At 68.4% G+C, this 55,404-nt stretch carries 60 protein-coding genes, 1 pseudogene and 1 riboswitch (1 of these 62 running past the window's edge); of the genes and pseudogenes, 31 read left to right on the top strand and 30 right to left on the bottom strand.

Annotation, left to right across the window (positions count from 1 at the left end; genetic code table 11):
• From ACIHAO_RS07050 to ACIHAO_RS07015, 8 genes are all read left to right on the top strand, one after another.
• On the top strand, positions 1-843 hold the 3' portion of the coding sequence (locus ACIHAO_RS07050) for a ferritin-like domain-containing protein (protein WP_396555248.1). It extends 156 nt beyond the left edge of the window; the window shows 843 of its 999 coding nt (coding positions 157-999); its start codon lies beyond the left edge, outside the window; it ends in the stop codon at positions 841-843.
• Between the two features lie 171 nt (positions 844-1,014).
• Complete coding sequence (locus tag ACIHAO_RS07045; protein ID WP_396555246.1) at positions 1,015-1,686, top strand: fasciclin domain-containing protein; 672 nt, start codon at positions 1,015-1,017, stop codon at positions 1,684-1,686.
• Positions 1,687-2,117: 431 nt separating this feature from the next.
• Positions 2,118-2,588 (top strand): Asp23/Gls24 family envelope stress response protein, encoded by a 471-nt coding sequence (locus tag ACIHAO_RS07040; protein ID WP_396555244.1) that lies wholly within the window; start codon positions 2,118-2,120, stop codon positions 2,586-2,588.
• Entirely contained in the window at positions 2,585-2,890 is a 306-nt protein-coding gene (locus ACIHAO_RS07035) for a hypothetical protein (protein ID WP_396555242.1), read from the top strand. Before ACIHAO_RS07040 ends, ACIHAO_RS07035 begins: the two co-directional genes overlap by 4 nt.
• Positions 2,887-3,063, top strand: coding sequence for a hypothetical protein (locus ACIHAO_RS07030; RefSeq protein WP_396555240.1), 177 nt, complete (start codon positions 2,887-2,889; stop codon positions 3,061-3,063). The genes ACIHAO_RS07035 and ACIHAO_RS07030 overlap by 4 nt, the downstream gene beginning before the upstream one ends.
• Before the next feature lie 4 nt (positions 3,064-3,067).
• A complete protein-coding gene (locus ACIHAO_RS07025) occupies positions 3,068-3,472 on the top strand; it encodes an Asp23/Gls24 family envelope stress response protein (protein WP_396555238.1) in 405 nt (134 codons plus the stop codon).
• Positions 3,469-3,996 carry a DUF6286 domain-containing protein gene (locus ACIHAO_RS07020; RefSeq protein WP_396555236.1) on the top strand — a complete coding sequence of 176 codons (528 nt, stop codon included), beginning with the start codon at positions 3,469-3,471 and terminating at the stop codon, positions 3,994-3,996. The genes ACIHAO_RS07025 and ACIHAO_RS07020 overlap by 4 nt, the downstream gene beginning before the upstream one ends.
• Positions 3,993-4,565, top strand: coding sequence for an alkaline shock response membrane anchor protein AmaP (locus ACIHAO_RS07015; protein ID WP_396555234.1), 573 nt, complete (start codon positions 3,993-3,995; stop codon positions 4,563-4,565). Before ACIHAO_RS07020 ends, ACIHAO_RS07015 begins: the two co-directional genes overlap by 4 nt.
• Here the strand turns inward: ACIHAO_RS07015 and ACIHAO_RS07010 are convergent.
• The 4 genes from ACIHAO_RS07010 to ACIHAO_RS06995 are packed head-to-tail and all read right to left on the bottom strand — an operon-like array spanning position 4,562 to position 9,198.
• Positions 4,562-5,971: an ABC transporter ATP-binding protein gene (locus ACIHAO_RS07010; protein WP_396555232.1), complete on the bottom strand. Its 1,410-nt coding sequence runs from the start codon at positions 5,969-5,971 to the stop codon at positions 4,562-4,564. The two genes, ACIHAO_RS07015 and ACIHAO_RS07010, sit on opposite strands and share 4 nt — an antisense overlap.
• Positions 5,968-6,753 (bottom strand): ABC transporter permease, encoded by a 786-nt coding sequence (locus ACIHAO_RS07005; protein ID WP_396555230.1) that lies wholly within the window; start codon positions 6,751-6,753, stop codon positions 5,968-5,970. Before ACIHAO_RS07005 ends, ACIHAO_RS07010 begins: the two co-directional genes overlap by 4 nt.
• Entirely contained in the window at positions 6,747-7,688 is a 942-nt protein-coding gene (locus tag ACIHAO_RS07000; RefSeq protein ID WP_396555228.1) for an ABC transporter permease, read from the bottom strand. Before ACIHAO_RS07000 ends, ACIHAO_RS07005 begins: the two co-directional genes overlap by 7 nt.
• Position 7,689: 1 nt before the next feature.
• Entirely contained in the window at positions 7,690-9,198 is a 1,509-nt protein-coding gene (locus ACIHAO_RS06995; protein WP_396555226.1) for an ABC transporter substrate-binding protein, read from the bottom strand.
• An 83-nt stretch (positions 9,199-9,281) separates the two neighbouring features.
• A riboswitch (cobalamin riboswitch) is annotated at positions 9,282-9,396 on the bottom strand.
• Positions 9,397-9,453: 57 nt separating this feature from the next.
• On the opposite strand from ACIHAO_RS06995, the gene ACIHAO_RS06990 reads away from it, so the two are divergent.
• The 9 genes from ACIHAO_RS06990 to ACIHAO_RS06950 all read left to right on the top strand — a co-directional run bounded on the left by ACIHAO_RS06990 (position 9,454) and on the right by ACIHAO_RS06950 (position 16,103).
• A complete protein-coding gene (locus tag ACIHAO_RS06990) occupies positions 9,454-10,197 on the top strand; it encodes a class I SAM-dependent methyltransferase (protein ID WP_396555224.1) in 744 nt (247 codons plus the stop codon).
• Between the two features lie 327 nt (positions 10,198-10,524).
• The gene (locus tag ACIHAO_RS06985; RefSeq protein ID WP_396555222.1) at positions 10,525-10,929 is read left to right on the top strand and encodes a hypothetical protein; all 405 of its coding nucleotides are present in this window, start codon (positions 10,525-10,527) and stop codon (positions 10,927-10,929) included.
• A 41-nt stretch (positions 10,930-10,970) separates the two neighbouring features.
• Positions 10,971-11,894: a 1-phosphofructokinase family hexose kinase gene (locus tag ACIHAO_RS06980; RefSeq protein ID WP_396555220.1), complete on the top strand. Its 924-nt coding sequence runs from the start codon at positions 10,971-10,973 to the stop codon at positions 11,892-11,894.
• Positions 11,894-12,634 carry a 5'/3'-nucleotidase SurE gene (surE, locus tag ACIHAO_RS06975; RefSeq protein ID WP_396555218.1) on the top strand — a complete coding sequence of 247 codons (741 nt, stop codon included), beginning with the start codon at positions 11,894-11,896 and terminating at the stop codon, positions 12,632-12,634. The genes ACIHAO_RS06980 and surE overlap by 1 nt, the downstream gene beginning before the upstream one ends.
• Positions 12,635-12,642: 8 nt before the next feature.
• The gene (locus tag ACIHAO_RS06970) at positions 12,643-12,909 is read left to right on the top strand and encodes a hypothetical protein (protein WP_396555216.1); all 267 of its coding nucleotides are present in this window, start codon (positions 12,643-12,645) and stop codon (positions 12,907-12,909) included.
• A gap of 158 nt (positions 12,910-13,067) precedes the next feature.
• Positions 13,068-13,709, top strand: a complete 642-nt coding sequence (locus tag ACIHAO_RS06965) for a hypothetical protein (RefSeq protein WP_396555214.1) — start codon at positions 13,068-13,070, stop codon at positions 13,707-13,709.
• Entirely contained in the window at positions 13,706-14,902 is a 1,197-nt protein-coding gene (locus ACIHAO_RS06960) for a hypothetical protein (protein ID WP_396555212.1), read from the top strand. The genes ACIHAO_RS06965 and ACIHAO_RS06960 overlap by 4 nt, the downstream gene beginning before the upstream one ends.
• 75 nt (positions 14,903-14,977) lie before the next feature.
• Positions 14,978-15,667 carry a Crp/Fnr family transcriptional regulator gene (locus ACIHAO_RS06955; RefSeq protein WP_396555210.1) on the top strand — a complete coding sequence of 230 codons (690 nt, stop codon included), beginning with the start codon at positions 14,978-14,980 and terminating at the stop codon, positions 15,665-15,667.
• Positions 15,668-15,797: 130 nt separating this feature from the next.
• Complete coding sequence (locus ACIHAO_RS06950; RefSeq protein WP_396555208.1) at positions 15,798-16,103, top strand: hypothetical protein; 306 nt, start codon at positions 15,798-15,800, stop codon at positions 16,101-16,103.
• A gap of 125 nt (positions 16,104-16,228) precedes the next feature.
• Here the strand turns inward: ACIHAO_RS06950 and ACIHAO_RS06945 are convergent, their stop codons facing one another.
• Complete coding sequence (locus ACIHAO_RS06945; RefSeq protein WP_396555206.1) at positions 16,229-16,735, bottom strand: hypothetical protein; 507 nt, start codon at positions 16,733-16,735, stop codon at positions 16,229-16,231.
• 88 nt (positions 16,736-16,823) lie between these two features.
• Between ACIHAO_RS06945 and ACIHAO_RS06940 the strand changes: the two genes are divergently transcribed.
• The 3 genes from ACIHAO_RS06940 to ACIHAO_RS06930 are packed head-to-tail and all read left to right on the top strand — an operon-like array spanning position 16,824 to position 19,471.
• The gene (locus ACIHAO_RS06940; RefSeq protein WP_396555204.1) at positions 16,824-17,489 is read left to right on the top strand and encodes a hypothetical protein; all 666 of its coding nucleotides are present in this window, start codon (positions 16,824-16,826) and stop codon (positions 17,487-17,489) included.
• Between the two features lie 30 nt (positions 17,490-17,519).
• A complete protein-coding gene (locus ACIHAO_RS06935; RefSeq protein ID WP_396555202.1) occupies positions 17,520-19,127 on the top strand; it encodes a hypothetical protein in 1,608 nt (535 codons plus the stop codon).
• Positions 19,128-19,138: 11 nt separating this feature from the next.
• Entirely contained in the window at positions 19,139-19,471 is a 333-nt protein-coding gene (locus ACIHAO_RS06930) for a hypothetical protein (protein ID WP_396555200.1), read from the top strand.
• 21 nt (positions 19,472-19,492) lie between these two features.
• Here ACIHAO_RS06930 and ACIHAO_RS06925 read toward each other — a convergent pair whose 3' ends face one another.
• From ACIHAO_RS06925 to ACIHAO_RS06905, 5 genes are read right to left on the bottom strand one after another with little or no spacing between them, the layout of a single operon-like run.
• Positions 19,493-20,059, bottom strand: coding sequence for a PadR family transcriptional regulator (locus tag ACIHAO_RS06925; protein ID WP_396555198.1), 567 nt, complete (start codon positions 20,057-20,059; stop codon positions 19,493-19,495).
• 40 nt (positions 20,060-20,099) lie between these two features.
• The gene (locus ACIHAO_RS06920) at positions 20,100-20,966 is read right to left on the bottom strand and encodes an alpha/beta fold hydrolase (protein WP_396555196.1); all 867 of its coding nucleotides are present in this window, start codon (positions 20,964-20,966) and stop codon (positions 20,100-20,102) included.
• Between the two features lie 23 nt (positions 20,967-20,989).
• Positions 20,990-22,354, bottom strand: coding sequence for an NAD(P)/FAD-dependent oxidoreductase (locus tag ACIHAO_RS06915; protein ID WP_396555193.1), 1,365 nt, complete (start codon positions 22,352-22,354; stop codon positions 20,990-20,992).
• Between the two features lie 58 nt (positions 22,355-22,412).
• Complete coding sequence (locus ACIHAO_RS06910; protein WP_396555191.1) at positions 22,413-22,991, bottom strand: dihydrofolate reductase family protein; 579 nt, start codon at positions 22,989-22,991, stop codon at positions 22,413-22,415.
• Positions 22,984-23,832 (bottom strand): MBL fold metallo-hydrolase, encoded by an 849-nt coding sequence (locus ACIHAO_RS06905; protein ID WP_396555189.1) that lies wholly within the window; start codon positions 23,830-23,832, stop codon positions 22,984-22,986. Before ACIHAO_RS06905 ends, ACIHAO_RS06910 begins: the two co-directional genes overlap by 8 nt.
• A 150-nt stretch (positions 23,833-23,982) precedes the next feature.
• Between ACIHAO_RS06905 and ACIHAO_RS06900 the strand changes: the two genes are divergently transcribed.
• Positions 23,983-24,567, top strand: a complete 585-nt coding sequence (locus ACIHAO_RS06900; RefSeq protein ID WP_396555187.1) for a dihydrofolate reductase family protein — start codon at positions 23,983-23,985, stop codon at positions 24,565-24,567.
• 344 nt (positions 24,568-24,911) lie between these two features.
• Here ACIHAO_RS06900 and ACIHAO_RS06895 read toward each other — a convergent pair whose 3' ends face one another.
• The 5 genes from ACIHAO_RS06895 to ACIHAO_RS06875 form a co-directional block, all read right to left on the bottom strand.
• Positions 24,912-25,331 (bottom strand): Lsr2 family protein, encoded by a 420-nt coding sequence (locus ACIHAO_RS06895; RefSeq protein ID WP_125789117.1) that lies wholly within the window; start codon positions 25,329-25,331, stop codon positions 24,912-24,914.
• Positions 25,332-25,449: 118 nt separating this feature from the next.
• Positions 25,450-26,799, bottom strand: a complete 1,350-nt coding sequence (locus ACIHAO_RS06890) for a hypothetical protein (RefSeq protein ID WP_396555185.1) — start codon at positions 26,797-26,799, stop codon at positions 25,450-25,452.
• 385 nt (positions 26,800-27,184) lie between these two features.
• On the bottom strand, positions 27,185-27,589 hold the full coding sequence (locus ACIHAO_RS06885) for a hypothetical protein (protein WP_396555183.1): 405 nt from the start codon (positions 27,587-27,589) through the stop codon (positions 27,185-27,187).
• A gap of 516 nt (positions 27,590-28,105) precedes the next feature.
• Positions 28,106-28,264 (bottom strand): hypothetical protein, encoded by a 159-nt coding sequence (locus ACIHAO_RS06880; protein WP_396555181.1) that lies wholly within the window; start codon positions 28,262-28,264, stop codon positions 28,106-28,108.
• A 64-nt stretch (positions 28,265-28,328) separates the two neighbouring features.
• The gene (locus tag ACIHAO_RS06875; RefSeq protein ID WP_396555179.1) at positions 28,329-28,805 is read right to left on the bottom strand and encodes a MerR family transcriptional regulator; all 477 of its coding nucleotides are present in this window, start codon (positions 28,803-28,805) and stop codon (positions 28,329-28,331) included.
• On the opposite strand from ACIHAO_RS06875, the gene ACIHAO_RS06870 reads away from it, so the two are divergent.
• From ACIHAO_RS06870 to ACIHAO_RS06855, 4 genes are all read left to right on the top strand, one after another.
• On the top strand, positions 28,804-29,712 hold the full coding sequence (locus ACIHAO_RS06870; RefSeq protein ID WP_396555177.1) for an NAD(P)-dependent oxidoreductase: 909 nt from the start codon (positions 28,804-28,806) through the stop codon (positions 29,710-29,712). The two genes, ACIHAO_RS06875 and ACIHAO_RS06870, sit on opposite strands and share 2 nt — an antisense overlap.
• A gap of 132 nt (positions 29,713-29,844) precedes the next feature.
• On the top strand, positions 29,845-32,313 hold the full coding sequence (locus tag ACIHAO_RS06865; RefSeq protein ID WP_396555175.1) for an ABC transporter permease subunit: 2,469 nt from the start codon (positions 29,845-29,847) through the stop codon (positions 32,311-32,313).
• A gap of 28 nt (positions 32,314-32,341) precedes the next feature.
• Positions 32,342-33,316, top strand: a complete 975-nt coding sequence (locus ACIHAO_RS06860) for a glycine betaine ABC transporter substrate-binding protein (protein ID WP_396555173.1) — start codon at positions 32,342-32,344, stop codon at positions 33,314-33,316.
• Between the two features lie 82 nt (positions 33,317-33,398).
• Complete coding sequence (locus ACIHAO_RS06855; protein ID WP_396555171.1) at positions 33,399-33,755, top strand: hypothetical protein; 357 nt, start codon at positions 33,399-33,401, stop codon at positions 33,753-33,755.
• A gap of 193 nt (positions 33,756-33,948) precedes the next feature.
• On the opposite strand, the gene ACIHAO_RS06850 is transcribed toward ACIHAO_RS06855, so the two are convergent.
• From ACIHAO_RS06850 to ACIHAO_RS06810, 9 genes are all read right to left on the bottom strand, one after another.
• Entirely contained in the window at positions 33,949-35,019 is a 1,071-nt protein-coding gene (locus ACIHAO_RS06850) for a family 43 glycosylhydrolase (protein WP_396555169.1), read from the bottom strand.
• A gap of 410 nt (positions 35,020-35,429) precedes the next feature.
• Positions 35,430-35,819, bottom strand: a complete 390-nt coding sequence (locus ACIHAO_RS06845; protein ID WP_396555167.1) for an STAS domain-containing protein — start codon at positions 35,817-35,819, stop codon at positions 35,430-35,432.
• A gap of 80 nt (positions 35,820-35,899) precedes the next feature.
• Positions 35,900-36,367, bottom strand: a complete 468-nt coding sequence (locus tag ACIHAO_RS06840) for an ATP-binding protein (RefSeq protein ID WP_396555165.1) — start codon at positions 36,365-36,367, stop codon at positions 35,900-35,902.
• A 194-nt stretch (positions 36,368-36,561) separates the two neighbouring features.
• On the bottom strand, positions 36,562-37,740 hold the full coding sequence (locus ACIHAO_RS06835) for a PP2C family protein-serine/threonine phosphatase (protein WP_396555163.1): 1,179 nt from the start codon (positions 37,738-37,740) through the stop codon (positions 36,562-36,564).
• Positions 37,737-38,735, bottom strand: a complete 999-nt coding sequence (locus ACIHAO_RS06830; RefSeq protein WP_396555161.1) for a SpoIIE family protein phosphatase — start codon at positions 38,733-38,735, stop codon at positions 37,737-37,739. Before ACIHAO_RS06830 ends, ACIHAO_RS06835 begins: the two co-directional genes overlap by 4 nt.
• Positions 38,732-39,157: an anti-sigma regulatory factor gene (locus tag ACIHAO_RS06825; RefSeq protein WP_396555159.1), complete on the bottom strand. Its 426-nt coding sequence runs from the start codon at positions 39,155-39,157 to the stop codon at positions 38,732-38,734. The genes ACIHAO_RS06830 and ACIHAO_RS06825 overlap by 4 nt, the downstream gene beginning before the upstream one ends.
• Positions 39,147-39,545, bottom strand: a complete 399-nt coding sequence (locus ACIHAO_RS06820) for an STAS domain-containing protein (RefSeq protein ID WP_396555157.1) — start codon at positions 39,543-39,545, stop codon at positions 39,147-39,149. Before ACIHAO_RS06820 ends, ACIHAO_RS06825 begins: the two co-directional genes overlap by 11 nt.
• On the bottom strand, positions 39,542-40,405 hold the full coding sequence (locus tag ACIHAO_RS06815; protein WP_396555155.1) for an STAS domain-containing protein: 864 nt from the start codon (positions 40,403-40,405) through the stop codon (positions 39,542-39,544). The genes ACIHAO_RS06820 and ACIHAO_RS06815 overlap by 4 nt, the downstream gene beginning before the upstream one ends.
• A gap of 110 nt (positions 40,406-40,515) precedes the next feature.
• The gene (locus ACIHAO_RS06810) at positions 40,516-40,962 is read right to left on the bottom strand and encodes a MarR family winged helix-turn-helix transcriptional regulator (protein ID WP_396555153.1); all 447 of its coding nucleotides are present in this window, start codon (positions 40,960-40,962) and stop codon (positions 40,516-40,518) included.
• 142 nt (positions 40,963-41,104) lie between these two features.
• Between ACIHAO_RS06810 and ACIHAO_RS06805 the strand changes: the two genes are divergently transcribed.
• Positions 41,105-42,319, top strand: a complete 1,215-nt coding sequence (locus ACIHAO_RS06805; protein ID WP_396555151.1) for a PP2C family protein-serine/threonine phosphatase — start codon at positions 41,105-41,107, stop codon at positions 42,317-42,319.
• Positions 42,320-42,385: 66 nt separating this feature from the next.
• Here the strand turns inward: ACIHAO_RS06805 and ACIHAO_RS06800 are convergent, their stop codons facing one another.
• Positions 42,386-43,675: a serine hydrolase domain-containing protein gene (locus tag ACIHAO_RS06800; RefSeq protein ID WP_396555149.1), complete on the bottom strand. Its 1,290-nt coding sequence runs from the start codon at positions 43,673-43,675 to the stop codon at positions 42,386-42,388.
• Positions 43,676-44,166: 491 nt separating this feature from the next.
• On the opposite strand from ACIHAO_RS06800, the gene ACIHAO_RS06795 reads away from it, so the two are divergent.
• Positions 44,167-44,871 (top strand): GAF and ANTAR domain-containing protein, encoded by a 705-nt coding sequence (locus ACIHAO_RS06795; RefSeq protein ID WP_396555147.1) that lies wholly within the window; start codon positions 44,167-44,169, stop codon positions 44,869-44,871.
• Positions 44,872-45,255: 384 nt separating this feature from the next.
• Here ACIHAO_RS06795 and ACIHAO_RS06790 read toward each other — a convergent pair whose 3' ends face one another.
• A complete protein-coding gene (locus ACIHAO_RS06790) occupies positions 45,256-46,743 on the bottom strand; it encodes an RICIN domain-containing protein (RefSeq protein WP_396555145.1) in 1,488 nt (495 codons plus the stop codon).
• Between the two features lie 220 nt (positions 46,744-46,963).
• Here ACIHAO_RS06790 and ACIHAO_RS06785 point away from each other — a divergent pair, with 220 nt between their 5' ends.
• Entirely contained in the window at positions 46,964-47,326 is a 363-nt protein-coding gene (locus ACIHAO_RS06785; protein ID WP_396555143.1) for a hypothetical protein, read from the top strand.
• Between the two features lie 156 nt (positions 47,327-47,482).
• A complete protein-coding gene (locus tag ACIHAO_RS06780; protein WP_396555141.1) occupies positions 47,483-47,893 on the top strand; it encodes a hypothetical protein in 411 nt (136 codons plus the stop codon).
• Positions 47,894-48,367: 474 nt separating this feature from the next.
• Here the strand turns inward: ACIHAO_RS06780 and ACIHAO_RS06775 are convergent, their stop codons facing one another.
• The 4 genes from ACIHAO_RS06775 to ACIHAO_RS06760 form a co-directional block, all read right to left on the bottom strand.
• Entirely contained in the window at positions 48,368-48,697 is a 330-nt protein-coding gene (locus ACIHAO_RS06775; RefSeq protein ID WP_396555139.1) for a TfoX/Sxy family protein, read from the bottom strand.
• Positions 48,698-48,977: 280 nt separating this feature from the next.
• Positions 48,978-49,919, bottom strand: coding sequence for an esterase/lipase family protein (locus ACIHAO_RS06770; RefSeq protein WP_396555138.1), 942 nt, complete (start codon positions 49,917-49,919; stop codon positions 48,978-48,980).
• Between the two features lie 39 nt (positions 49,920-49,958).
• A complete protein-coding gene (locus tag ACIHAO_RS06765) occupies positions 49,959-50,801 on the bottom strand; it encodes an SGNH/GDSL hydrolase family protein (protein WP_396555137.1) in 843 nt (280 codons plus the stop codon).
• Between the two features lie 131 nt (positions 50,802-50,932).
• Positions 50,933-52,138: a PucR family transcriptional regulator gene (locus ACIHAO_RS06760; protein ID WP_396555136.1), complete on the bottom strand. Its 1,206-nt coding sequence runs from the start codon at positions 52,136-52,138 to the stop codon at positions 50,933-50,935.
• A 150-nt stretch (positions 52,139-52,288) separates the two neighbouring features.
• Between ACIHAO_RS06760 and ACIHAO_RS06755 the strand changes: the two are divergent.
• Together ACIHAO_RS06755 and ACIHAO_RS06750 are read left to right on the top strand one after the other, a co-directional pair.
• Positions 52,289-54,102: pseudogene (locus tag ACIHAO_RS06755) on the top strand (AMP-dependent synthetase/ligase).
• Between the two features lie 436 nt (positions 54,103-54,538).
• Positions 54,539-55,192, top strand: coding sequence for a hypothetical protein (locus ACIHAO_RS06750; RefSeq protein WP_396555135.1), 654 nt, complete (start codon positions 54,539-54,541; stop codon positions 55,190-55,192).
• Positions 55,193-55,404: the final 212 nt, after the last annotated feature.

The raw sequence follows: 55,404 nt of genomic DNA, 5'->3' as shown, positions 1-55,404 counted from the left end.
ACCGCCCGGCCCGCCGTCAAGGAGGCCGCCGCCGAGGTCAGTGATAGCGCGGTGCTCAATTTCGCGTTGAACCTCGAGTATCTGGAGGCCGAGTTCTACCTGCACGCCGTGACCGGCAAGGGATTGGCGGATTCGCTCACCACCGGTACCGGCAGCCGCGGCGGGGTGACCGGCGGACGGGCGGTGCGGTTCAAGACCAAGGCCGCGCGCCAGTACGCGCAGGAGATCGCCGGAGACGAGAAGGCGCACGTGGCGTTTCTGCGTACCGCGCTCGGCTCCGCGGCGGTCAGCCGCCCGGCGATCGACCTGCGGGCCAGTTTCACCGCGGCGGCTCAGGCCGCCGGTCTGGTCCGGAAAGGACAGAGCTTCGACGCGTTCGCCTGCGAGGAGAACTTCCTGCTCGCCGCCTACCTGTTCGAAGACGTCGGTGTCACCGCCTACAAAGGGGCCGCGCCACTGATCAGCAACAAGACCTACCTCGAGGCCGCTGCCGGGATCCTGGCCGTCGAGGCCTACCACGCCGCCAACATCCGCACCGCCCTCTACCAGCACAGCGGCGGCATTCTCGGCCTCGGGCTGCTCGGCCGGGATCTGCGCGAAGCCAGCGTCAAACTTTCCGACGCCCGCGACAGTCTCGACGGCACCAGCGACCTCGACCAGGGTGTCGTCGACCGCGAGGGCCGGGCGAACATCGTGCCCACCGACGCCAACGGTATCGCCTTCAGCCGTACACCCGGCCAGGTCCTCAACATCGTCTACCTCACCCCCAAGGCCGCCACCTCGGGCGGATTCTTCCCCAAGGGTGTCAACGGCGACGTCAACACCAGCGACGCCAACGGCTGACCGGGCCGTGAGTGGGCCGGGCGGGACGACTCGTCTTGCCCGGCCCACTGCCGTCACTCGAACGTGTCATTTAGGCCACCTGTCCGCCGGGCGGTTCGCGCCGAATACCCCACGAGAAGCGGGCCCGCGCTGAGGGGCTCATTCAACCGCAGAACAAATGGAGTTTTTTTCGTGAGCAAGCTTCGTGTCGCAGGAATCGGTTTCACCGCGGTCGCCGCGCTGGCGTTGTCCGCCTGCAACGGCAATGACAACGCCTCGTCGGGCAGTTCCCCGACGCCCGCCCCCTCCAGCGCGGCCCCGATGTCCAGCTCCGGTACGGCCGGTTCGCCCGACGGCGTGACCACGAACGCCGACGTGTTCGGCCCGGCGTGTTCGAAGCTGCCGCAGGGCAGTGAGCCCGGTTCGCTGGACTCGATGGGCCCGCAGCCCGTCGCCAGTGCCGCGTCGACCAATCCGCTGCTGACCAAGCTGGTCGCCGCGGTGAAGGCCACCAATCTGGTGGACACGCTCAACAGTCAGCAGGCCATCACCGTGTTCGCCCCGGCGGACCCGGCCTTCGCCGCGCTGGGTGACGCCAAGTTCGCCGAGCTGGCGGGCAAGCCGGACCAGCTGGCCCCGATCCTGCAGTACCACGTCGTCGGGAAGCGCTACGACGCCAAAGGCCTCGCCACCGCCGGTTCGGTCGACAGCCTGAACACCGCCGGCGGCCCGGTCAAGATCGAAGGCACCGGCGAGAACATGACCGTCAACGGCGCCAAGATCCTGTGCGGCAACATCCCCACCAAGAACGCCACCGTCTTCGTCATCGACAAGGTCCTGACCCCGGGCACCAACAAAAACTGATCTTCGTCCGGGCCATAACGACTCCCCTCGCACGTGGCCCGGTCATGGTGGCCGCCGCGGCTTCTTCGACCCCAGCCGCGGCGGCCATTCGTTGTGTCCACAGTGGCCGGTGAGGGGCATGACCCGGTCGGGCGGCGGATTTCGGGCCTCCGCCGCCGGGGGACGCCGATGCGGCGGCGTCCCACCGGTCGTCGTCGTCGCCTTCACTCCATGGCCACGGCGGCGGCCGGCCTTTATTCGTTGCCAGGACGGCAGGACGCCGTCGCCGACCGGCGCGATCGGCCGAGCCCCGATCCCGAGCCGGGCGGAGACGGGTGTCACACGATGGGGTCGTGACGATCCGCTGAGTGCCGTGTCTGACCGGTGTGGAAGTAACGATGGAAATCCATGGACTTCCGCCGAGACCACAGGAACCGATCCGAGGAGAAGGCATGACGAACTCGACTGCTACCAAGTCCTCCAGCCAGTCGTCCGAGGTCGAGAAGACCGGCACGGGCGCGCTGGAATCGAGCAAGGGCACGACCAGCATCGCCGACACCGTGGTGGCGAAGGTCGCCGGCCTGGCGACCCGGGAGATCTCCGGCGTGTACGACCTCGGTGGTGGCGCTGCCCGCGCGTTCAGCGCGATCCGTGAGCGCATCCCCGGTGCCACGGCGTCGGCGAGCCAGGGTGTTTCGGTCGAGGTCGGCGAGAAGCAGGCCGCGGTCGATCTGCAGATCCTCGTCGAGTACGGCGTGTCCATCGCCGACCTGTCCCGCGCGGTGCGCAGGAACGTCATCGGCGCGGTCGAGCAGATCACGGGGCTCGAGGTCGTCGAGGTCAACATCAACGTTTCCGACGTGCACATCCCCGGTGAAGACGAGGACGAGGACGCCAAGACCGACACCGGCCGCGTCCAGTGAGCCTCGGCGTCGAGATCGACGCCGACCGCATCGCCACCGCTGTGCAGGCCCAACCCCACGTCGCGGGCCTGCACAGCGGCCGGTTCGGCGAGATCGCCACCCTCCTGCGCGGACGCCGGATCCCGGGCATCCGCATCCGTGAAGACGAGATCACCATCGGTGTCACCGGCCGCTACCCGGCGACCGCCGTCGAGATCAGCGACGACGTCCGCGCGGCGGTGGGGCCGGTCGGCCTCCCGGTACACGTCCGGATCGGCGATATCGCCCCCGCACCGACCGGCACAGCCAAGGAGAAACCATGAATTCCACGCAGCTCGGCCTTCTCACCGGCCTCGCTCTCGGACTCGCCGCCGCGTTCGGCGGGTTCACCGCCTTCATCGTCGTCCTGGTCCTCGGCGCCCTCGGCTTGCTGGCAGGCCGGGTCCTCGACGGCAAGCTGGATCTTTCGCAACTCACCGGACGCGACAGGGGCTGAGCCGATGACCGCCACCCTGTCGACCGCGACCCTCGGAACGACTCCCGCCGATGCCGGAGACCGGGGCGTCCTCACCATTTCCGACAGCACCGTGCAGCGGATCGCGGCGCACGCGGTGACCGAGATCGAGGGTGTCGGCGGCGCCGCCGGCCGGGTGCTCGGTGTCGCTGTCGGCGGCGAAGACATCGACAACAGCGCCAAGGTCACCGCGAAGGTCACCGGTGGTACCGCCACCCTCGACGTCAGGATCTCCATCAGCTATCCGATGTCGGTCTCGCGCACCACCGAGGACGCCCGGCGGCATCTGATGCGCCGCGTCGAAGAGTTCACCGGTCTCACGGTGTCGCGAGTGGACATCACCGTCACCGCGCTGCACACCGCCACCGCCGAAACCAGGAGGGTCCGGTGAAACGCCGCCCACGCCGCGGCATTCCCGCGACGCTCACGGCGAGCGTCCTGCTCGCCGCTTGCGTACTTGTCGCGGTGGTCGCGATCCAGCTGCTGCTCGGTGAAACTCCCTGGATTCGCTACGACACCGTCGCCGGCACACTGAACGACCTGCGTTGGAGTGACGTCGTGACGGCCGTCATCGGCGGCGTCGCGGCTCTCCTCGGGCTGATCCTGGTCTTGGCGGCCGTAGTGCCGGGCAGGCTCACCGTCCTGCCGCTTCGAGGCGATCCGGACTCCGGAGCCTCGCACCGAAGCTACCGTTCCACCCTTCGCACCGCGGCCGCCACAGTGGACGGCGTGTCCAGCGCGACGGTGAAACTCAAGCCCCGCAAGGTATCCGCGAAAGTGAGCACCGGGCGGGCCACCACCGAAGGCCTGGCCGAAGCCGTTCGCGGCGCGATCGCGCAGCGGCTCGACCAGATCGACCCCGCCCTCCGCCCGACCGTCAAGGTCAAGGTTCGCAGTGCCAGGAGCGCGTCATGACCAGCCTCAACCGGCCCGCCCGGCTCAATCGCACTTTGCTCGCCTTCTTCGGACTCGTCCTGATCGCGGCCGGTGCTTTCACCCTGCTCACCCATTTCGGCAGGCTCACCGTGCTGCGGCCGGAATCCGCGTTGGTGGCCGGTACGGGACAGCCACCCACGTGGACGCTTTATGTCGCGGCCGCGGTCGCCGTCGTGCTGGGCTTGCTCGCGCTGCGGTGGCTCATCGCGCAGCTGACCCGGAAGCCCAAGACCCACACCTGGCGCTTCGAGACCGATCCCGCCGCCGGCCGCACCGAACTGGCCGCGGGTACCGCGATCGAGCCGTTCGTCACCGAGGTGACGAACTATCCCGGCGTGCACGCCGCGCACGCGACGCTCGCGGGGACCCGTGACACACCGGCTGTCGCGCTGGTGATCAGCGCCGAACAGGACGGCGACGTCACCGAAATCCGCCGACGGGTCGACACCGACGGTCTCCCGAGACTGCGGCAGGCACTCGACCTCGGCACACTGCCGGTGACCGTCGAGTTCCGTTTTTCCACCAAGACGGGAGCGCGCGCCCTTTAGCGGGTGACCACGCTCGGGGAAAGGCGTCCATCGGTGACGACGAGCGTGCGATCCACGAACGGAGCCAAGGTTTCGTCGTGGCTGATCATGAGCAGCGCGGTGCCGTGCCGGTCCGCCGCGGCGGTGAGGACGTCGAGCAGCCGGGTGCGGTTAACGGCGTCGAGAGCCGAGGTCACCTCGTCGCAGACGAGGACTCTCGGGTGGGCCATGAGCGCGCGGGCCACGGCACAGCGCTGGAGCTGTCCGCCGGAAAACAGGCCGGGGCGGCGGTCGAGCGGATCGACGCCGAGGGAACGCAGGAGCTCCTCCGCTTCGAGCCGGGCGTCCGCGCGGCAGAGGCCACGGAGGAGGCGGCCGGTGTCCGCCACCTGGTCGAGCACGCCGCGGAACTCGTCGAAAGAGGCGCGGCTGTCCTGGTGGACGTAGTGGACCGCGCGCAGTTGCGCGCGATCGCGACGACGGGCGAGGCGGGGGAGCCGGACGCCGCCGACTTCGATCGTGCCCGCGGCCGGTGGGGTCAAACCCGCCAGCGCGCGGGCGAGCGTCGTTTTGCCCGCGCCCGAGGCGCCGGTCAGCATGGTGCGGCTGCCCGCCGCCAGCTCCAGGTCGACATCTTCGACGAGCGTCGTCCGCCCGGCCCGCACCGTGAGCCCGCGGACGACGAGCACCGGCGACGTCGGCGACGCGACCGGAGATCCTTCAAAACGTTTGTGCTCGGGAACGGCGGGGGAAGGCACCAACCGGTGGCCGCGGAGTTCGGCGACGTCGTCGGCGAGGGCACGCGCCAGCGTGAGGTCATGGGTCAGGATCAGCATCGCCGTCCCGGCACGGGAAAGCGCCGCGAGGCGGGTGGTGAGCGCGGTCCTGTTCGCCGCGTCGAGACCGCTGGTCGGTTCGTCGAGAACGAGCACACGGGGCCTGGTCACGAGGGTGGTGGCGAGGGCCATGCGCTGCTGCTGCCCGCCGGACAGCTGGTGCGGGAACCGGCGCCACAGGTCCGGCTCGAGTCCCGCTTCCGCCAAGGCGGTGCGGGCGGCCGCCAGCCGCGCGGCACGGCCACGATGGTGAAGCGCGGCGAGTTCGGCCAGCACCGGACCACAGCGGCGGACCGGGTCCAGCACCGCCGACGGCTGCTGCGGCAGGTGGCCGATCACCCCGGCCCGCGCCCGTCGCAGTTCGGACGCGGGCCGGTCCAGCAGCGGGGATCCCCCGAGGCGGACCGAGCCGGACAACTCGATCCCCGGCCTGGCTCGTCCGGTCGCGGCGAGGCCCAGTGTGGTCTTTCCCGCGCCGGACGCGCCGAGCACGACGAGGACGCGGCCGGGTTCGAGGGCCAGCGAGACGTCCTCGAGCAGAACGGTTTCCCCGGCGCGGGCGGACAGTCCGGCGATCTCCAGTACGGTCACTGGATCATCCGCCGGGCGGCGAGCAGCCGGTCGGTGACGAGGTTGGTGCCGACGCACAGGGCCATCAGCAGCGCGGCGGGCACCAGGACCACCGCTGGGGCGGTGTAGAGGGCTTCGCTGTTGCGTTCGATGACCACGGCCCAGTCCGGGGAGTCGGCAGGCAGGCCGAGCCCGAGGAAGTTCGCCGATGCCAGCAGGTAGAGCACGACACCGAGCCGTGTGCCGGCATCGGTCGCGACCGGACCGGTGACGTGCCGGGCGACGTAGCCGAGCTGGACGCGCCACCACGGTTGTCCTTGCAGGGTCAGGGCTTCCACGGCGGTTCGGCAGCCCGGCGCCAGTGCCGCGGCCCGCACCACGCGGGTGATCGCCGGTAGCTGGAGGACGGCGACGGCGGGGATGAGCACGCCGGGCCCGCGGTGCCCGGTCGCGGCGAGCACCATGAGGACCAGCAGCGACGGGAAGGCCAGCACGAGGTCGAGTGATCGCATCACGGTCTCGTCGGCCAGACGACCGCGCCCGGCCGCGACGAGACCGAGCGGCACCCCGGCGAGGTAGGCGAGCAGGAGCGCGGTGACCGTCATGCCGATCACGGGAAGACCACCCGCGAGGATCACGGTGACCGTGTCGCGGCCGAGGACGTCGGTGCCGAGCGGATGGGCGGCGTCCGGTGCCTGCCACGGTGCCCCGACGGACACCACGGGCCCCGCGATCACCGGCCCGGCAACCGCGAGCAGGAGCGGCACCGCGAGCAGCGGCCGGCCGAGGGCTCTGCTCACCACGTGACCAGCTCCCGGCGTGGGGTCAGCCGGTGCGCGACGAGATCGGCGGCGAGGTTCCCGAGCACGACCACCCCGGCGAACACCAGCACGTATCCCTGCACCTGCGGGATGTCCCGGTTCTGCACGGCTTCGACGAAACCCGTGCCGAGGCCGGTGATCGCGAACAGGGACTCGACGATCACCGTGCCGGTCAGCAGCCCTTCGACGGCGCGGGCGAGTTGCTGCACGGCGGGAGCCGCGGCGGCGGGCAGGAGGTGCCGCAGCACCAGGGTGCGTTCGGGCAGGCCGAGCAGGCGCAGGTGCTCGGCCACCTGCCCCCGGGTCTGCTCGGCGATCCCGATCCGGAGCTGCCGGGCGACGTCGCACAGTTGCCTGCCGACGAGCACGATCACCGGCAGCACGAGCACCTCGGGACGCGCGGCGAGGTCCGTTCCGGCCGCGGTGGCCGGAAGCAACCCGGTGTAGACGGCGAATCCCGCGACCAGCAGCAGACCGAGGACGAACTCCGGTATCGAATGCAGGAACAGCGTGACGGCGGTGAGCACCCGGTCGATCCGCGACCCTTCGCGCAGCCCGCAGGTGACCCCGATGACGAGCGCGAGCGGTACGAGCACGAGCAGGGTCACTCCGGCGAGCACCGCGGTGGCGGCGACGCGGCGGGCGATCTCGTCGGTCACCGGGGCACCGGTCACGAGCGACCGGCCGAGATCGCCGGTGACCAGTCCCGAAAGCCAGTTCCTGAACCGGTCGAGGAGCGGCTGGTCGAGGCCGAGCCGTTGGCGTACGGTCGCCACCTGCTCGTCGGTGGCCTGTTCGCCGAGCACGACCGAGGCCGCGTCGCCGGGGAGCAACGCGGTCACGGCGAACGTCGCGACCAGCACGACCATCGCCTGAAGTACGGCGAAACCCAGCCGCCGCACGGTGTGACCCGGCACGTCAGGACAGCCGGGCGCGGTCGAACCTCGCCCACTCGAAGGTGTTCGGCGGCGCGGTCACCAACCCGGAAACCCGCTTCGAGACGGCGATCGTCCAGGTGCTGAACCCCCAGGCGAGCAGACCGCCGGAGTCGTGCACGATCCGCTGCGCGTCGCCGAACAGCGCGAGCCTGGCGGCTTCGTCCGCGGTGGCCGCGGCGCGGTCCATGAGAGCGTCGAATTCCGGTGAGGCGAATCCGTTGACGTTGTTGGAGCCGCCGGTGCGGAAGCGCTGGTTGAGGAACGTCGCCACCGGAAGGGTGGCCGTGCGGGTGAGCGCGGCGACCCCTTTGGTCTTGATCTCGCCGAAGTAAGTGCTCGACGCGCGTGTGTTCGGCGTGACGGTGAGCCCGATTTCCTTGAGCTGCTGGGAAATCAGCGTGGCCGCAGTGGCGAAGCACGGGTCGACGTCGCTGGTTTCGACGGCGAAGGCGAGCCCCTCGGCGCCTGCCTCCCGTACGAGCGCCCTGGCCAGTTCCACGTCGCGCCGGCGTTGCGGGATCCCGGCGGCGTACCCGCGGAGTCCTTTGCCGAACAGGTCGTTGCCGATTTCGCCGCGACCGGCCAGCGCGACCCGGTTCAGCGCCTCCCGGTCCACTCCGGACAGTACGGCGCGCAGCAACCTCGGGTCGGTGAACGGCGGCTGGGTCAGGCGCAGGATCAGGCCCTGCATCGTCGTTCCCTTGGCTTCGAGCAGCGAGACACGCCCGTCGCCGGTCAGCCGGGCGGCGGTACCGGCCGCGAGATCGTGGGCGTAGTCGACCTGGCCGGACAGCAAGGCGTTGACGCGCGCGGTTTCGTCGTTGACCGGGACGAACTCCAGCTCGTCGATGCTCGGCGCGCCGTCCCAATAGGACTCGTTCTTGCGGAACACCGCCGGGCCGCCGGGAGTGAACGAGACGAAGCGGAACGGGCCGGACCCGATCGGCGCCGTGAACCCCGTCGTCCCGGCGGGCACGATCTCCGCACCCGGCGCGCCCCACCCCGACGGGAACTCGAAGTCGGGAGCGGTCAGCGTCAGTTCGAGTTCGGTGGGCGACACCGCCTTGCTGCGGGCGAAGTCCACCTTCGCGAAGTATTGCCGGGAAGAGGACGCCAGTGCGGGATCGGCGATCCGCCGGAAGCTGTAGAGCACGTCGTCCGCGGTGACCGGACGCCCGTCGTGGAAGGCCGCTCGCCGCAGCCTGACCCGCCAGCGTGTACCGGAACCGTCACTTTCCCAGGACTCGGCCAGCCGCGGCCGCAACGAGGTGTCGGCGTTGTAGGCGACCAGCGTGTCGAAGAGCGCTTTGGCCCGCGCCTGGTCGACGAAAAGCGAAACCTGGGCCGGATTCAGGGTTTCCTTCGACCCGCCTGCGGCGAACGCGACCTTCAGCCGTCCCGCGGCCGCGGGTGCGGTCCCGCAGGCGGCCAAGGGCGTGAGCGCGGCCAAAGCGAGCAGGCGCCGACGAGTGAGCGGATGACGCGTCATAGGGACCTCCGGGACATCGAGCACTGTCCCGGGCGCGCGGCCGCACGTGAACGGGACCCCGCTCCGTACTCCACGACAGTTGGGGCTGGCAGCACTCGGCGGGCAGTCCGGCTCACGGCACAGGCCGTTCACGGTTGCGGGTCAGCGCCGGATTCACACCGGCTTCCCCCGACGGGCACCTTCTTACGTTGTGACGCACACGGTAACCCATGACCGAGGTGTGCTACACAGGATGAAGATCACGAGGGGAGCGCGGTGGACCAGGAGCTCGCGGCAAGCTGGGTGCGACGGTGGGACGTCCAGCAGGGACGCTACATCGCCGACCGCGAAGAACGCTTCGACGTCCTGATCGATGTCGTCGAGCACGTCTGCCGCGACGTCGCCGAGCCGCTGGTGCTCGACCTCGGCTGTGGCCCCGGCTCGCTGGCCACCAGGCTCGCCCGGCGGCTACCGCGAGCGCGAGTCGTCGGCATCGACAACGATCCGTTCCTGCTCGGCCTGGCCGAAGCCACCCGGCCTGAGCACGCGGACATCGAGTACCTCCAAGCCGACCTCGCCGAGCGCGGGTGGCTGAAGTGGCGGCCGATCGACGCCGCGGTCTCGACGACCGCGCTGCACTGGCTGCGTCCCGAGCGGCTCGCCGAGATCTACTGTGACCTCGCCGGCGCGCTGCGGGAGGGCGGGGCGCTCGTCAACGGCGACCACTTCTACGACGCACGACCCGGCATCCGCGACCTCACCGAAGCCGTCAAGAACCGTCGTGCCGCGCGGGCCGGAGTCGAGTCCCACGAAGACTGGAAAAGCTGGTGGGCCGCGGTCGCCGCCGATCCCGCGCTGGGGGAGCGGTTCACCGCCGACGAGTTGCGGGGTATCTCGACCGGCTACGGCAACCGGCTCAGCCCACAGGAGCATATGAGACTGCTCAGGGAGGCGGGCTTCGCGGAAGCGGCTCCGGTGTGGCAGTTCGGCGACGACTACGTCCTGGCGGCGCTGCGCTGACCCTCGCCGGACGGCGGCTGGCGCCGCAGTCTGATGCCCCCAATGTGGCATTGGGGACGCTGACTGTCCCCAATGCCACCTTGGGGGCATGCCTGGCCGACCCGGCCAACCCCAGAGCACGCCACGGTTGGCTTCCCCCTCGACAACTCGCGACCCTCTTACATTCACCGAGCCAAGTGTGTCCCTTGTGGATAGTCAAGATCGCTGGCCCGTTAAGGATTGCGGGCTTCGTCCCATGAGTGAGGGCCCTTACTTATTGCCTTCGGGCTGGCCAGTGCCGCCACCGGCGTAGAAGCTGTGCGGGGACTGCCTGCCGAAGGGAAGACTGTGTCGAAGCGATTCCGGGAGCCCGTGGCGTCCGCTCTCGAGTTGCGTCCGGTCCGGGACCGCATGGTGGCAGGCGTGGTGCGCCGGATGGCCGCCATGCCGGACGTCGCCCCTTACCTGCGAGGCTCCTCTCGTCCGGTGGCGGTCCGGCTCATCGGAGAGGTGCTCTCGCGATGCCTTGACGCACTCATGCCGGGCAGCGGGCTCAGCGAGGGAAAGGACGCGTTGCGTTCACTTCCCGCCGAACCGGCCGCGGTCAGGACCGTGGTCGCCCGGGTGCTGGGCAGGCTCGCCTGGGAGCAGCTTTCCGGGGTCATCGAACCGCTCGACACCACTTCGCAAGCGGTGCGCGACGCGGCGGAGGTGCTGTTCGACTGCCTTGTCGACCTGTCGCGGCCTCACTGACGACGAAGAGTAGAAATCCGGCAAAACGGGTAGACGCCGGTATGACTGAGGGTCGAGTGGCGGTGTTCGCACCGTCTCCGCAGCTGACGGTGACGGTGGAAGAGCTGGACGGGGCGCCCGACGTCCACGTGCACGCGGGAGGGCAGGGGGTGTGGCAGTCGAGGATGATCGAGGCCCTCGGCGCGCGGGCGGTGTTGTGCTGCGCGCTCGGCGGGGAGACGGGAAGGGTGCTGCGGCATCTGATCGGTGTCGACGCCGAGGTTCGCGAAGTCGCGGCGCGCAACGGCGCCTACGTGCACGATCGGCGTGACGGCCGTCGCGACGAGATGGTGCGGATGCCCGCGGACGCGTTGACCCGGCACGAACTCGACGATCTGTACGAGTTGACTCTTGTCCAGGGTCTGCGCGCGGACGTCGCCATTCTCAGCGGGCCGGACGAGGATGACGTGCCGGTGCCGCATTCGGTGTACGAGCGGCTCGCCCGGGATCTGGGCACGCAGGGCACGCCGGTCGTGGTGGACCTGTCCGGGGAACGACTCGTCCGGGCGCTCGCGGGCGATCCGGCGGTGATCAAGGTCAGCCACGAGGAAATGGTCGGGGACGGGCTGGCCAAGTCGGATTCGCTGCCTGATCTCGCGGACGGTTGCCGTGAGCTGGCGTCGGGCGGCGCCCGCGCGGTCGTCGTCTCCCGCGCCGCCGAGGAGACGCTCGTTTACCTCGAAGGCCAGCTTGTCCTGGTGGAATCACCCGACCTGACCCCGGTCGACACCCGCGGCGGCGGGGACTCGATGACCGCGGGGCTCGCGGTCGGCCTCGCGCAAGGCCGGTCGATGGAGGACGCGGTGAAGCTCGGGGCCGCGGCTGGCGCGATCAACGTGACACGACACGGTCTCGGTTCGGGTAGCGACGGCGCCGTGCGGGAACTCACCGGACGAGTACGCCTGAAACCGTGGGAGGCCTCCTGATGCGTGCCCTGATCACCAATGACGACGGTATCGATTCCCCCGGTCTGGCCGCGCTGGCCCGGGGCGCGGCGGACCACGGCTGGACCGTCGTGGTCGCCGCACCCGCGACGGAGGCCAGCGGAACCAGCGCGGGCTTGACCGGTGCCGGGGAAGAGGGGCGGGTCGCGGTCGAACGACGGGAACTGCCCGGCCTCCCCGACGTCCCTGTGTTCGCCGTCGCCGCGCATCCAGGGTTGATCGCCTTGGCCGCCGCGCAGGGAACATTCGGCGAGCCACCGGAGATCGTGCTGTCCGGGGTGAACCACGGGGCGAACGTCGGGCGCGCGATCCTGCACTCCGGCACGGTCGGCGCGGCACTGACCGCCTCGATCAACGGCGCCAGGGCCCTCGCGGTGTCCCTCGACGTGGGATTGGCCCCCGGGCCGCGACCCCACTGGGACACCGCCGTCGCCGTCGCCGTGACCTTGTTCGACCGGCTCACGGAACTGCCCGCCGGCACGGTCCTGAACCTCAACGTGCCCGATCGTGCCGAGGCCGGGCCCCCGAAACGCACTGGGCTGGCCGAATTCGGTGCGGTGCGCAGTCACGTGCAGAACGGTGAGGACGGCGCGTTCACCGTCACCGCTGTCACGGTCGAGGGCGAGTTGTCGCCGGGCAGCGACGCCCGTCTGCTGAGTGAAGGCCACGCGACGGTGACCGCGCTGAATTCGGTCACCGAAGACCCGGACCTGGACTGGTGAGCACCCGCATGCCTTCTGACGACAGGGAAAACGTCCTGTCCGCCGCAGCGCTCGCCGAGCTGACGCCGGAGCAGCGAAAGGCTCGGCTGGGCCAGGCGCTTTTGCCCCTGGTGCAGAAACACCAGCCCATCCTCGCGGTGCACGTCACGAAAAAGCTCCTGGACCTGGACGACGACGAGGTGCTCGCCTTGCTGGAGAGCGACTCGCGCCTCGGACAGAAGATCGACGAAGTGACGGCCGAACTCGCGCGACACGGTGAGGCTGGTGGTGGGTGAAGCTCCCTTCGGCCCTGGTCTGGCGCGAGGAAGCCGAGGTGGCTAGCGCAGGGAGAGTGATCGGGCGGTTGTGCGTACCGTGACGCACAAGAAGTCGCTTCGCTCCACGGTCTTCGGTTCAATCGCGCTCGACCGCGAACCTGAGGGACTGGAGCCGCATGAGCGACAAGGACGATCGCCCCTTCACCGTGGGAGGCGACTTCTCGATGAAGGGCTCCAACTTCGCCGGCCGGGATCAACACATCGGTGACACCGTCGGTGGCGACAAAATCGGCCGAGACAAGGTCAAGAAGACAAAGGTCCAGTTGGGACTCGGCGTCCTCGCCCTGGCGCTGGTGGGCGGTGGTGGGTACCTCGTCAGTCAGGAACTCGGCTCGTCCCCCACCGACGTGGTGTATCAGGAAGGGCTTGACGGCGCACTCGACACGGTGAACGCGATCAGACAGGCGGAGATCGATCTCAACGCCGCCGACTGGTGCGTGCTGGCATCCGCGAAGTCCGGAGACACCTGCCGGGACGTCATCGCTTCCGCCTTCACCGGGAACCCGGAGATGCGCGCCGAGATCAACGACGTGGTGATCGGCGGAGTCACCGGCTCGAACAACGCCGCGCAGGTGAACGTTTCACACCGCGGTGCCAAGGTCGGTGTACTCCCCATGCGCTGGAACGGCAAGCGGTGGGAGATCGACCCTGGCGTCTATCTCCTGGCGGTCAACAACGGCGGTGTGGTCATGACAGCCGTGCTGAACGCCCACCAGTGCGGCGCCTTCCTCGGTACGACCACGGGGTGCAAGAAATGAGCGAGTATCCGTTTCCCGCCACGATCCTGGTCGTGGACCTGCGATCGTTCAGCAAACTGCGAAACCCCGAGCAGATCGCCGCTCGGCGACAGCTCTACAGCTTGCTCGCGGACGCGTTCACCGCGGGAGGGGTCGACTGGAAGCTGTGCGCACACGAAGATCGTGGTGACGGCGTGCTGGTGGTCGTGCCGACCGAAACTCCGAGAGCGGTGCTGCTCGGCCCTGTCCTCACAGAGTTCGCGCATCGCGTGGAAGCGGCGGAGAGGCTCCTGTCCGGCTGGGCTTGCGAGGCACGGGTGGCGGTCCAGGCAGGCGAGGTGCATCAGGATGAGAACGGTTTCGTCGGCTCGGACGTGAACCACGCCTTTCGGCTCGTGGACTCCGACGTACTTCGCGAAGCGTTGTCCGCCACCGACCGAAGGTGTGCCGTCCTTGTCTCGGACGTGCTGTACCAGGCGACCGTCCGGCACGGTTACGACCAGATCGACCCCGATGCCTTCCATTGCACGGTGGTGCACGTCAAGGACGTCACAGCCACGGCATGGCTGTCGATTCCCGGCGACGACGCCACCGCACGCGATGTGGCGGCACGGCAACGCGGCCCTCAGCGATCGGACGCGCAGAACGCGGTCGGCGGGAACGTGACCATCACTGACTCGAACGTCGCCGGCAGAGACCAGCACATCGGCGACAAGGTGGCCGGCGACAAGGTCGGACGCGACCTCATCAACCAGACGTTCGTGGAACAAGTACGCCGCCATCCGCGCGCCGCCATCCTGATCCTGCTCTTGCTCCTCGTCGGTGTCGGCTGGGTGGGTTACGCGTTGCTCAGCGCGGACGACGGAGGCGCGGCCATGCCGAACCCCGGCGCGACGCCGAACGCCGGTCAACCGCTGCGCGATCCCGGCATTCTCGTCGGCAGCTGGCGATCATCGGACAACACGGGAACAAAGGTGTACAGCGGAAATGGGGGAAGCTGCGAAGGATTCTACTACCACCAAGGTGAGGTCCTTGACATCGGCGGCCAGATGACCTGCCGTATTTCGAGTCAGCCCGACGTCAATGGACGCTACACTTTGCAAGTTACCCAGAAACCCAATCAAGCCAGTTATAAAATCACGTTCGACTCGCCTGATCAGGCGACGATATACGGTTCCGACGGCGTGCCGATCTACCGGCTCAGCAGATTCTGATCGACTCGTTATGTTTATCCCTGCGACGACGATGTAGTCAGCGACCTCGCAAGCCGGACGGAACGAGACACGAGCGTGACAGCGATTTCGCAGTTGGCCATCGTGACATCCGGGCACCGTGTCGGCAGTTTCTGGCGAAGGCTCGACGATGCCGAACGCGAAGCCCTGGTCTCCAAAGCCGTCCTGCGCCGATATGAAGCCGGCGCCACATTGATCAGGGCCGGCGATCCGGACAATTGGGTCGCCGTGCTCCACAGCGGACGAGTCCGGCTGTTAGCGGCTGACGGGAAAACGCCTATCGCGCCGCGATTCGCCGGGGACATCGTGGGCGAACAGGCTGTGCTGGATCGCGAAGTGAGGTCGGCGACAGTCCAAGCGGAGACGCCGGTGCGCGCGCTCATCATCGATGGCAGTGCGTTCGACCGCTATCTGGCACAACGTCCCCGCGTGCTCCGCGTCCTTTGCGCCGTGGTGTCCGAGCGCCTGCGTGAGTCGGATCGGAACATCGTCGGCCAGAACGACGATGCTTTCACGAAGATCGTCGAAATGCTGTTGCGATATGTCGACGATTTCGATCCGGCCTACAGTGATCGGCTCAGGTTCGCCATCGGATCCCAGGCCGCGTTAGGGGAGTCGTTGGGGTTGTCGCGAGAATCGGTGGTGCGCGCCCTCAAAACTCTTCGAGAAGAGGAAGTCATCACGACCGACCGTGGTGTGATCACCATCAAGGACGTCGACCGACTGCGCGCTCGAACCAGTCGATGACAAAGAGGGTCGGTCTGCCGCATGTGACGCACATGAACAAGCCGATGAAGCGTCTTCAATGGTTATCTTCGACACGATCCGGCCGAACATCACAGATGTCCAGAACGGACTGGACAGCGAAGGAGAAATCATGCTCTGGCGTTTGACGGCCTGCGCCGTGATCATCGCGGCGGTCGCGGGCGGGTGCGGGGTATTCGGCGGCGGTAAACACGAGGTCGGCGAGTGCGTCCGTACCACTGTCGGCGTCGGCGGTACCGACATCAAGTCCGCGGAGTGCCCCACGAGTGGGAACGTGATGGACAACCTCGGCGACCCGATCTACAAGATCACCCACGTCGTGGGCTACGAGGAGAGTTGCCCTGAGGACAACAAGTACGGGATCCAGCTGAAACACGAGCCGGACGACGCCGTCTACTGCCTCGCGATCGCGCGCTGAGGCCGGTATTCCCGCCACCGCCGAGTTTCCGCAAGGCGGATCGCCCTCGCCTGGTGTGCCGGTCTCCTTCCTGACCGGCTTTTACCGGGAATTCGAAGTATTCAGCGGGGCGGGCGGTGCCGGCATCAAATCCCGTGGTGCCGGATCAGGGGATATTTTCGGTCGGCATCGACCCGCCACAGCTGACGCCGGCACCGAAGAATCACGATCGCCAGTAGCGCGCTGCTCAGCATGGCCGCGGCCGCGGCGAGCAGAACACTGTCGTACGCCATGGACAGGAGGACGAGGCCGAGTCCGCCGAGGAAGAACAGGGCGGCGGACAAGGCCGCGGGGACGGCGGGCCGCCAGACCCAGCGGTCACCGGTTTCCACGGTGTGCAGCAATTCCCGTGCTTTCGCGTCGAGTTCGGCGTCGTTCACCCGGAGGGCCAGGATGCGCTGGCCTGCTTCGCGACAGAGCTCCCGTTGACGGCTGGTGGCCAGGATCGGGCCATGATCACGCGTGACACTTCGCGCTTCGGTCGCGCGCCGATAAAGAACTGTCGCAATTTCATGACGTAATGTGTGATCCCCTGGGCTGTTGGCTATTAACTGTTCCAGTTCGGTAAGTCGTTGCGAGTATTCTTCGTACACGGATCCTCCCGAAACGTTATTCGATCAGGTTTGGCGTCGTGCTACGGTCTGCAAATTGCGGAATGCAATGACAGGCGAGGGGGCGGAAGTGCCTGGGACCGCGCAACTCGACGGCCGGCGGTTCACGGCTGTCGCCGTCATGCTGAACCTGGTGTGCTGCGCCGTGGCCGGGGTGACCTGGACGCTGTTCGACCGTGAGCCGACGGCCGGGCCGTCCGAAGTCGCCACGAACCTCACCATCACCGGGGAACCTCCTGTCACGCCGACCGCTACCGACGAGCCGTCGCCCACCGAGACGTCGAACGGCACGGAGTCGTTACCGCTGTCCATGGAACGGGTGAACGGTCCGGCGGGGCTCGAAACCGTGATTCCCCGGGGCTGGCCGACGAAGACCCTCTCCGAACCCGGGAGTGAGCAGGCCACGGATCCCGCGGACGACCGCCGCATCATCAAGTTCGGCGGGGCGCCACCGAGCGGGAGCACGAACATTCTCGACTATCACCTCGACTACGAACGCAAGGTCGCGAAGCGTCCCGGCTATGTCCTGCACGCTCTGACCCCGACTTCCGTGCGGGACCACGACGCTGTCGACTGGCGGTTCGAGTGGAACGCGCCGGAAGGTCGTCGTCACGTTCGAGTCGTGTACTGGCGGACGGGCGGCATCGAGTACTTCGTGTATGCGCACGGGCCTGCCGCGAGCCTCCCGGAGACCGCGCTGATCGTACGGGCGATGGTGGACCAGTCGGCTCCCTAGTCACGGAACAAAGCCATTCGAGAGGAACACATGCCTGCCCCAGGAGCCGACGACACCACGAGATATCTCTGTGCCGCGTCCTATTTGGACCCTGCCTACGGCGGACGTGCCATCAGCGAGTTCCTGGTCGAGCCGACCCGTCCGGTGCCACCTTCGCCGGGGCTGGACGCGGGAAAGGTCCTCGCCGAGGCCATCCGGGCCCGGGCGCGGCGCAAGAACTATGACGGGCTTCTCGTCCTGGTCATGATCATAGTGATTGGCCTGGCATGGGGGAGTTCGTTGCTCTACGTGTGGATCGGCCTGTCCGTGCTCTTTTCGATTCCGGGGTGGTTCACCGGTGTCAAGCAAGGGGGCGAAAAATCGTTGAAGGGCCTGATGTGGCTGGTACTCCTGTTCCCCATCTTGCTCCTGGTGGTCGAGAACATCGACGACATCGATCGTGGCCTCTCCCGCGCCATCGAGCCGTCGTCGGACGGGGACACCGCCCGGGTGGTGGTGGCGGTGATTCTCGCGCTCGTCGCGCTGGGCATCGTGTCGTACGAGCGGTGGACCTTGTGGCAGCTGCTGAGCACCAGATTCAGGCGCGGGGCGAACGCCGCCTCGACCGCCGCCGGCATGACGGGCCTCCTCACCGAGGACTTCAGCGGACAACTCGGTCGTTACCACGGTGCGGAACAACTGGAAGGCGTTCCGGGCGCTCCCCTTGTCGTGTACCGCGGCTACAACCCCTTTGTCGGAGCCGGATTCCGTCGCGACGCCTGGTCGATGGCGATTCCACTGGAACGCGATCCGGATGCCGGAGAGCTTCGGCCGCTCTCGACGGCCGTGCTGTACGACGGGATCCGTGCCGCGATCGAGCGGCTGCGCTCGGCGGGACCGCTCTCGCCCGACCGGAGGCTTTCCGGATTGCGAGTGACCGACATGGTCTTCACACCGGCGGCCGAGCTGATCGATCACCTCGCGACCAGCGAAGCGCGGATCTATCTCGAGACGCTGACCGAACCGCCCAGCACCCGTCTGGCCCCCGCCGAAGTGGCGCGGCTCAAAGAGGAACCACGCGAGTGGGCGCGCTACTACCTGCGGTTCGAGGTCGAGACGTGGGATCGGGATCTGGTGCTCTCCACGTTCCTGCACCTGGCGGTCGACGAGACCACGCTCTACCTGGAATGGACGCCCTTCGTGCTGCCGCCGATCCGTGCGGAATACCGGGTGGTGGACAAAATGCGTCCCGATTCTCTTCGTCCTCTCGCCCAGGGGCTGATGATGTGGTTGAAACTGCCGGCGAGCCTGCCGGGACGACTGCTCAATCTGGCGTCCTGGATCCGTCCGCCGAAGCGAGAAAACGGTGTGGTCGACGCCGACCGCTACGGGGCCGCGCACAGTCTGCGGGAACTCGCCTCGGTGAACCTGTTCACCGACTATTTCCAGCTCGTCGACATCGAGCGCTACGAGAAGATCATCGAGAGCAGGCTGCTCCCCGCGATCGGCAAACTCCTCGGTGACGCCGGCTACTCCACCGCGAAGTTCGAGGAGCAGGCCGCGGTGGTCGTGAACCAGGACATCACCATCGCCGGTAACAACAACGCGCCCATCACCCAGTCCGGCGTGGAACGCCGGCCGCGCCGGGTCACCCAGTAGGGGAGAAGATCGTGCACCGGATCAACCAGAAGATCACCGTGGGCCGGGACAATTCGGGAGACATCACTCAGACCGGGGTCGCCGGGGATACCGCTGAGACGACGAAGGGACTGCTCGAATTGGTCGGCCGTCTCCAGGCCGAAGTTCGTGGCCAGAACCTGCCCGAACAAGAAGTGCTCGACGACGTTCTCGACGATCTGGCAACGGACCTCGGCCGAGACGACGGTGAGCCCGCCGTGATGCGCCGGTACTGGGAGAAAGCGAAAAGCCTGCTCTCCGGCGTCTCCCAGTTCACCGAGCTGGTCGCCGATATCTCCGACGGGGTGGAGAAAGTCGTCAACTGACAACGTCGAAACGGGACCGGGTCACCCGTGGCCGTCGCGTGCGGCGTGTTGGAGCCGCTCGATGGTTTCGTCGATCCAGTCCACCCAGGTCCGGGCCATCATCTCGCCGGCTCGGCGGACCGAGTCCCAGATGAGGGGGTCGAGTTCGCTGCCGCCGGTGAGGGCCGCGGCCGCCGCGATCTGTTCCGGCAGTTCGACGGCGAGCCGCTCCTGGTCCTTGACGTGGAGGTCGCGCATGACCCGGAGCTGGGTCACGGTGTCTTCCAGCGGACGGGAGCCTGCGAAGAAGAAGCGGACCATGAAGGGCACGCGGACAGGGTCGAGTTCGGTGACCAGTTCGCTCAGCCAGGAACCGAACGCCTCCCGTCCGGCGTCGGTGACCGTGTACACGCGGCGGTCGGGCCTGCTCTGCTGTGGCTCCACTTCGGACACGACCAGCCCGTTGTCCTCGAGCTGGCTCAACGTGCGGTAGATCTGGCTGAGCTGGGCGGGCCAGACGAAGTGGATGCTGGTGCGGATCGCGGTGGCAAGGTCGTAACCGGTCATCGGCTGCCGGAGCAGGAAGCCCAGCAGGGCGAATCTGAGCATCGGGCTCCTTCCGGCGGGAGACCCGGAGAATAGCAACCGATCAGGTCCGGTCCGCGTGCCGTGCGAACCAGGCGGCGAGGAGTTCGGTGACGTGCCGGGGTTGTTCGCGGTGTGGCCAGTGCCGCGTGTCGAGCCAGTGCAGTTCGGACCGCTCGCACTGGGCGGCACTGGGTTCGGCGAGGTGCTTGCCGAGCGCGCCGTCCCGTCGTCCCCAGATGATCTGGGTCGGCACGCGTACCGTCAGGTCGGGTGCGGGGCGCGGCGACGGCGACATCGTCCGGAACAGCGCGCGGTACCAGAAAAGCGGCCGTTGGATCGTGCCGGGATGGCGCCAGACGGCGCGGTGGCGGCCGAGGTCGGCGTCGCTGAGCCGGGCGCCGTGTTTCAGCATCGCCGCGAGAATCGCGCCGCCGCGAGCGCCGAGGACGGTCTCGGCGAGGCCGGGGATCTGGAACGCCACCATGTACCAGCTCCGCAGCAGCTGGGAAGGCTTGCGCCGCAACGAGTCGGCGAACACCTGGGGGTGCGGGCAGTTGACGATGGTCAGCGACCGGACCAGGTCGGGTCGCTCGATCGCCACCATCCAGGCCACCGCCCCGCCCCAGTCGTGCCCGACCAGATGCACCGGCGCCGCGTCCTGCCGCTCGATCAGCAGCACGATGTCCTTGACCAGCCGAGACATCTCGTAGTCGGCGACGGTGGCGGGTTTGGACGAAAGACCGTAGCCGCGCTGGTCCGGCGCGAGTGTCCGGTACCCCTGTTCGGCGAGCGCGGTCATCTGCGGTTCGAAGGTGAACCAGAGATCGGGCCAGCCGTGGAGGAACAGCGCGGCCGGACCGTCGCCGGGACCGTCGGTTTCGACGTGGAGCAAGACGTCGTCGACGTCCACGAACTGTGGCTGGAACATGGGCCTCCTCGCTCGGACGGGGTTCAGACGGCGCCGAGTACCGCGGCGACGGTCGCGGACAGCGGACCGGGATCGCGGTCACGCAACGGCCTCAGCACCCGCCGGGCGATCCGCGGGGAACCGAGCGACGACAACGGACGGTGGAGATTGAGCACGTCGTTGAAGGCCGCGGCCACCTCGGGATCCAGGGCCGCCGCTCGTTCCAGGCGGTTGCGGTAGCCCTCGCCGAACCTGGCCGTCCACGATGGCCGGACCCCTTCGGTGCGGCATCCGTAGCGGAGGTCCTCCCCGAGCGCGAGGCGCCACGCATCGGCGGACGTGGCGGCGATGGCCCGTGCCGCCCGGCGTCCCAATCCCGCGTCGTCCCCGGCGGCGAGCACCCGGCCGAGCGCGGCCGCGGACAGGGCGGCCACGCTCATTCCCTGGCCGTAGATGGGGTTGGCCGCGCTGGCGGCGTCGCCGAGCGCGAGGACGCCCTCGGGCATCTCGCGGGCGCGGTCGTAGTGCCGCCGGGTGTTGCTGCGGACGCGGAAGGCGCGGATCGGGCCGGTCGGTGTCGACCGGCGGAGAGCCTCGGCCACCACCGGCGCCGTCCGCCGCTCGGCGAAGTCGCGCAACTCGGCCAGGTCCGCCGGAACCGGGCCGCCGCGGGCGATCGAGCCGAACGAGATGTGCAGCAGGCCGTGCTCGACGCGGAGCACGACACCGCCGACAGAGGAGCCGGACTCGGCCTGGCCGCCGAGGATGGCCAGCCACTCGGGGTCGAAGGACGGATCGGGTTCGGTGACCACGCTGACGTAGCGGACGTCGGAGTGGACGACCGAGCGGGAGGGTGGCCGGTATCCGATCCGTTCGAGCCACTCCGGCAAGGGTGAGTTCCGGCCGGACGCGTCGACGACCAGGTCGCCGCCCAGGTCCTCGCCGGGCGTCCGGACGCCGGTGACCAGGCGGCGGGACCGGTCGGTCAGCAGCCCGGTGGCGGGTGTCCTGTCCAGGACCGTGACGTTCGGCAGCGCTCGTACGCGGGCGCGGATCGCGTGCTCGAGAAGGATCCGGCTCGCACCGAAACCCGCGCTCCACCAGGCCGGTATCCGGATGGTCGTCCCGCCGCGGACCAGGAAGAGCGAACGATCGCCCATCGCGGGGTCGCTGGAGCCCGGCGTGAGCGCGCCGCCGGCGGCCAGTTCCGCGGACAGGCCGGGGAACAGCCCGACCAGCACCCGGCGGCCGGAGCCCAACAGGCCGTGCGCGTGATGCGACTGCGGAACGAAACGCCGGTGCCCCGGCCGGTCGGGAAGCTCGTCACGCTCGACCACGACCACCTCGTCGTAATGCTCGGACAGGACCCGCGCCGTCACTAGACCGGCGACCCCCGCACCGAGCACCACCGCGCGACCTCGTCGAAGGTATGGCATTGGTCATATATAACTTGTTGAATAGCGAGAGTCAATCGCCGGCTCCGGCCGCCGTGCCGGCGGGTCGGTACCGCAAGTTGACTTCCGAGCTGGGGTCGCCGTCGCCGACCTGGTGCAGGTGAATCGGCGCGCGGCCCGGGTTGTGGTAGAGCCGGACGCCCTCGCCGAGCAGGACCGGTGCGATGTGCAGGTCGATCTCGTCGATCAACCCCAGGTCGAGTAGCTGAGCGCCGATGGTCGGGGACAACACCTCGAGGTTCTTGCCGCCGGCGGCCTCGAGTCCGAGCCGTACCGCCTCCGCGGGGGCACAGTCGAGGAAGGTGACTCCCTCGGCGGGCACCGCGTCTTCGGGGTGGTGGGTGAGCACGAAGATCGGCCCGTCCCAGTCGCCGCCGTACGGGCGGCCCCCGCTCGCGGCGGCCATCTCCCAGCCGTCTCGGCCTCCCAGCACGGCGCCCGTGGTCGTGACGTACTCGCCTTCCAGACCGGGGCGGTTCGTCCCGGTCATCCAGTCCATCGCGTGGTCCGGGCCCGCCACGAAACCGTCCAGCGACATCGTGAAGTGCCAGAGCACCTTTCCCGCCGCGGTCTGCGGTTCGGTGTCATTCATTCGCAGGCTCCTCGGCTTGGCGGCGGCCGGTTCTCTCGGCGAAGCGCCGGCGTTGTCCTTCGTGGATGTCGCTCACCCATTCCCAGCCGGGCTCGGCCGACGGGCCGATCCGCGGGTCGCCGGGATCACGGCCGTCACGCAGGGCGTGCACGTACGCCCGATCCTGGTGCATCCTCGCGCGTACCCGGTCACCTCTGCCGACGGAACCATGCCCGGGGATGACGATCTCGACGTCGTCCGCCACAGCCTCGAGCAGCCGCAGCCCGGCGAGATACTCCTCGATCGGGTCATTGGTGTCGTTCACGTCGTCGAGCATCGGGATGAAGACATCCGAGAGCATGTCACCGGCGACGAGAACCCCGCGTTCTTCGATCACCAGCGCCGCATGGCCCGGGGCATGCGCCGGATGCTCGACGATCCGGACTTCGGGGCCATCCCAAGGAATCCGTGCGGTGCCGGCGGGCAGACCCGTGATGAGGCCGTACAGGTCCAGCGGTGTTTCCTCGGCGATCTCCGGCGGCAATCCCTCGGCGGCGCGGGTCTTCCAATCCGCCTTCGACCGCACATCTCGCGTATAAGCCGCACAGCGGGCCGTACCGAATCGAGGCGCGTCGCCGAGTTCGGGGTGCCACAGCACGTGATCCCAATCAGGATGGGTCGAGAACCCCGCCACGACGGGCTCGCCCGACTCCCGGAGGTCGTTCGCGAGACAGGCCATCTCGTCGCCCGTTATCCCGGGGTCGATGAGCAGCACGCCGCCATTGCCCCGCACGACAACGGTGTTGTTCCGGAGCAACTCGCTCTGGTGGACCAGCACGCCCTCGGCGATCTGGGTCAGCATGAGGCTCCTTCCGAGGACTGTGGCTTGATCCGGTTCATTCGCAGTCTCCTGTCTTGATGAAGTCAGGGCCTTCGGACCAGGCAAGCTACACGGGCGGGCTGCCACGCGCCGCTACGAACGTGTGAGATCGACTCACAGGAGGCTGACACCATGCGGAAACTGACCTTTGGCATGAACGTGACCCTGGACGGCTACATCGCCGCGCCCGGCGGCGACCTCGGCTGGAGCGGGGGTGACGGACCGGACTCGTCCCCGAGCGACGAGCTGTTCCAGTGGTGGTCCGACCGGGTGGCGGCGACGGGCCTGGCGCTGTACGGGCGCAAACTGTGGGAGGCGATGAGTTCCCACTGGCCGACCGCCGACCGGCGGCCCGGCGCCACACCGGCGGAGATCGAGTTCGCCCGCCGCTGGCGGGACATGCCGAAGGCGGTGTTCTCCTCGACGATCGACGAGGTCGACTGGAACACCCGCCTGGTCACCGGCGACGCGGTCACCGGAATCACCCGGCTCAAGGCCGAGGACGGCGGCCCGATGGACATCGGCGGCGCGACGCTCGCCGGGGCGGCCATGCGGGCCGGGCTGATCGACGAGTACCTGCTGGTCACCGTGCCGGTCTTGGTGGGCGGCGGCACACCGTTCTTCACGGCGCTGGACAGCTGGGTGAACCTGACCCTGGTGGAGACGCGGACGTTTCCCGGCGGCGTGGTGCTGACCCGATACGAGACGAGGCACTGATGGGGCCGGGTTTGATCACCGTGCCGGGGGCGGAGCCAGCCAGGATTTGTCAGTGGAGTCGAATCCGGTGAGCTCGGCGATCCGGGACCACAGACGTTCCCTCATGGATCTATCGAGAGGTAAGGCAAATAGGGCGTAGCTCTGGAGCGGCCACGTCTTGAGTGTCTACAAGGGACACCCCCGCGCAAAGTGACCGAAAGGGACACCGTTTCCTGGCTGGTGTCCCTTTCGGATGGTCAAGAGCGCGCCAGGCGCCCTGGCGACCCACTCCCGCCACCGCGACGCGCCCTTGAGGCCCCTGTCCGGGTCGACCGGAGAAGGACGTCAAGGGCGCGATCGGCGGTTCAGGACTTCTTGCGAGGTGCACGCTTGCGCTTGACGGGAGCCTCTTCGGCGACCGGTTCGGCAGGGGCCGACTCGGCGTTGTCGAACGCTTCGTAGATCTCGTTGGGAATGCGGCCGCGCTCGGCGATCGCGTAACCGTTGGCCGACGCCCAGGCGCGGACCTGCTGGTTGCGTTCGCGGTCGGTGGGCTTCGCCGCGCCACCGGCCACGGTGGACTGTCCGGTTGCGACCTTCACCTTGCGCCCGCCGACTCGCCTGCTGGCGTCGATGAAGCGCTCGAGCTCTTCGCGCAGGGCGCCGGCGTTGTCATCGGAGAGATCGATCTCGTAGGTGACGCCGTCGAGCGCGAAGGGCACGGTCTGGGTGGCTTCGCCACCGTCGATGTCGTCGACGATCTGGACGGATACCTTTTGTGCCATCGAAAGTGCCTTCCGCTAGGTCATGCCACGCCATCTCGGATTGGCGCAGTGCCAATGAGCCTAGGCGTAGGGGTGGTCGCGTGATCGGCGGGACGTCCGGACGACGTCCCGCCCTTGGTTACTTGCCGGTTTTCTCTTCCAGCGTACGGCGTCGAGCGGTCACCTCGTCGGGGTCGTCCCCGAGGACCAGCAGTTGCAAGGTGCTTTGCCGGCGCGGGCTGTCCGTGTGACCGGTGTCATGACCGGCCACGATGAGCAGGCCGCCGGCGGCCAAGGCCGGGCGTATCCCGGCGAGCAGGTCGGTGAGTGGGCCGTCGACGGTCAGCTTCACGGATTCGGCGGGGAGGTCGAGGCCGTCGGGGCGGACGGACTGCATCGCCAGCAACGGGATCGAGCCACTGGTGATCCGGAAGTTCAGGTCGAGCACGACCTGCTGGCCGTCCCGGGTTTCGGCGCAGTCAAGGCTGCACAGGCCGCGGTAGCCGACATCGGCCGCGCGCTGGGTGATCGCCAGGCATTCGGCGAGCAGTTCGGCGGGAGGAGTGGTGACCGTGCCGAATCTGCCGCCGGCATAGACCCCGATCGCGTCGACGCGTTGTTCGGTCACGGCCAGCAGGCGAGCCCGCGCGTCCGCTGCCACATAGAACTGCAGGCCCCAGTTACGCAGGATCTGCAGGTACTCCTCGACGACGAACTCGTCGAGCACGTCGGTGAACGCCGGCAGCGCGATCTGCTCGTGGGCCTGGTGCAGATAGACATCGAGGCTGCCGCCGTGCGCGTCGTTGGTCGCGGCCTTGAGCACCCACGACTTCTCCGCCGGTGCCGCCTCCGCGAGCTGCCCGCGGGTCACGACGCTGCGGTGCGCTTGGAAACGTGGATCGACCAACGTGGTGATGCTGGCTTTGTTGTTCAAATAGCCGACGAGTTGCGCGCTTTTGAGCGCGCGTTCGTCCGGGCACAAGGTGGTCGGCTGCGGGTATTCCATCGACATCAGCAGGCCGTCGGATATCGCTTCGGTCACCCGGGTGGCGAATTCCCTTTCATTTCGGAACACGCGCAAATCCGTGCCGACAGGCAGGCCGCTGTCACGCAGGTGTGCCAGCAAATCCGGGTCCGTCCCGCCGGCGCTGCAGATCACCGGCATGTCGGCCGCGACGGCGATCGGTCGTGCGGAGACCACGTCGCGGGTGTGGCGGTGCCTGTTCGCTGGTTCGGCCACGGCCAGTTCGGGCCGCGCGCAGACGGCGATGCCCGGGCCATATACATCGGTAAGAGAACGAGGAGCGCTGACTGCATGCGGCAGAACGACTGGGACGCTGATGGAGGATCTCCTGTGGAGTGAGTCGGACCGGTCAGAACCGGCTGTGGCATGCGAGGAGAACCGAGAAGGGACGGCAGCGTTGGGCACTCGATTGCCGCGAGCAGTAGCTGGAAAGCTCGCCACGATCGGCGCGGTCGACAGTGTCACGCCTGCCGTCTGCCACCATGCTACGTCCTGACCTGGAGTATGGGCGGAAAGCGGCCTTGAGCAGGCACACCTCGTTCAGCACGGTCACGCCGGCGGCCGATTCCGAACGAGCTGAGAGCCGTCGCCGGTCCCTGCCGGTGCGGCGATGGCTGCTGAGCGTGAGATGGCCGGAAGGCGGTGAGCGGCCGGCAGGACCTCCGACCCGGTGGAGTTCAGGGGCCGGCCGAGTCGCTCCACCGTCACGGCCGAAGGAGGAGTGAAGTCGGCGGGCGACCGCCCGGAAACCGGCCGCATCGCAGCACTGTCCACTCAGGACCGCCGCGTGGCTGAGCTGCGCGGCCGCCGGCGCCCAACGCGGTTTTGGCGGCCTGCTCGCCGCGGGTCGCTAGCGCTCTCGGCGTGACCGGTTTTGTGCGACGGCGATGAGGTCGCGGATCCGGCGCGCGTGGTCGATGCCGTTGATTTCGGGTGAAGCCGGCGGTTCCGGGGTTCCGGCCGGTGGGTCGTCGTCGACGGAGAAGAGTGGCTTGCCCGCTCCGCCGAAGGTGATGGTTCCTGTGCCGTTCTTGTGTTCCACCAGGTGAGGCGGTCCCAGCTCGCCCAGGAACCGTGAGATCGTGGGTTGCCCGCGGGTCCAGGCGACCACGCGCCTGTCGGTCACCATGTACACCCTCGCTCGCATGGCGAGGTAGCGGTGAACTCCCTTGGCCACGGAGATCAGAAGGAGCAGGCCGAGAAGGAACCACGCACCTGGTTTGTCGAAGGTGGGGTACAGGCTGTAGCACGGCACCAGCAGCAGGGGGACGATGACGAGGTCTTGCTTTCTGGTGAACCGGACGTGTTTCGGTGAGCCTTCCCAGAGCAGGCTTTCGCCGGGTGCGAGGGTGAAGTCGTTGTCGGCGGGTGGGGCGGCAGGGCGCGCGGATTCGTCGCCCGGCCGAATGTGGTCGTGAACGAGAGTGCTCCGTTCTGAAGGTTCAGCAGCAGTCCGCCGTCGAGTTCGGTGGTGGCGCTGGGACGGGGTCGCTGGCAAGAGCTTCGCCGCCCTGCGAGGCAGTCTTGTCGACAACTACGAGAGATGCTGTCGCCGGAATGAAGGTTCACGCGCCCGGCTCGGGATTCGGCCCTGACAAACGCCTCCATACCCCTCGCCCGGCCGGTGGTCGCGGTAGGCGTGAGCGCACATGTGCGGGTATCGGCAAGCGGGCCGCTACGGCCTCGACGTAATCCTTGGCTTCTTGTGCGCTGAAGTGTGGTGCGGATGCCCGCACGAACCGGAGTGCGTCGAACCGCCGGCCGCGATCGGTCAGCTCGGCGATCCGGGCTCGCAGCGGATCACGACGTTCTGGATCACCCAGCCAAGCCGGTGCGGACCGACCTTCGTGATCACCATTTCCGGCCCGTGCACCGGCCACCCGGTCACATGCCGCTCTACGAGTTCGACGGCCCATTCCTCGGACACCACGACACCAGGCTGGAGGAATGTCCCGAAAATCTGTGCTCGGCCGCTCCCGCGGCTCACCTGTCCGTCACGATGGCGTGGCACTGGTCGTCATCGCAAGGCAGGCATCCGGTTCGACGCTGTCGTGCGGCGGTGTGGCCGCGATGATGGTGTCCAGCACGGCGCGCGCGGCCGCGAGGTCGGCGACGGCGCTGTCGATCCGTTCACGTTCGCGGTAAAGGCCGGGAAGCATGTCGGGACAAGCCGGTGCCAACCCCTGGCCTTCGTCGACCATGCAGGGCAACAGCTCGGCGATCGTGTGGGTCTTGAGGCCAGCGGCCAGCAGCGTGCGGATGTGCTGAACGGTGCGCACATCCTCGTCCTGGTACTCGCGATATCCGCTGGGGCGGCGGAGTGGCGTCAACAGGCCCTGCTCCTCGTAGTAGCGCAACAGCCGGACGCTGACCCCGGTCCGCTGGGACAAAGCTCCGATACGCACGTGCTGATCACCACACATTTCCGAGTTGACTCTCACATCCATGTGAGACTCTAACGTCTCGCTCATGACGACACCGCAGCCGAACAGCCCGCACAGCAACCCTGTCACCGTCATCGGCCTCGGCCCCATGGGCACAGCCCTCGCCGAGGCGCTTCTGAAGCAGGGGCACCCCCTGACGGTGTGGAACCGCACGCCAGGCAAAGCCGAGGATCTCGTCACCAAGGGTGCCCGCCGCGCGGCGACCGTCGCCGATGCGGTGTCCGCGAGCCCTGTCACGATCATCTGTCTCAAGGATTACGAGACCACGTACAGGATCTTCGAGTCCGCCGGTGACGCCCTGAAAGGCCGCGTCCTGGTGAACCTCAACTCCGGCACGCCGACGGAGGCGCGCGGGGCACTGGACTGGGCGGCCGAGCGTGGAGCGGAGTACCTCGACGGTGCGATCATGGTGCCGCCGCCGCTCGTCGGACACCCCGAGTCCGTCTTCCTGTACAGCGGTTCGCGGGACGTCTTCGACAAGGCCGGGGTGGCGCTCGCGAGCATGGGGGACCCGCGGTTCCTCGGCTCCGACCCCAGCCTGGCGGTGCTGTACAACGCGGCACTGCTCGAAATGATGTACGCGACCATGAACGGCTTCCTGCACGCCACCGCCATGGTCGGCTCGGCGAACGTCTCGGCGGTCGAGTTCAGCGAACTCGCGCTGGGCTGGTTCATGCCCTCGGTGGTGGACTCGACCCTGGCCGAGCAGGCGCCCGACCTCGACAAGGGCAACTACCCCGGTGACCTCGGCACCATGGAAATGAACCTGAACGCGCTCGAGCACATCACCCGGACCTGCGTGGAACAAGGTGTCCACTCCGACCAGCCGCGACTGATGAAGGAGATCGCCGAACGGGCGATCGCCGAGGGCTACAGCGGAAAGAACTACCTGGCCGTGTTCGAGATCTTCAAGAAGGCGACGCCCGCCTCGTGATCTTGTTCCTGGCGGGACCTCTACAGTCAGAACGCGACGACTGAAAGCTGCAAAGCCAGTTTACGTCGAGCTGTGGACAGGAGCCCCGCCGACATGTTGGGCTGAGACCCGGTCGGCTATTTTCGCCCTGCGATGTCGAGGAGCGGCGCCCTGAGCCTGTGGGAGTACCTCCGAGAGAACTGGATCGACGTCGTGAACGACGCGATCCTGCACGTGGATCTCACCCTGGCGGCGATGGCACTGGCCGTGCTGGTCGGAATGACGATCGGCCTGCTCACCTACCGGCGGCGGTGGCTGGGCGCGATGGCGACCACGACGACGGCGGCGTTCCTGACCGTTCCGTCGATCGCGCTGCTGGGCATCCTGATCGGCCCGTTCGGGCTGGGATTGACGAATGTCCTGTGCGCACTGGTGCTCTACGCGCTTCTGCCGATCACGCGCAACACGATCGTCGGGCTGCGTGGCGTCGATCCGGCCGTGGTGGACGCGGCGCGCGGTATGGGGTTCGGCCGCGCGCGGCTGCTGTTTCGCGTGCGGCTGCCGCTCGCCTGGCCGGTGATCCTTTCCGGCATCCGGGTCTCGACGCAGATCACGATCGGTATCGCGGCCATTGGCGCGTATGTCAAGGGCCCCGGTCTCGGCAACGAGATCTTCGACGGGCTCGGCCGGTTCGGTTCGGTCAACTCGCTGAACCAGGTGCTCACCGGAACGCTCGGGATCATGGTGCTGGCGCTGCTGTTCGACCTCGCCTTCGTGGTGGTCGGCAAGCTGACCACACGGCGACGTCCCCGTGCCCGCCGGGCGGATGCTCCGGCGACGTCGGGGGGAGCGGCCGGAATGGGCGGCGAGACGATCGAGCTGCGGGACGTCAGCAAGCACTACCCCGGGCGAGCGGTACCGGCGGTCGAAAGCCTGTCGATGCGCATCCCGGCGGGTGAGATCGTCGTGCTGACCGGTCCGTCGGGGTGCGGCAAGACGACGACCATGCGGATGATCAACCGGCTCGTCGAGCCCACCGCGGGCGTCGTCACGATCGGCGGTACCGACGTGTCGGCGCTCGACCTCGACGAACACCGGCGCAACACCGGTTACGTCATCCAGCAGGTCGGGCTTTTCCCGCATCTGCGGGTGGACGCCAACATCGGTGTGGTGCCGCGGATGCTCGGCTGGACTCGACGACGCATCGCGGGCCGCGTGCGCGAATTGCTCGACGTCGTCGGCCTGACCCGTGAGCACGGCATCCGGTACCCGCGGGAGCTTTCCGGTGGACAGCAGCAGCGCGTCGGTGTGGCGCGGGCGATGGCCGCGGATCCGCCGGTCATGCTGATGGACGAGCCGTTCGGCTCCACCGACCCGATCACGCGCGCCCGGCTGCAGGACGAATTCCTTCGCCTGCAACGGGAAGTGCGCAAGACGATCGTGTTCGTCACGCACGACTTCGACGAGGCGCTGAAGGTCGGCGACCGGATCGCCGTGCTGCGGCCGCGGTCGGTGATCGCCCAGTACGACACGCCCCAGGCGATCCTCGCCGCGCCGGCGGACGACTACGTCGCGAACTTCGTCGGCTCGAAGCGGAACCTGAAGCGGCTCGCGTTGATCCGGGTGGGTGACCTGGACCTCCGGCAGGCGGTGGTGCCGGACGGCCTGCCTCCGGTCCGGCCCGACGCCACCCTGCGGGACGTGCTGGACGTGATGGTGCGGACCGGCAGCACCGAGGTCGTGGTCACCGAGGGCAGCGCCGCGCAGCCGCTGGGGGTGTGCGATGTGCCCAGCCTCGTCGCAGCGCTCAGGCTTACCGGCGAGGCGCCCACGCCCGCGATCCCGGACGCGGTGGAGCCGCCTGGGCTGGGCGCGGACACCACGGTGCCCGCGCGGCCTCGTCGGCGACGGCTCGGGCTGCTGGTGCGCCCGGTCCTGCTGACCATCGCCTTACTGGCGCTCTTCATGATCGTGCGCGCGCACCCGATCGACTCGATCGAACAGCGCTTTCTCAACGCCGGCGAGATCTTCAGCGAACTGGGCGCGCACCTGCGGCTCACCCTGATCTCGACGGCGTGCACGATCGCCATCGCCCTCCCGCTCGGCATCCTGCTCACCCGCGCCGGCGCCCGCTGGGCCCGGCCCATCGGACTGGGGCTGGGCAACCTCGGCCAAGCGATCCCGTCGATCGGGCTCGTCGTGCTGCTAGCGCTCTGGATCGGCACGGGCACCGCGACCGCGGTGACGGCGCTCGTCGTCTACGCGACCTTGCCGGTGCTGCGCAACACGATCGTCGGCCTCGACGACGTCGACCCGACCCTCGTCGACGCCGCGCGCGGCATGGGCATGGGCAAGACGGCCGTCCTGTGGCGGATCGAACTGCCGCTGGCCGTCCCGGTGATTCTCGCCGGGATCCGGACCGCGCTCGTGCTCACCGTCGCGAGCGCGACGCTGGCGACCTTCATCGACGGCGGCGGTCTCGGCGGCGGGCTTGTCGCCGGGATCGGGCTGGACCGCCCGATCCTGAGCCTGACCTTCGGCGTCATCGTCGCCGCACTGGCGCTCTTCGTCGACTGGCTGGGGCTGGTCGCCGAAGAAGTCCTGCACCCGCGCGGCATGTAGCTCGACCGACTTCAAGGAGGATCGACCCATGCGGATGCTTCAGCGCACGACCGCCGCCGTACTCGCGCTCGCCGTGGCAGCGGCGCTCGCGGCCGGCTGCACGATCGGCAAGGACGAGACCGGCCCCCAGGTGGGCGCGGGATCCATCACGAAGATCGACGCGCTGAACGGCGCCCAGATCCGCGTCAGCTCCAAGGAGTTCGACGAGCAGCTGCTGCTCGGACAGATCGCCCTCGTGGCGCTGCAGGCGGCAGGGGCGAGCCCGCAGGACAAGACCAACATCACCGGCTCGAGCAACGTCCGCCGGGCGCTCACCAGCGGCGCGGTCGACCTGTACTGGGAATACACCGGCACCGCGTGGATCAGCTACCTCAACCAGACCAAGCCGATCAGTGATCCGCAGGCGCAGTACGAAGCGGTCAAACAGGCCGACACCCCCAACGGCGTCACCTGGTGGGCACGCTCGCCTGCCAACGACACCTACGCCCTCGCCGGCAACCCGGCGACACTGGCCCGGACCGGCGTCAAGACGCTGTCCGACTACGCGGCCCTGGTGAAGCGGGACCCGGCCGCGGCCTCGACCTGTATGGGCCCGGAGTTCAAGAGCCGGGACGACGGCTTCCCCGGCCTGGCGAAGACCTACGGGTTCGCGCTGCCCGACCCGAACGTGCACCTGCTCAACGACGCCGTCGTCTACCCGAGCATCGGCAAGGGGGATCCCTGCGGCTTCGGCTCGGTCGCCTCCACCGACGGGCGTGTGGCCGCGCAGAATCTCACCGTGCTCGAGGACGACAAGCATTTCTTCCCGACGTACAACCCCGCGATCACGATCGCCACTCCGCTCGCCCAGAAATACCCGCAGCTGGAGCAGGTCTTCACGCCGATCGCCGCGAAGCTCGACACCGCGACGCTCACGGACCTGAACAAGAAGGTCAGCGTCGACGGCCAGAAGCCCGCCACGGTCGCCCGCGACTGGCTCAAGTCGGCCGGCTTCATCAGCTGAACCGCGTGTCGCCGCAGGGGGTGACGTCGCACCCAAGGCATGACCAACCCGAACCGGGTCCATAACGGCAGGACGGTGGCAGATGAGCGCGTACACCGTTGCGGCCATCGGTGCGCTCATCGACACCCACCGCCACTTGGTCCCCATCCTCGAGGAACATCTCATCGACAACGAGGGCGAGGTTCTGCCGCATCTCGTGCTGGCCGACGTCGTCCGATGGCTGGTCGAGCATCGCACCTCTGACCCCGAAGTCTGCCGATCGGTGATCGGTTGGCTCGAAGAGGAATTCGGGCGGGGGCCGGAGGAGGTGCGCGGGCTGATCACCGCGAGTGGCGTCGAGATGATCCCGGATCCCGGTCTCCCCGGTGCCGAGCTCCGGGACCTGTTGGGACCTGTTCTTCGTGAGGTGGACCCGTGGTCAGGAGAGAGCGACCGGTGATCCGGCTGTGCCGCGGGTCTTGTCGACGACCACGAGAGATGGTGGGCGTGCGTGCTCGGTATCGGCGTGCGGGCCGCTACGGCCCTTGCCCGGTCCCTGTCCGGCAGCGGCCTTTTGGCCGGTATGGGTGAACGGCGCGTTCATGGCGCTGGCGTGATGAACGCGCCGTTCACGACAAAGCCGGGTGAGGCGCTTAGCTGAGGTAGAAGCCGCCGTCGTTGCGGAGGACCGTCGCCACGATCGGGAACCGCCTGGTGCCGTTCCACCAGTGGTAGACCGCGTGGTACTGGCCGTTGGCCGCCTGGAAGAAGTCCATCCCGCCCGGGCCGGGGTGGTTGCCGGGCAGGCCGCGGTAGGGGTTGAGGCCTCCGGTGCCGGTGTATCCGAAGTAGGGCCGCTCGGCCCCGTTCTGCCGTGGTGTGCAACGCGTCGACGGGAGCGGGCCGGTGCCGCATCTGGCGATGCCGGTCGCATACCGTGCGCTGTCCCAGTTGTTGCCGGAGTAGGCCAGGTACCAGTAGCCGTCGGCGGATTTGAACATCGACGGGTTCTCGATCACGTGCGTGCCGCCGCTCATCCGGGTGGTCTCCCAACCGATGTCGGTGCTCTTCAACGCGTCCCGGCGGGTAGCCCAGTCCGCCATACCGTTGGACTGGGTGCGCACGATCGAGATGCCGGTCTCCGGGTAGGAGGTGATCGCGTCGTCCCGGTAGGCGACGTACATGGAACTGCCGGAGACGAACGGGTTCGCGTCGATGGCCCAGCGGCCGCTGCCCGGGCAGGCCCACTCGACGGGGTTGGTGAACGGCCCGCGTGCGCTGCCCGAGACGGCGCGGCCGAGGCATTTCTGGCCGGAGCCGCGTTTGGACGCGGTGTAGTACATGAAGTAGGTGTCGCCGAAGCGGACGACGCCGGGCGCCCAGACGTTGCCCTCAGCCCAGCTGCCCGGCCCGTTGGGCAGAGCGTCGGCCGACGCGCAGGTGCCCACGCCGACGGTGTTTCCGGAACCGTGCGCGAGCACCGGCACGAACAGTTTGCCGGTCACGCCGCACCGGGTACCGACACCGGCGCCGACCGTGGTGCCGTAGGTGACGTACGTGCCGTCCTTCGCCTGGACGGTGTCCGGGTCGGCGAGCGGGAACGTCGACTCGGCGGCCGCGGTCGAGACGCCGTCGGCCGCGCCGGCCGTGCCGGCCGCCATGACGGTGGTCGTGGCGGTCGTGGCGAGCACGCCCGCCACGAGTAATCTGGTCCACTTGCGCATGCTGAATCCCTTACTGGGCAAGGAGAGTAGTGTCGGTCAGGAGGAGCACCCGGCCGCCCGCGGTCGCGGCGGCAAGCCCTGCCGCCGCGATGTCGAGCAAGATTCACCGGGGTGACCGGTTGCTCTCCCCGGTTACTTTTGGACGGACAAGTGCGCCAGTCGCAAACTATGTGACCCCGGTCGCCAACGCGACTGAAAGCACCGAAACTGCCGGTCGATGCGCCCGTACGGCCTATCCGGCGACGACCAGGTTGAGATGTGCGGGGCGTCGGCTTTCAAGAAATCCTCCACCCGTCCTGCGCCGTGCTGGCCGGTGGGTGTGCTGCTATTCGCCGCCTGGTCACGAGTACTGAAGCGACACAAAGGTTTCGCCGCAGTTTCACGGCAGCAAGCAGAATCGCGGTCCGCTCCTACGGTGAAGGCCGGTTCGAGGCTTGGAGTGCTTCGTCGACCGTGTGGTAGAGCCTCAGCACGATGTCGAGGCCGGTGATTTCGATGGGCCGGATCACGGGGCTGTTGGAGTCCACGGCGATGCGCAGTGATTTCCCGCGTGTTTCCGCGTAGGCGTCGGCGGTGATCAGTGTGGCGAGGCCCGCGGAGTCGAGGAAGTCCACTGTGGTCAGATCCAGAACGCAGGCGCTGCCGGTGTCTTCGATCGCCGTGGTGACGGCCGCCTGGAGTTTCGGTGCGGCTTCGGTGTCGACTTCACCGGTCACCGAGACCACGATGTTCCCGTTCACGACACGGTTGACGATGCCCAGGTCGGGTGGTGGCGGCTCGGCCTGGGACGGTTGGCTCACAAGGGTCGACGGTACCGGACCGGCGACACCTTGGAATGTGTCGCCGGTCCGGTACCCGCCCGTCCGGGTGCGGGACACGGCTAGTCCTCGCAGTGCCAGTCGCGGGCCGTGGCCAGATGCGGTGCGTGACCGCTGCTTCCCTCGCGGTTCAGCGCGAGCTCGACCCACACGGTCTTGTGATCGGCGTAGTTCTGGACGCCCCAGGCGGAGGAGAGCCGGTCGATCAGCATCAATCCACGCCCGCCGGAACCATCCGGAGTCCGCCGGCGCGGTTGGCGCGGCGAAGCGTCGTCGACCTCGATCCGCAGATACCGGCCCTGGTGCGTGATCCCGAGGCGGCAGGCCCGCGGCGTGTCGCCGTGCCGGTGGGCGTTGCTGACCAGTTCGTCGGTCACCAGGACCGCGTCGTCGACGGTGAGCCCACGGTATCGGCCCAGCACCTCGCGAACACCGTGCCGGACGTCCCTGGTCGAGGTCGCGTCCAGGTCGTAGGTCACGTCGACCGGGTTCGGCTCATTGCGCTCCGTAGTCCTCGGCTGTGTTGACATCCGTCCCACCCGCCTCGCATAGACGCCTTCCGGAAACATCGCGCACTGAAAGCAGTACCCCGCGGTGAACGAAAGCAAACTCCACAGTTGACGCTCCACCTTCACCTCCAGGGACAGTTGGGTGAAAGTTCTTGCCTCCAAAGGGTTTCGTTTCGTCGGTCAGTCCTTTCGATCGCGGCGCCAGGTGACCGGCGTCACGGTCTGCGCCGGATCGCGATGACGACGGTGTCGTCGGCGTGCAGGACCACGTCGTGCATTTCGGCGGCGAGCGCGCCGGGGACCGTCGCTGTGGGTTTTCCGGCGTGGCGTGGCGCGATGGCCAGTAGCCGGGCCTCGCCTTCCTGGTGATTTTTTCGGCTCTCGGTCAAGCCGTCGGTGTAGAGGAGCATCAGATCGCCCTCGGCGAGGGTGCGGCGGACCAGACTGCCGTTGCCGGGATCCGGGAAGCCGACGCCTCTTCCGACGCGGGAGGGCACCAAGAGCTCGGTGTCGCCGGCGGAGGTGACGACGACCGGACGGGGGTGGCTGCCGTTGGCGACGGTGACTTCGCCGGTGACCGGGTCGAGCCGGGCCAGCAGCACGGTCGCCATCAAGTCGGGCTCGATGGTCGCCAGAGCGTTGGCGGCGCGGGCGATCAGGTCGTGGAAGGGATGGCCTTCCAGCGCCAGGGTGCGGATGGCGTGGGTGACGGTCAGCGCGTGCCGGGTCGAGGTGACACCGTGGCCGACAGCGTCGACGAGGGTGATGTGCACGTTCCCGCCGGGCAGCACGAACCAGTCGTAGAGGTCGCCGCCCGTGGGGGAGTCCGGCTCGCTGGGGGCGTAGTGCACGGCCAGGTCGAAGGCGTCCACGTGTGGTGGCGGTGGGCGTAGCGCGTCTTCGAGTTCGCGGAAGATCACCGTGTGGGCTTGCCGTAGTTGCTCGTCCCGTTCTTCGAGTTCGACGTACATGGCGAGCACGCCGCTGTTGGTTTCGGCGAGTTCGTGTTTGAGCCCACGCTGTTCCTGGGTGACGGCGTCGGCGCGGGCGATCAGAGCGAGCATTTCCTCGCGGGTGGCCAGTTCGTCGTCTTCGGGAACGGTCGCCGTGTCGTGGACGGCGGGGAGGTGCCAGGTCAGGGTCGCGCCGTCCCCGGCGTCGGGCAGCAGGGGCAGGGCGTTGCGGTGGTCTTGCCCGACTGGACCGGGAAACCGGAGGGTGACGGCGAGCCTGCCTTCTCCCGCGTGGGTCGACAGCTCGGGTGGCCGCCCCGCGTGCTCGGCGAGCAGGGTCACCGCGAGGACCAGTTTGGCGCGGTCGTCGGTGGTGACTCCCGCGGCGGCGCAGGCCTCGCGAAGCCGGTGGCGGAGCGGGGCGAGGGGGGAGTGCGTCATGGCGTGCCCGTTCCGGATCCGACCACGATCAGGGTGGCGTCGTCGTGGGGGTCGCGGTGCCGGTGGGCGAGGTCGGCGGCGAGCAGTGCCGGGACCGGGAACGGGCCGAGGGGGGCGGCGCCGCGCCAGCCGGTGCCGATTCCGTCGGTGTGCAGGACGACGAGGTGGTGCTCCGGCAGGCTCACGGTCCGGACGTGGGTATCCGGCAGGGTGAAGCCGACGATGCCGGGCATGCTGAGCAGCGGCCGGCTCTGCCCCGGCGTCAGCACCAGGCCGCCGATGTTCCCGACACCGCAGAATTCGAGCAGGCCGCCGGAGATCCGGGCCAGCGCGACGGCGGCGCCGCGGGTCTGCCGCAGCGATCGGTGCATGGCGGTGAGATGGTCGCGGAGTGGACGGTCCGGGTCGCGGCGGAAGACGTCGATCGCGGCCACTGTCGCGTCGCCTGCCGCGGGGCCGTGGCCGAGGCCGTCCACGACGGCGATGGTCCGGGCACCGGGCAGGGTGGCGATCGCCAGGCCGTCACCACACCGGTCTTCACCTTCGCGCGCCAGGCGGACGTGGGCGACGGCCGTGGGATTCGTGCCGGTGACCAGTGTTCTTGCCGCCGCGGTGGTGCCGGAGCCCGCCGCGGACCGGATCCGGAACTCGGTGGCCAGCCTGCCGACGGCGCCGAGGCCGGTGCCGAGCGTCGCGGTCGTGCTGTGGCCGTCGATGCGCCAGTAGTCCAGATCGGCCATGCCCGGCCCGGAGTCCGCGGCGTAGCTGTCCACGCCGGCTCCGGCGAGGGAGCGTTGGATGAAGACCGTGCCGTCGGTGGCGTGTTTGTCGATGTTGCCCGCCAGTTCGGAGGCGATGACGGCCGCGCGCTCGGCCAGCACCTCGGGCAGCCCCGCTTCCGCGGCGACTTCCCTGGCGGCGCGCGCCGCCGTGTAGACCGCGCTGACGTGGTCGATGCGGATCTGGCGGGTCACTTCCGCGACGGTGACGGTCATGGTTTCCAGCGCACGATCGTGACCGTGGTGCCGAGACCGGGAGCGGTGTCGATGGCGAACTCGTCGACGAGCCGCCGGGTTCCGCCGAGGCCGTGCCCGAGCCCGGCTCCAGTGCTGAAGCCGTCGGTCATGGCCTGGTCGACGTCGGCGATGCCGGGGCCCTTGTCGCGCACGGTCAGCCGCAGGCCCGCCCGGCCCCGCTCGTCTCGCACCACGGCGATCGTCATCGTGCCACCGCCACCGTGGATGTAGGCGTTGCGGACCAGTTCGCTGGCGGCGGTGACGATCTTGGTCTGGTCGACGATGGTGAAGCCCACGGCGACCGCACTGGCCCGCACGGCGTGGCGGGCGCTGAGCAGATCTTCTTCGGCGCGGACGGAGTGTTCGCGCGGGCCTTGGTCGGTGAGTTCGTCAGGAAGCATGAGGCGCCTCTTCGGCGGCCTCGGCGGGACGGCGCCACCCCAGCAGCTCCATGGCCTGTTCGGCGTTGAGCGCGGTCTGCACGCCGGTGAGCCGCAAGCCCAGTTCGGACAGCGTGATCGCGACCGCCGGGCGCATCCCGGCGACGATCATCCGTGCCCCGAGCAGGCTCCCGGTGGCGGCCAGCTGCATCAGCACCCTGGCGACGAAGGAGTCGATGATCTCCAGTCGCGAGATGTCGAGGATGACCCCGCGGATCCCCTCGTCGGAGATCCGGGTGGTGAGTTCGTCGGTGAACCGGAGTGCGGTGGTGTCGTCCAGGTCGGCCAGCAAGCCGCTGATCAGGATGTCCCCTAGCCGCAGGATCGGCAGGCCGGCGCGCGTGCTCACCCGGTCACCGCGCGGGTGCGGTCGCCGAGCAGGTCCAGGGCGGCGGCGAGGGCGTCGGCCAGCGAGCCGCGGGTCACGATGTGGGAGAGGTCGATGCCGAGCTGGGTGACGGTCTGCGCGATCGACGGACGGACACCGCTGATCAGGCATTCGGCGCCCATGAGCCGGACCGCGCTGACCGTTTGCAGCAGATGCTGCGCCACCGCGGTGTCCACTGTGGACACGCCGGTGATGTCGATGATCGCCACGCGGGCTTCGTGGGTCTGGATGGCCTCCAGGAGGTTGTTCATCACGACCTGGGTGCGGGCGCTGTCGAGGGTGCCGATCAGGGGTACGGCCAGTACCTGGCGCCACAGTCGCACCACCGGTGTGGACAGCTCCAGCATCTGCTGGTGCTGGCGCCGGATGATCTCTTCCCGGCCTTCGGCGTAGACCGAGAAGGTGAGTAATCCGGCCGCGTCCAGGAGCTGGTTGACCAGCAGCGCTGCCTGATAGCGCACCGACGGGTCCTCGCTGCGGCGTTCGAGCGCGCTCAGGGTCGTGCGCTTCAGTGCGAGGATCGCCGTGGCCGTGACGGCAGGGGCGGTACCCGCGCGAGCACGTCGCTCGGAGAGCCCGCGCAGCGCGGAGCGGACCGCCTGGTCGCGCTCGATGATCTGTGCCGGCGGCAGTCCGGTCTCGAGTGCGTCACGGAGCGCCCCGAGCAATTCGGTCGCCTCGCGTCGCAGCGCGGATTCGTCGAGCTGAGCCGAAGAGCCGGCCAGCTGCCATCGGACCCAGTCGTCGACCAGCCAGCCTTGGTCTTCGCCGAAGATCCGCGACAGCAAGTCCCGGACGGCGTGGTCGTCCGTCCTCAGCACCGAGGCCTCCCAGGAGCTCCAGGCCGCCCTCTGGATGACCGGGAGCAGCAACCGTTGTCATATGACAATAGTTAGCCTACTGGAGAGAGCCGGGTACGGCACGCCCGGATCTAGTCGGACGCCGCCTCACGGAATTCCCGGAGGCCCGCGGCGAGTGTCTCCCTGGTTTCGGGGGTGAGTTTCTCCAGCACCGCCCGAAGGCTTTCGCGCCGACGGGCCCGCAGGTCCCGCAGGTACGCGCGGCCGCGGTCGCTGAGCCGCAGCGTGATCTCCCGGCGGCTGGCCGAGCTGGGCAGCCGTTCGAGGAAGCCGACCGCTTCCAGCCGGTCGCACAGGCGGCTCACCAGCGGCGGGGTGGAGCCGAGCACCTCGGCGAGAGCGCGCAGGTTCAGGCCGTCGTGGTGATCGAGTGCCACGACGGCGCGTACTTGGGACGTCGACAGCGGACGCGGTGACGCCTCGCGAGCCCGCTCGAACATGATCTCGAGCAGCTCGGCCGTCTCGGTCACGGCCGCCGCCACCGTCTCGGTGCCGGGCGGCCCGGAGGACCGATTCACAGACCCACTCTCGCATCCTTATGCTGAACTGTCAGCTCAGCTCACCGCGGCACGTCCTGCGACCGGTCCACGGAGCGGTGCGGACTCATCCCGTGTGCTCGATTCGAGGCGCCGGGTTCCGGGCGGGCAGGAGGCACACGCGGTGGACAGATCCTTGGCAGTCGAACGGGTCCTGCGCGGCGTCCAGCCGCACGCGCTGCTCGACGGGCTGCGCGCGGCATTGAGCGAGCATTTCGCCGCCGGCGCCGTCGAACTGCTGATGGCCGACTACAGCCTCACCGAACTGCGGCGAGTGACCGTCCTGCCGTACACGACCGAGCCGATGCCGGTGGCAGGCACCGCGGCGGGCGAAACCTTCACCACCCAGCGGGCGACGTTCGAACCCACCGAAGACGGCATCCGCGCCAACCTCCCGGTCACCGTGCGCGGCGACCGGCTCGGTGTCCTGGCCGTCACGCTGCCCGAAGAGCCGGAACCGCCGGTCTGGGCCGAACTCGGCCGGTTCGCCGAAGCACTCGGGCACGAGGTCTTCGTCGCCGACCGCGACACCGACCTGTACGTGCAGGCCCGCCGCTCCTCGCGGCTGACGCTCGCCGCCGAGATGCAGTGGCAGCTGCTCCCCGGCCGCGCGTGCAGCCGTCCCGAATTCGCGCTCGGCGGCCAGCTGGAACCCGCCTACGCCATCTACGGCGACTGCTTCGACTGGTCGGCCTCCGCCCGCACCTTGACGGTCACGCTGGTCAACGGCATGGGCGAAGGCAGCAGCGCCGCCCTGCTGACCAACCTCGCCGTCAACGCGCTCCGCAACGCCCGCCGCGCCGGGATCCCGCTGGACGCACAGGCGGAACTCGCCGACCAAGCCATCTACGCCCAGCATCGCGGCCACGAACACGTCGCCACCCTCCTGCTGGAATTCGACCTCGCCACCGGCGGGATCACCGCGGTCGACGCGGGCTCACCCCGCCTGTGGCGGCTCCGCGACAGCAAGGTCGAACGCGTCCACTTCGACGAGCAGCTTCCCCTCGGCACGTTCGAAGACACCCAGTACACCGCCGAAACCCTGCAGGCCTTGCCGGGCGACCGGTTCGTCTTCGTCAGCGACGGCGTGTACAACGCGGCCGGACCGCACGGAGAACTCTACGGCGACCGCGAATTGACCCAGGCCGTCCTCGCGACCGCGGATCTGCCCGCGGCCCATGTGCCGAGCGCGGTCCTCGCCGAACTGCACGACCGCCGCGACGGCGGGCTGGCCGCCGACGACGCCATGGTCGTCTGCCTCGACTGGTTCGGCTCGAACCCCAGCGCCGACCGGGAATCCGATGTCGCCTCCACGATCACGGACGACACCGCAAGGTGATTCTTGTGGCCGTGCCTCAACGTCCGCCGAAGCAATCCCGACCGGCATCGCCGAATTTCCGAACTGTCAGCCGAGGCAGGCCCGGACGGCTTTGGCCAGGTTCGCCGCCCTGGGGTCGTCGGGCCGGAAGTTCCAGAGGTTGGTGACATAGCCGAAGCCGACACCGGCGTCGGGGTCGGCGAAGCCGATCGATCCGCCGGAGCCCGGGTGGCCGAACGAACCCGGTCCGGTCATCGGCATCGGCGGACAGGCCCGGTGGAATCCGAGGGACATGTAGAAGGAGCGGTCGGCGGGGATGTCCAGTCCCGGTGGCAGTCCGTGCATCGGTGTCTTGTCGGTCTGGACCTCGGTCATTGTCTTGACCGTCGCCCGGTTCAGCAGGCGGACTCCGTCGACGGTGCTCACCGTGGCGGCGTACATCCGGGCCACCGATCGCGCGTCGGCGAGCATGTTCGCGGCCGGGAATTCCGCGGCACGCCAGGCACGGGAGGTGAAGTAGTCGGTCGTGGGATCGAGGGCGCCGCCCAGCTCGCCTGCTCGGGCTTGCACGGAACCAGGCTCCCAAAGGGCTTTGACCCACCTGGTGACAGTGTCGGCGTCCAGCCCGGTCAGTTCGATCATGCCGGCGATCAGCTCTTCCAAGGTGAACGGCGCGGCGTAGTGCAGCTTGGCCACCCGGTGCTCGTGTTTCTCGGGGAGCCCGATCCACGCGCTCAGTCCGAGCGGGCGGGCGACCTCGTCGGCGAAGAACGTGCCGAGCGACTTGCCGGTGATCCGGCGAACGACTTCCCCGACCAGGAATCCGTACGTGACACTGTGGTAGACGTGCTCGGTTCCCGGTTTCCACAACGGTTTCTGTGCCTCGAGCGCCCGGATGACCGGGTGCCAGGCGCAGGCCTGCTCGAAGGTCAGCGGTCCGTCGACGATCGGAAGGCCTGCCTGGTGCGACAGCAGCCAGCGCACCGGGATCTCTTCCTTGCCCGCGTTGCCGAATTCCGGCCAATAGCGGGAGACCGGGGCGTCCAAGTCCAGTTCGCCGCGCTGGGCCAGCATGTGCGCGCAGATCGCGGTGGCGCCCTTCGTGGTCGACGCGACCTGGACGATGGTGTTCTTACGCCACGGCCGGTTCGCCTCGCGATCGGCCAGGCCGTCCCACAGGTTGACGACCTGGCGGCCGCCCACGTAGACACTGCACGCCGCGCCGACCTCACCGGGGCTTTCCTTGAAGTTCCTGCGGAAGACGTCGGCGACCTTGCCCCAGCCGTGCTCGACGCCACGGCCGTCATGGCCGTCCTCGGCCGCGCCGGCCTGCCCGGCGAGACCGACGAGGGCGCCTGTGGTCAGCGCTCCGGCCAAGACCGTCCTCCGTCGAACCTGTCCCCGCTCGGATGTTCCGTCCACCATGTCGTATCCCCTTTGGTGAAGACCTGAGCTCGGATGACTTGCGGGGATCACGATCACCGAGTGCGCTGACGCGGCGCTGACACCGCCCTGACACGGGCTGAACGCCAGGTGCCTGGCACGCGCCGGGGCTACTCTGAGCGCTCCTGGCCCCGCGATCCTCCGGCGTCAGGGCTACAATGAGCCACGTATCGTGAGGTCGTTCAGACTGTGTGGAACCGGTCGGACTGTGACCTTGGGCGGGCCACCGAAAATGAGGCGAGCCGAGCACCTGCCAGCGGCATGACATACCCCTCTGAGGGGTGACTGCTCCTGAGCTCGCCGGTGGCCGGATCCACGTCGCCGCGGTTGAGGAACCCACTCGACAGGTGACTCCGATTGCACAACCCTGAACGCTGCTTCGCCGCCGAGACCGCGCCTCATGCGGCAGGTCTCGTGGTGAGCACATGACACCGCCCGAAGACCTCGAAACCGTCCTGGCCGGCCTGCGTCACGCAGCTGCCGACGAGCGGCATCTCGGCGCCCTCGCCTCCCTGCGCATCGCCGGGCTTCTCGGTCTGGACGCTCTCACCATCGACCTGGTCAACAGCGCCGGGACCCTGGAACTGATGTGGTGCGACCCCGTCGACGGGCCTTGGTCCGAGCTGGACACTCTGCAATACACCCTCGGTGACGGCCCCACCCTGGAAGCCGCCCAGCACGGCTACACGGTGACCGAACACGATCTGGCCGCCACCGACCAGGCCCGCTGGCCGCTGTTCCTGCCCGCCGCGATGAAGTCCCCGGCCAGAGCCGTCGTCGCGGCCCCGCTCCGAGCCGGCGGCGAGACGATCGGAGCGCTCACCGGGTACCGGGCCACGCCCGGCACCATGACGGCATCGCAAGCACACGATTTCCATCGCTTCCGCCAAGCGCTGCTGCCCTTGGTGCTGCAGAGCGCGCCGAGTCTGGCCGCCGGCGACTCCGGCCACGGCGACGGCCTCCGCTGCTACCGCGAAGAAGTCCAGCAAGCCGCCGGGTATCTCGCCGTCACCCTTGCCATCCCACCGGATCACGCGCTCGCCCGGCTCCGCGCCTACGCCTTCCGCCACGACCGCTCCCTGACCGACCTCGCCCGCGACGCCCTCACCCGCCGCCTCCGACTGGACTGACCACAACCCGTAGGCCGTGAACCAGTGGCGTGGAGTAGGCGCAGACGGCTTATTCGGGGGCGCGGAGTTCGTTGTTCCGGCGCTGGGCTGCGTGGAGCCGGCCTCCGAGGGAGACGATGCGGCGGGCGGTGTCGACTGCGGTGCCCTGGGCGACCACGCCCTAGGGGCGCCAGGTGTGCCAAAGGGCGTTGTCAGTGCCCTTGGTGAACACGTCGAGGCGGGTTCCGCCCCATGAAGCCAGTGCCGGGGTCGAGGTGGCGGTGCCGCCGTGGTCCGCCCAGCCGGACCACGTGTTGACGGCGAACCACTTGTGGAAGGCGCCGGGAGGACCGCGGTGAGGGCGATTCGGTCGGGTGCTCGACAGGCCGGGGCGAGCTCAGGGGCTCAGTACCGGCCGGTGCAGTTGACGATCGGGGGGCCGTCGCGTTCGGGCTTGTGGGTGAGGCAGACCCTGAACCACACGTCGGGCTTCCGGTCGCGGTCCTGGTCGCGGGGCAGGGCGACGGTCGAGGGTTTGCCGTGTTCGGCGGTGAAGGGCACCTCGCAGGTGTGCCAGCCGCCGGGGCCGCGCAGGGTCGTCCACTGCAGGGCCATGGTGAACTGCTGGGGGCTGAACTTCACGTACCCCTCGGCCCAGTAGAAGGTCTCCTCGGCGTCGTCGGTCCTGCGGTTGGCGCGGAAGAGTTGCACGGCGCCCACGGTGTTCGCGCCGATGCTGATCTCGCCGCGTTGGGGGTCTTCCTCGCGGACGAGGAACGGGCTGCCGCTCCAGACGCCGGATTCGGCGGGGATCACCTCCAGGCCACCGTCGCAGGGCCGGTCCTTGCCACCGCCCGGATACTCGGCCGCGTCGGGCCCGACCGCCGCGGCGGCCACCACCGGCGCCGAGGTGGTCCGGGGTGGTGCCGGATCGGCGGTGGCGATCATCTTCCATTCTTGGGACCGCTGGCGGTCTTCGCACGGGCGCTGCACCAGCTGCATCCCGGCCTGCGGTGTGGCACCGGCGGTGGCAAGGCACTGGCCACTGTTGAGGTTGACCATGGTGACCATGCCCTCCGCGCTCGGCGTCGGCTTCCAATACTGGTTGCGCTCGCCGTTGCAACCCCATTGCTGCACGGTGGCGCGATCGTCGAAGCTGCCGCCCTTCACCTCCAGGCACATCAGCAGCCTGCCCACCGGCCGCAGTTGCCGATAGTCCGGATTGTCCCGGTAGGGGGCGACCGCCTCCCACACCGCCGTTGTCGCGTCGGCGGGGTTGCGGACCACGCCGATCCCGCCGGGCTGGGCGGAGTTCCGGTCGATGGCCAGCCGCAGCCCGGTCGCGCCGGACTCCACCCTTGCCGCCCGCGCGTAGTCGATCGTCGGCGGAGCCGGGTCGTCGCCACCGGTCACCGTCCCGGCCACGACGCCGCCTGCGGCGAGCATGACGAGCCCGGCCACGATGGCTGCCCTGCGGGTCCACCAGCGGCGGCGCGGCGGCGCGTCGGGCGCGGCATCCTCAGCCGGCAGCTCCTGGTCACTCTGCCGGTTCAGCAGTCTGTCCAGCGTTTCCAGCCATGGGGCCGGTTCCGCGCCCAGCACGTCGACCAGGTCTCGGACGAACCGTTCCGGCTCACGCATCAGCACCAGGTCCTGGCGGCTCTCCAGCACCCGCCACACCGTCGACCCCGACAGCTGACCGGGCCCCAGCTTCTTGTCGGCCCAGGCCTGCAAGGTCTTCTTGTAGCCCGGGTTTCCGGCCCATCCCCGCAACTCTTTCAACAACGCGACGAACGCCGGGATGTCGATCGCGGACCGCGGGTCCGGTGGAGCACCGCGCGCGGGCGGCTCCAGCGGCGGCGGTTCAGGATCGGGAAGGACCTCCCCGGCCATACGCGGTCTCCTCGGCACAAAGGATCGCTCGCGTCGAGCGGGTCCCATTTCGACGTTCTGATCTGTGTCCCAGCCTGTCCCAGCGTCCCGACCAGCCGCAACGCCTGTCCGTGGGACACCCGCCTGCCGTAGCAAGGTCATGTCAGACACACCGGGCGACCGAATAGGACACCCGAACGGGGCCGGACCCGGTGACCGAACAATCCACAGGAGGAACTCCATGGACCCGACACGACCCGCCCGCACCAGCGGCCGGCCGATACGCGCGGCGCTCACTCTCGCCGCCGCGGCGGCGATCACCGTCGTCGCCGACGGCACCGCCCACGCCACTGTCACCGCCACACATGGTGCCGACTGGGCACAGGCCACCAGCACCACTGTGCGGGCCTACGACGGTGAATCCGACGGAAATGGCGTCTACGCCGACGTCTACCTCACCACCGGGCAGCACCTGTCCGTCTGGGACGGCAACGGCGCCGACGGCAACGCCGGGCCCTGGGCCCACGTCGGCGGGACCATCGCCCGCTTCCGAGTGTGCGAGGACCACGCCGGCTGCTCTGGCTGGCGCTACGACCCCAGGTAGGGCACGTTCAGCAGGCGAAGAAACCGGTAGCGACGACGTTTCGCGCTCATAGCCGACTCGCGCGGACTCCTGGTGCCGCTCGGTTTTTCGCAGGCCACCGCCCCAGTCCCCGCCGCGCCATCCGCAGTCTGACGAAGATCGGAGATCATCATGCGCATGACGACCACCGGCGTGCTCGCCACCGCCATCGCCGCAGCCACCCTGGCGATGAGCGGCACGGCAGGCCACGCCGAGGGCATCACCAGTTCCGGGTCCGCCCCGGCGGCCATACACGCCGCCACGTTCGGCACGGCGGTGCACGGAACCGTCCGCAACAACCTCTCCGTGCCGGTCAAGATCACCACCGACTGGTGCAAGGCGACCAAGGGCCCCTGCCGAAACAGCGACATCCGCACACTCAAGGCCAAGAGCACCAGCAGCAATGACATCGACGGCTTCCAGGTGCCCAACGGCAAGAAATACTGGGTCGAGTACGACGCGCTCTTCGGCACCGAGAAGCGCTGCGTCGGCTCCGGCTGGCACAAGATCAGCGACACCACAGTCGCCCGGATCCACCGCACTTGCTGAGCCGTCCACCACGGAAACCGGGCCTCCGCTGTGCGAACGACAGCGGAGGCCCGGTGACAATACCGTCGCTGCCCTGGCCATCCAGACCCCGAAATCGGACGGCTTCGACCGCCGCGTCGAGGCGTTTCTGACTCGACTTCAACTAAGGAACCGGTGCCGGGCCTTCGACAGCGTGGTCGCCGGGTTCTGCTTCAGCGACGGGCTCGATGTCGTGTTCAAGGGCGAGTTGCGCGGGCAGTGCCTCCCACCGCACCTGCGTGCCTGCCGCGCCGAGGACCCGGCTCAGTGCTCGCGATCCGGCGCGACGACGCCGGACACCGGTGATCTCCCTATGGTTTCCCTGACCTGGGCCGGCGCCTGCCGCGCGCCCTCACCGAAGAGGACAACACTTGCGGCGCGGACCGCTGAACAACAGCCACCGCCCGCCCCGGTGTCCTCCGCGCAGTGCTCAGGCAAGTGCCCATGGACGGCGGGTCACTTCTTCTTGGGCGGTAGCTCGGCGGTGGCTTCCCAGGCCACCCGCAGCCAGTCGTCCAGGACGTCGTCGTCGAGGGTCTCCTCCGCCAGCAGCACCCAGCCCTTCTGCTCCTTACCGCGGAACACCAGCGGCCCCGCACCGGGCCGGGAGAGCGCGTCGTCCATCCCGTCCGGCCCGACGCGCACCATCAAGCCTTCGTCATACACATTGGCCAACGCATTGCCCTGGAAGAGAAAAGTGATCCCGCCGAACATCTTCTTCGCGACCACCCCGTCGGCTTCCAGTCGCTCCAGGACCCGCTCTGCCAGCACCTCGTCGTAGGCCATACCCGGCACGCTACGTCCCATTCCGACGACCCGCGCGGCCAGGCGCCGCAGCGTCGTGTGGCCCAAGCAAAGTCGGACCGCCCCGATCCCGACGGGCGTCGGCGGCGAAGTCGATCACGGCCACACGCCGGTTCGCCTTGGCAGTGCGTAGCAGGCCTCACTCAGTTGTGCGCTGTCCGTCATGACCGAATGGTCTTGAGCGATGACCACCAGCGCAGGTTGCCGTTTTCCATCGCTCGCAGGCTATGTCTCAAGCGTCTGATCGACGGTATGCCGGGCTTCAGCCGCCGATGACGGGCCAGACGGGTGTGGTGCAGTGGGGGCGTCGGGCGGTGGCCGGGTCGAGGGCGTTGAGCACTTCTTGGAGGGCGACGTGGTCGAAGGCGGGGGCGAGGTGGTCGGCGTAGTCGTTGGCGCATTTGTCCTGTAGCAGGATGTTCGTTGCGGTGTCCCCGGTCAGGAACTGTGATTGGTAGGGGGTGACGACGGCGTCGAACCGGGTGACGATGGTGGTGTAGTGAACGCCGGGGACGGTGTCGGGCAGCGAATTGAGTCGCGCGAGGAACGCCGAGCCGCGGAGTTGCTGCAGCGCCGCGGGGTCGTGGGTCGTGATGAATGCTTTGAGCGGCGGGAACAACTGGAGCGCGGTCTTGATCCAGTTGTCGAGGCCGGAGGCGGTGGAGCCGTGGCTGGTGGGTGCCAACCCGATGACGTTGTGGACCTTTTTGGCGCCATCGAAGAATTTGACGTAGTACTGGGCCACGGTGCCACCGAGGGAATGTCCGACGAGGTCGGTCTCGCTCGCGCCGGTGGTGGTGAGCACCCTGTCGACGAACGCGGCCACGTCGGCGGTCGCGGTGTGGATGTCGCCGGTGCCGCCGATCTGCCCGGCGAGAAGGCCGCCGTAATTGAGCGCGAAGACGCAGTAGCCGTTGTTCTTCAGCAGGGGCGAAAGGGTGTTCCAGTTGACGGCCATGTTGGCGTGGGTCCCGTGCAGCAGGATCACCGGCCGCGGGTGGGTGACCGAGCGGCAGGACCAGTCGTTGGCGCCTGGTGGCGGGCCGCCCGGCCGGGCGAGTGAGGCGGCGACAGCGGGAACAGAATTGAAGATCACCGGCAGGTCCGCGGACCGGCCATCGGCCGACGCGGCAGACGCGGCCGAGAGGGCTGTCACGGTGAGGGTGACGATGATGGTGCTGAACAGTCGAAGCCGTGTGCGCATGGTGGCGCTCCTCGTCGTTGAGGGTTCGGGAGCTGAAGGTCAGCGGAGTACGTCGAGGATGGCGTTGCCGTAGGCGCGCATGCCGTTCTCGTTGGGGTGGATCGGCGCGGCTGGGCCGACGGGGATCAGGCCTTCCAGGTAGCGGTCCTTCGGCGCGGCGCAGACGTCGTGTCCCACGGTGACGGGTGCGAGGTCGACGAACGTCACGTTGTGCGCGTGTGCCGCTTTGCGGGCGGTGGCGCTGACCCGGTTCATCACGCTTTGCAGGTAGTCGGCGTCGCGTCCCCAGAGCGGCTGGACCGGGAAGCAGCCGCCGGGCCGGGTGTAGGTGCCGTAGCCGGTGACGACGATTTCGGCGTACGGGGCGCGGCGGCGGATCTCGGCCAGCGCGGAGTCGAACTTCGGCGCCATGACGTCGAGTCGCCCGGCGAGTTCGTCCTCGCCTCCGCCGGTGTACCGCTGCTCGCAGGAGCGGCCGAAAGGCTCCGGCAGGAAATTGATACAGCTCAACGCGACGGGGAACAGGTCGATGTCGTTGGCTCCGATGGTGAGGGTGACCAAGTCGGTGCTCGGTTTCAGCGCGTCCAGCTGGGGAGCGAGGATACCGAAGCGGCGGCCGGTGAGGTCTCCGATCTCCGCGCCGGAGCAGGAGACGTCCGTGAGAGTGGCACCGGTCCGGTTCGCGATCACATTCGGGTAATTGCGATCCGAGCGGAGACAGAGCAGGTTGACGTTCTGGTTCGGGATGAGCGGCCCCGCGGCGGCGGAGTCACCGAGCGCGACGTATTCGAACCGCCCTCCGGCTTGGGCTTGTCCGCCCGTGAGCACCACGGCGGCCGTCAGGGCCGCCATGGTCGTCAGCAGCCGCCTTCTCATGTGCATCCGAAACCTCCACCATTGCCCCAGCGGGAAGAAAATGTTCCCCACAGCATGTGGTCCGGGCGGGAGAAAGGCAGTAGGACGGTTTCCAGAATCCGGGTCGTCCGGTTATGACGCGGCACAATCGGCCGTGTTCACCCGGCTTTCCTCGCGGCGAGTGCGGCTTTGATCAAACCGATGTCGCTCAGGTTCGTGGCATCGAGTCCGGTGAGTTCGTGGATTTTGCGAAGGCGGTAGTCGACGGTGTTCGGATGGACGTGGAGCGCGGTCGCGGTCGGTCGTCTGCCGCCGGACCGGAGAAAGGCTTCCAGGGTCTCCAGAAGGTCTTCACCCGCTTCGAGAGGTTGGAGCCTCGCGGCGAGCCGGTCCAATGCCTCGCTGGGACGGGACAGCTGGTATTCGAGGAGGAGGTCGTCGAGCCGGTACACCCCAGGTGGTTTACCGAAAGACCGTGCCACGTGCAGGACCTTCCGGGCGACGGTGACGGATTCGGCGACGTCGGCGGGGGCGGCGGCAACGACTCCCGCGGTGAGGTCGGCACCGGTGGACCGGCCAACGTCGGCGACCAGCCTGCCCAGCCAGGACCAGTCGCGTGTGGACAGCTCCGCCGCCGGGGCGGGGGCGGGCAGCAACGCCGTGCCTCCGTCGGGGGTCAGGGTCGCGAGAACCTGGCCGCGGACCTGCCGGTCCAGTTCCGCGCGCAGTCGCCGCAGTTTGCGCCGTCCCGCCACTCCGGGGTCGAACCGGGTGTCTGTTTCGTCCGGGTGGGGTGCCACTGCCATCTGCAGCACGAGATAGCAGGAGGGCAGCGGTAGGCCGGCCTGCGCGGCGGCAAGGTCGGCGGGGGTGCCGTCGAGCAGCGCGGACAGCAGCGTGTGCCGGGCGGAGTGCTCGTCGTCGTACATCGTCTGCCGTTCGTCGAGATAGCCGGCGCCGACAGCGGGTGTCACGAGTTCGAGGTAACGCAGAGCCAAGCTGTTGATGGCCATGACATCGCCGACTTCCCCGGGTTTCACATCGGGCGTCAGCGAGTCCCACACCACCTGGACGCCGATGTGGTAGGCGGTGAGGACGATGTCGATCGGAATGCCTTCCTCGGCCCGGCGTGCCGCCGACTCGCGCAGGAAGTCCAGTTCGTCCCGCGTCGGCAGGTTCCGCGTACGCAACACCGTGACGAACGAGCGGAGGGTCTGGTCGATGACCCGCGTGATGTCCCCGGTGAGCTGCTCGGTCGGCAGCAGACCGTAGGCCGGGATTCGCTGGATGACCTCGGCCAGTACCAGGTCGGTGTAACCCCGAAGATCCGCCAGCAGCCGCTCGTGCAGGGGACGGCCGCCCACGGTGAAAACCGGCCTTTTGTTACCCGTCACAGTCGACCGTCATGAATCCTGGGACGAAGCCCATGTCATCTCCCTTGGTTGGTGATTCATCATGACACCTGGTGTTCACCGGCGCGCGCGGTGAGCCGGTCCACTTCGAAGGAGAAGTCGATGCGTGAGACGTTCACCGCCCCATTGCACCCTGCCCCCGAAGGCGGCGGACTCGCGGACCTGATCTACCGCAACGCCGCCGAAGCGCCGGACGACGTCGCCCTTCGGCGCAAGGTCGGGGGCCGGTGGGTGCCGGTCACCGCGGCGGACTTCCGAACCCAGGTCACCGACCTCGCGCGCGGTCTCATCGCCTCGGGAATCGAGCCGGGCGATCGTGTCGGACTGCTCGCCTCCACCCGCTACGAATGGACCCTGCTGGACTTCGCGCTCTGGGCCGCGGGAGCGATTCCCGTGCCGATCTACGTGACGTCGTCCGCCGAGCAGATCCACTGGATCCTGTCCGATTCCGAAGCGAGAGCGGTGATCGTGGAGACAGCCGCGCACGAGGAGACCGTCACCGGCATGCGCGGCGCCTTACCGGAACTTCGGCGCATCTGGCGCATCGACGGCGACGACGCCCCGGGCGCGGTCCGGGCCTTGGCGGCAGAGGGGACAACGGTCGATCCCGCCCAGGTGGAGGCGCGCCGCCGCGCGGTCATGCCCGGTGACATCGCCACGATCATCTACACGTCCGGCACCACCGGACGGCCGAAGGGATGCGTGCTGACCCACGCGAACTTCTTCGCCGAAGCCAAAACGCCGTCGAACTGCTGCGCCCGCTCTTCCACGGTGACGAGGCCGAGTCGGAAGCGTCCACCCTGCTGTTCCTCCCGCTGGCGCACGTGTTCGGCCGCATGGTGCAGATCGGCGCGATCCAAGCCAAGGCAACACTCGGGCACACCGCCGAGGTGAAGACGGTCGTCGACGACCTCGCGGTGTTCAGGCCCACGTTCATCCTTTCCGTGCCCTACGTGCTGGAGAAGATCTACAACACCGCACAGCAGAAGGCGTATACCTCAGGCAAGGGACGAATCTTCGACGCCGCAACGAGAACCGCGATCGCCTATTCCGAAGCCGCCACACCGAGCCTCGTTCTACGAGTCAAACACACCGTTTTCGAGAAACTCGTCTACACCAAGGTCCGCGCCGCTCTCGGTGGCCGCTGCCGACACGCGATCTCCGGCGGAGCGGCACTCGGGTCACGGTTGACCCACTTCTACCGAGGCATCGGGCTGACCGTCTTCGAGGGCTACGGGCTGACCGAAACCACCGCCGCCGCGACCATCAATTCCCTGGACTCGTTCCGGCCAGGCACCGTCGGGAAACCCCTGCCCGGCGTCGCGGTCAAAATCGACGCCGACGGAGAGGTCCTCATCAAAGGAGGGCCGGTGTTCCCCGGCTACTGGCGCAACGACGACGCGACCGCCCAAACCTTCACCGAGGGCTGGTTCGCCACCGGCGACCTCGGCTCGCTCGACGAGGACGGATTCCTGCGCATCACCGGCCGGAAGAAAGAAATCCTGGTGACCAGCGGCGGCAAGAACGTCGCCCCCGTGGTGATCGAAGACCGGATCACCGCGCATCCGCTGATCGGACAGGCGATGGTCGTCGACGACGGACGAAAGTACATCACCGCCCTCGTCACCATCGATGCCGGATACTTCTCCCACTGGAAGTCCACCGCCGGCAAACCCGCCGCCGCCACGGTGATCGACCTCCTCGGTGACGAAGGCCTGCACGCCGAGATCCAATCCGCCATCGACGACGGCAACGCCGCCGTGTCCGCTGCCGAGCGCGTCCGCAGGTTCCGGATCCTTCCCGCCGAGTTCACCACCGACACCGGACACCTCACCCCGTCACTGAAGCTCAAGCGCGACGTGATCATGAAGGACTTCGCCGACGACATCGAAGCCCTCTACAACGTCAGGCCATGAGGCCGCTTTCCCCAACCACGGACCTGAGGTCAGCGCGCGGTATCCGAGTCAAGCTCCACGCGAGTGCGGCGGAAGGGAACACCGAGATCCCGGGCAGTCTGCGGCGATTACCGTGAGAAAGGGGCTCGTGGGATCGTGATGGCGCCGGGCCGTCGTGTACGAGATCTACCCGCGCTCGTTCGCCGATACCCCCAGAAACGCAAGGCAGGCAATTCGGCGCCCTGAAATGTCGTTGAACAACCGTTAACGACCAAATAGTTCATGGCTGAAAAGTTACTTGAAACCACCCTCTCCGGCCTGCCTGTGTAACGAACACTTCTGCTGTGGCGACTCGTGAGAATGGCCGCCTGCCCGGTGGTGAATTCGTATGTCAGGAATTGCGGCATACGCCTCAGAGAGGAACCTTCCGATGAAATACTTGTCGCGTGGCCGCACGGTGACCGCACTGGTCTTCGTCTCGATCCTCACAGCGGGCACGGTCGCCTATGCCGGCATTCCCGCGTCCGACGGCACGATCCACGCCTGTTACAACCCCAACAGCGCGAAGGTGGTCAACGGAAGCCAGCTGAATATCATCGATTCGGCGACGGCGGCCTGCAGCAAGGGGCAGCAGGAGATCAGCTGGAACAAGACCGGCCCGCAGGGAGCTCAAGGTCCACAGGGACCCGCGGGACCACAGGGGCCGACGGGCGACAAGGGCGACACTGGGGCTGCCGGCGTCACAGCCGCGTACATCAACTACGGCGACGGGCTCCACAACTTGAGCGCGGGAACGACGCAAACGGTGTCCAGCGTGACGCTCCCGCCTGGACGGTACCTGCTGTCCGGGGTCATCGCGGTTGCCACAGCACCAGGCGAGGACAAGCTTCTCGTGGTGTGTGGCTTCGTCTCCGCGGGGACCGTACATGGGAACGCGGCGACCGCCACGCTGTCCGGACCGAACCAGTTCAGGATGCCGCTGAACGGCGACATCACCGCCACGGCAGCGGCGACCCCCGTGTTCCTGCGGTGCTCCGCCCAGGTTCACCCGGCACAGGCCACGGGCGAGATGATCGCCACTCAGGTCACCACGATCACGCCCTCGGAGTAGTGTCCCGAGTCGGATGTTCGTGTGGTAATTCGGCGTGGTGCCGAAGGATTTTGTTCTTGCTTCGCGCGGTGAAGATGTTGTCGCCTGAGGCCGTGAGCATTCCGCTGACTTCATGGTGCCGGGTCGCGGGGATTCACTCGCGGGCTGTGGGGTGACCGTGTCGCGAAAGCCACTTTCGCGACGCCCTGGGGGGCGAATATGGCGTTTGGGGC

It is taken from the genome of Amycolatopsis sp. NPDC052450 (genome assembly GCF_044547565.1).
Taxonomy (GTDB): domain Bacteria; phylum Actinomycetota; class Actinomycetes; order Mycobacteriales; family Pseudonocardiaceae; genus Amycolatopsis.
The sequence above is the reverse complement of the archived record's forward strand: the minus strand, read 5'-3'. Positions and strand labels throughout refer to the sequence as shown.

Excerpts from the sequence above, each read along its gene's own strand:
- ACIHAO_RS07040 (WP_396555244.1), top strand. The coding sequence starts at position 2,118 with ATGACGAACTCGACTGCTACCAAGTCCTCCAGCCAGTCGTCCGAGGTC.
- ACIHAO_RS07030 (WP_396555240.1), top strand. The coding sequence starts at position 2,887 with ATGAATTCCACGCAGCTCGGCCTTCTCACCGGCCTCGCTCTCGGACTC.
- ACIHAO_RS07025 (WP_396555238.1), top strand. The coding sequence starts at position 3,068 with ATGACCGCCACCCTGTCGACCGCGACCCTCGGAACGACTCCCGCCGAT.
- ACIHAO_RS07015 (WP_396555234.1), top strand. The coding sequence starts at position 3,993 with ATGACCAGCCTCAACCGGCCCGCCCGGCTCAATCGCACTTTGCTCGCC.
- ACIHAO_RS06995 (WP_396555226.1), bottom strand. The coding sequence starts at position 9,198 with ATGACGCGTCATCCGCTCACTCGTCGGCGCCTGCTCGCTTTGGCCGCG.
- ACIHAO_RS06980 (WP_396555220.1), top strand. The coding sequence starts at position 10,971 with ATGACTGAGGGTCGAGTGGCGGTGTTCGCACCGTCTCCGCAGCTGACG.
- surE (WP_396555218.1), top strand. The coding sequence starts at position 11,894 with ATGCGTGCCCTGATCACCAATGACGACGGTATCGATTCCCCCGGTCTG.
- ACIHAO_RS06970 (WP_396555216.1), top strand. The coding sequence starts at position 12,643 with ATGCCTTCTGACGACAGGGAAAACGTCCTGTCCGCCGCAGCGCTCGCC.
- ACIHAO_RS06965 (WP_396555214.1), top strand. The coding sequence starts at position 13,068 with ATGAGCGACAAGGACGATCGCCCCTTCACCGTGGGAGGCGACTTCTCG.
- ACIHAO_RS06960 (WP_396555212.1), top strand. The coding sequence starts at position 13,706 with ATGAGCGAGTATCCGTTTCCCGCCACGATCCTGGTCGTGGACCTGCGA.
- ACIHAO_RS06950 (WP_396555208.1), top strand. The coding sequence starts at position 15,798 with ATGCTCTGGCGTTTGACGGCCTGCGCCGTGATCATCGCGGCGGTCGCG.
- ACIHAO_RS06935 (WP_396555202.1), top strand. The coding sequence starts at position 17,520 with ATGCCTGCCCCAGGAGCCGACGACACCACGAGATATCTCTGTGCCGCG.
- ACIHAO_RS06925 (WP_396555198.1), bottom strand. The coding sequence starts at position 20,059 with ATGCTCAGATTCGCCCTGCTGGGCTTCCTGCTCCGGCAGCCGATGACC.
- ACIHAO_RS06920 (WP_396555196.1), bottom strand. The coding sequence starts at position 20,966 with ATGTTCCAGCCACAGTTCGTGGACGTCGACGACGTCTTGCTCCACGTC.
- ACIHAO_RS06910 (WP_396555191.1), bottom strand. The coding sequence starts at position 22,991 with ATGAATGACACCGAACCGCAGACCGCGGCGGGAAAGGTGCTCTGGCAC.
- ACIHAO_RS06905 (WP_396555189.1), bottom strand. The coding sequence starts at position 23,832 with ATGCTGACCCAGATCGCCGAGGGCGTGCTGGTCCACCAGAGCGAGTTG.
- ACIHAO_RS06900 (WP_396555187.1), top strand. The coding sequence starts at position 23,983 with ATGCGGAAACTGACCTTTGGCATGAACGTGACCCTGGACGGCTACATC.
- ACIHAO_RS06895 (WP_125789117.1), bottom strand. The coding sequence starts at position 25,331 with ATGGCACAAAAGGTATCCGTCCAGATCGTCGACGACATCGACGGTGGC.
- ACIHAO_RS06870 (WP_396555177.1), top strand. The coding sequence starts at position 28,804 with ATGACGACACCGCAGCCGAACAGCCCGCACAGCAACCCTGTCACCGTC.
- ACIHAO_RS06875 (WP_396555179.1), bottom strand. The coding sequence starts at position 28,805 with ATGAGCGAGACGTTAGAGTCTCACATGGATGTGAGAGTCAACTCGGAA.
- ACIHAO_RS06865 (WP_396555175.1), top strand. The coding sequence starts at position 29,845 with ATGTCGAGGAGCGGCGCCCTGAGCCTGTGGGAGTACCTCCGAGAGAAC.
- ACIHAO_RS06860 (WP_396555173.1), top strand. The coding sequence starts at position 32,342 with ATGCGGATGCTTCAGCGCACGACCGCCGCCGTACTCGCGCTCGCCGTG.
- ACIHAO_RS06855 (WP_396555171.1), top strand. The coding sequence starts at position 33,399 with ATGAGCGCGTACACCGTTGCGGCCATCGGTGCGCTCATCGACACCCAC.
- ACIHAO_RS06850 (WP_396555169.1), bottom strand. The coding sequence starts at position 35,019 with ATGCGCAAGTGGACCAGATTACTCGTGGCGGGCGTGCTCGCCACGACC.
- ACIHAO_RS06840 (WP_396555165.1), bottom strand. The coding sequence starts at position 36,367 with ATGTCAACACAGCCGAGGACTACGGAGCGCAATGAGCCGAACCCGGTC.
- ACIHAO_RS06835 (WP_396555163.1), bottom strand. The coding sequence starts at position 37,740 with ATGACGCACTCCCCCCTCGCCCCGCTCCGCCACCGGCTTCGCGAGGCC.
- ACIHAO_RS06830 (WP_396555161.1), bottom strand. The coding sequence starts at position 38,735 with ATGACCGTCACCGTCGCGGAAGTGACCCGCCAGATCCGCATCGACCAC.
- ACIHAO_RS06825 (WP_396555159.1), bottom strand. The coding sequence starts at position 39,157 with ATGCTTCCTGACGAACTCACCGACCAAGGCCCGCGCGAACACTCCGTC.
- ACIHAO_RS06795 (WP_396555147.1), top strand. The coding sequence starts at position 44,167 with ATGACACCGCCCGAAGACCTCGAAACCGTCCTGGCCGGCCTGCGTCAC.
- ACIHAO_RS06790 (WP_396555145.1), bottom strand. The coding sequence starts at position 46,743 with ATGGCCGGGGAGGTCCTTCCCGATCCTGAACCGCCGCCGCTGGAGCCG.
- ACIHAO_RS06785 (WP_396555143.1), top strand. The coding sequence starts at position 46,964 with ATGGACCCGACACGACCCGCCCGCACCAGCGGCCGGCCGATACGCGCG.
- ACIHAO_RS06780 (WP_396555141.1), top strand. The coding sequence starts at position 47,483 with ATGACGACCACCGGCGTGCTCGCCACCGCCATCGCCGCAGCCACCCTG.
- ACIHAO_RS06775 (WP_396555139.1), bottom strand. The coding sequence starts at position 48,697 with ATGGCCTACGACGAGGTGCTGGCAGAGCGGGTCCTGGAGCGACTGGAA.
- ACIHAO_RS06770 (WP_396555138.1), bottom strand. The coding sequence starts at position 49,919 with ATGCGCACACGGCTTCGACTGTTCAGCACCATCATCGTCACCCTCACC.
- ACIHAO_RS06765 (WP_396555137.1), bottom strand. The coding sequence starts at position 50,801 with ATGCACATGAGAAGGCGGCTGCTGACGACCATGGCGGCCCTGACGGCC.